The organism is Flavobacterium circumlabens (assembly GCF_004345565.1).
Classification (GTDB): Bacteria; Bacteroidota; Bacteroidia; order Flavobacteriales; family Flavobacteriaceae; genus Flavobacterium; species Flavobacterium circumlabens.
This window is the reverse complement of sequence record NZ_SLWA01000003.1, coordinates 230,686-288,356: the sequence shown is the minus strand read 5'-3', so window position 1 is coordinate 288,356 and position 57,671 is coordinate 230,686. Positions and strand designations below refer to the sequence as shown.

At 36.1% G+C, this 57,671-nt stretch carries 52 protein-coding genes and 1 tRNA gene (2 of these 53 only partly in view); 45 read left to right on the top strand and 8 right to left on the bottom strand.

Going from position 1 to position 57,671, the window contains the following annotated elements:
* From EV142_RS09560 to EV142_RS09545, 4 genes are all read left to right on the top strand, one after another.
* A protein-coding gene (locus EV142_RS09560; protein WP_132034877.1) for an Lrp/AsnC family transcriptional regulator crosses the window boundary here: on the top strand, window positions 1-176 show its end. Its footprint begins 277 nt before the window's first position; the window shows 176 of its 453 coding nt (coding positions 278-453); its start codon lies off the left edge, out of view; the stop codon is at window positions 174-176.
* Window positions 177-294: 118 nt separating this feature from the next.
* On the top strand, window positions 295-1,068 hold the full coding sequence (locus EV142_RS09555) for a dienelactone hydrolase family protein (RefSeq protein ID WP_132034875.1): 774 nt from the start codon (window positions 295-297) through the stop codon (window positions 1,066-1,068).
* Between the two features lie 37 nt (window positions 1,069-1,105).
* Window positions 1,106-2,080 (top strand): DUF3667 domain-containing protein, encoded by a 975-nt coding sequence (locus EV142_RS09550; RefSeq protein WP_132034873.1) that lies wholly within the window; start codon window positions 1,106-1,108, stop codon window positions 2,078-2,080.
* A 7-nt stretch (window positions 2,081-2,087) separates the two neighbouring features.
* Window positions 2,088-3,110, top strand: coding sequence for a M28 family peptidase (locus EV142_RS09545; protein WP_132034871.1), 1,023 nt, complete (start codon window positions 2,088-2,090; stop codon window positions 3,108-3,110).
* A 708-nt stretch (window positions 3,111-3,818) separates the two neighbouring features.
* Here EV142_RS09545 and rho read toward each other — a convergent pair.
* Complete coding sequence (gene rho, locus EV142_RS09540; protein WP_132034869.1) at window positions 3,819-5,633, bottom strand: transcription termination factor Rho; 1,815 nt, start codon at window positions 5,631-5,633, stop codon at window positions 3,819-3,821.
* Between the two features lie 182 nt (window positions 5,634-5,815).
* Between rho and EV142_RS09535 the strand changes: the two genes are divergently transcribed.
* The 3 genes from EV142_RS09535 to EV142_RS09525 all read left to right on the top strand — a co-directional run bounded on the left by EV142_RS09535 (window position 5,816) and on the right by EV142_RS09525 (window position 7,966).
* On the top strand, window positions 5,816-6,229 hold the full coding sequence (locus EV142_RS09535; protein ID WP_132034867.1) for a DUF4293 domain-containing protein: 414 nt from the start codon (window positions 5,816-5,818) through the stop codon (window positions 6,227-6,229).
* 154 nt (window positions 6,230-6,383) lie between these two features.
* The gene (locus EV142_RS09530) at window positions 6,384-7,046 is read left to right on the top strand and encodes a response regulator (protein WP_132034865.1); all 663 of its coding nucleotides are present in this window, start codon (window positions 6,384-6,386) and stop codon (window positions 7,044-7,046) included.
* A gap of 14 nt (window positions 7,047-7,060) precedes the next feature.
* The gene (locus tag EV142_RS09525) at window positions 7,061-7,966 is read left to right on the top strand and encodes a sensor histidine kinase (RefSeq protein ID WP_132034863.1); all 906 of its coding nucleotides are present in this window, start codon (window positions 7,061-7,063) and stop codon (window positions 7,964-7,966) included.
* 4 nt (window positions 7,967-7,970) lie between these two features.
* Here EV142_RS09525 and EV142_RS09520 read toward each other — a convergent pair whose 3' ends face one another.
* Window positions 7,971-8,465 (bottom strand): metallophosphoesterase family protein, encoded by a 495-nt coding sequence (locus EV142_RS09520; RefSeq protein WP_132034861.1) that lies wholly within the window; start codon window positions 8,463-8,465, stop codon window positions 7,971-7,973.
* A 303-nt stretch (window positions 8,466-8,768) separates the two neighbouring features.
* On the opposite strand from EV142_RS09520, the gene truA reads away from it, so the two are divergent.
* The 29 genes from truA to EV142_RS09370 all read left to right on the top strand — a co-directional run bounded on the left by truA (window position 8,769) and on the right by EV142_RS09370 (window position 40,096).
* Window positions 8,769-9,509: a tRNA pseudouridine(38-40) synthase TruA gene (gene truA / locus EV142_RS09515; protein ID WP_132034859.1), complete on the top strand. Its 741-nt coding sequence runs from the start codon at window positions 8,769-8,771 to the stop codon at window positions 9,507-9,509.
* Window positions 9,510-9,657: 148 nt separating this feature from the next.
* The gene (locus EV142_RS09510; RefSeq protein ID WP_132034857.1) at window positions 9,658-11,412 is read left to right on the top strand and encodes an ABC transporter ATP-binding protein; all 1,755 of its coding nucleotides are present in this window, start codon (window positions 9,658-9,660) and stop codon (window positions 11,410-11,412) included.
* A gap of 28 nt (window positions 11,413-11,440) precedes the next feature.
* Entirely contained in the window at window positions 11,441-13,009 is a 1,569-nt protein-coding gene (locus tag EV142_RS09505) for a histidine kinase (RefSeq protein WP_132034855.1), read from the top strand.
* 86 nt (window positions 13,010-13,095) lie between these two features.
* The gene (locus tag EV142_RS09500) at window positions 13,096-15,687 is read left to right on the top strand and encodes a zinc-dependent metalloprotease (protein ID WP_132034853.1); all 2,592 of its coding nucleotides are present in this window, start codon (window positions 13,096-13,098) and stop codon (window positions 15,685-15,687) included.
* 18 nt (window positions 15,688-15,705) lie between these two features.
* On the top strand, window positions 15,706-19,047 hold the full coding sequence (locus EV142_RS09495; protein ID WP_132034851.1) for a SusC/RagA family TonB-linked outer membrane protein: 3,342 nt from the start codon (window positions 15,706-15,708) through the stop codon (window positions 19,045-19,047).
* 12 nt (window positions 19,048-19,059) lie between these two features.
* Entirely contained in the window at window positions 19,060-20,379 is a 1,320-nt protein-coding gene (locus tag EV142_RS09490) for a RagB/SusD family nutrient uptake outer membrane protein (protein ID WP_132034849.1), read from the top strand.
* Window positions 20,380-20,614: 235 nt separating this feature from the next.
* Window positions 20,615-21,379: a LytR/AlgR family response regulator transcription factor gene (locus EV142_RS09485; RefSeq protein WP_132034847.1), complete on the top strand. Its 765-nt coding sequence runs from the start codon at window positions 20,615-20,617 to the stop codon at window positions 21,377-21,379.
* Between the two features lie 200 nt (window positions 21,380-21,579).
* Window positions 21,580-22,164, top strand: coding sequence for an NUMOD4 domain-containing protein (locus EV142_RS09480; protein WP_132034845.1), 585 nt, complete (start codon window positions 21,580-21,582; stop codon window positions 22,162-22,164).
* A 205-nt stretch (window positions 22,165-22,369) separates the two neighbouring features.
* The gene (lpdA, locus tag EV142_RS09475; protein ID WP_132034843.1) at window positions 22,370-23,758 is read left to right on the top strand and encodes a dihydrolipoyl dehydrogenase; all 1,389 of its coding nucleotides are present in this window, start codon (window positions 22,370-22,372) and stop codon (window positions 23,756-23,758) included.
* A gap of 378 nt (window positions 23,759-24,136) precedes the next feature.
* Window positions 24,137-24,487 carry a hypothetical protein gene (locus EV142_RS09470; RefSeq protein ID WP_132034841.1) on the top strand — a complete coding sequence of 117 codons (351 nt, stop codon included), beginning with the start codon at window positions 24,137-24,139 and terminating at the stop codon, window positions 24,485-24,487.
* 85 nt (window positions 24,488-24,572) lie between these two features.
* Window positions 24,573-25,064, top strand: a complete 492-nt coding sequence (locus tag EV142_RS09465) for a TPM domain-containing protein (RefSeq protein WP_132034839.1) — start codon at window positions 24,573-24,575, stop codon at window positions 25,062-25,064.
* Between the two features lie 330 nt (window positions 25,065-25,394).
* Window positions 25,395-27,302, top strand: a complete 1,908-nt coding sequence (locus EV142_RS09460) for an SPFH domain-containing protein (RefSeq protein WP_132034837.1) — start codon at window positions 25,395-25,397, stop codon at window positions 27,300-27,302.
* A 224-nt stretch (window positions 27,303-27,526) separates the two neighbouring features.
* Complete coding sequence (locus EV142_RS09455; RefSeq protein ID WP_132034835.1) at window positions 27,527-27,715, top strand: SymE family type I addiction module toxin; 189 nt, start codon at window positions 27,527-27,529, stop codon at window positions 27,713-27,715.
* A 61-nt stretch (window positions 27,716-27,776) separates the two neighbouring features.
* A complete protein-coding gene (locus EV142_RS09450; RefSeq protein WP_132034833.1) occupies window positions 27,777-28,706 on the top strand; it encodes an arginase family protein in 930 nt (309 codons plus the stop codon).
* 84 nt (window positions 28,707-28,790) lie between these two features.
* Window positions 28,791-29,435: a suppressor of fused domain protein gene (locus EV142_RS09445; RefSeq protein WP_132034831.1), complete on the top strand. Its 645-nt coding sequence runs from the start codon at window positions 28,791-28,793 to the stop codon at window positions 29,433-29,435.
* Window positions 29,436-29,472: 37 nt separating this feature from the next.
* A complete protein-coding gene (locus tag EV142_RS09440) occupies window positions 29,473-29,871 on the top strand; it encodes a hypothetical protein (RefSeq protein ID WP_132034829.1) in 399 nt (132 codons plus the stop codon).
* 19 nt (window positions 29,872-29,890) lie between these two features.
* Complete coding sequence (locus tag EV142_RS09435) at window positions 29,891-30,406, top strand: hypothetical protein (protein WP_132034827.1); 516 nt, start codon at window positions 29,891-29,893, stop codon at window positions 30,404-30,406.
* A 278-nt stretch (window positions 30,407-30,684) separates the two neighbouring features.
* Window positions 30,685-31,170 carry an SRPBCC family protein gene (locus EV142_RS09430; protein WP_132034825.1) on the top strand — a complete coding sequence of 162 codons (486 nt, stop codon included), beginning with the start codon at window positions 30,685-30,687 and terminating at the stop codon, window positions 31,168-31,170.
* A 105-nt stretch (window positions 31,171-31,275) separates the two neighbouring features.
* Complete coding sequence (locus tag EV142_RS09425) at window positions 31,276-32,172, top strand: NmrA family NAD(P)-binding protein (protein ID WP_132034823.1); 897 nt, start codon at window positions 31,276-31,278, stop codon at window positions 32,170-32,172.
* Window positions 32,173-32,184: 12 nt separating this feature from the next.
* The gene (locus EV142_RS09420; RefSeq protein WP_132034821.1) at window positions 32,185-33,099 is read left to right on the top strand and encodes a helix-turn-helix domain-containing protein; all 915 of its coding nucleotides are present in this window, start codon (window positions 32,185-32,187) and stop codon (window positions 33,097-33,099) included.
* Window positions 33,100-33,245: 146 nt separating this feature from the next.
* On the top strand, window positions 33,246-33,614 hold the full coding sequence (locus EV142_RS09415; RefSeq protein WP_132034819.1) for a nuclear transport factor 2 family protein: 369 nt from the start codon (window positions 33,246-33,248) through the stop codon (window positions 33,612-33,614).
* A gap of 194 nt (window positions 33,615-33,808) precedes the next feature.
* Window positions 33,809-34,741, top strand: coding sequence for a serine hydrolase domain-containing protein (locus tag EV142_RS09410; protein WP_238698685.1), 933 nt, complete (start codon window positions 33,809-33,811; stop codon window positions 34,739-34,741).
* Window positions 34,742-34,753: 12 nt separating this feature from the next.
* Window positions 34,754-35,179, top strand: coding sequence for a DUF1801 domain-containing protein (locus tag EV142_RS09405; RefSeq protein WP_132034815.1), 426 nt, complete (start codon window positions 34,754-34,756; stop codon window positions 35,177-35,179).
* 8 nt (window positions 35,180-35,187) lie between these two features.
* Window positions 35,188-36,285, top strand: coding sequence for an MBL fold metallo-hydrolase (locus EV142_RS09400; RefSeq protein ID WP_132034813.1), 1,098 nt, complete (start codon window positions 35,188-35,190; stop codon window positions 36,283-36,285).
* Window positions 36,286-36,316: 31 nt separating this feature from the next.
* Window positions 36,317-37,441 (top strand): lactonase family protein, encoded by a 1,125-nt coding sequence (locus EV142_RS09395; RefSeq protein WP_132034811.1) that lies wholly within the window; start codon window positions 36,317-36,319, stop codon window positions 37,439-37,441.
* An 18-nt stretch (window positions 37,442-37,459) separates the two neighbouring features.
* On the top strand, window positions 37,460-37,993 hold the full coding sequence (locus EV142_RS09390) for a GNAT family N-acetyltransferase (protein WP_132034810.1): 534 nt from the start codon (window positions 37,460-37,462) through the stop codon (window positions 37,991-37,993).
* A 12-nt stretch (window positions 37,994-38,005) separates the two neighbouring features.
* Complete coding sequence (locus tag EV142_RS09385; protein WP_132034808.1) at window positions 38,006-38,587, top strand: LOG family protein; 582 nt, start codon at window positions 38,006-38,008, stop codon at window positions 38,585-38,587.
* 106 nt (window positions 38,588-38,693) lie between these two features.
* Complete coding sequence (locus EV142_RS09380; RefSeq protein WP_132034806.1) at window positions 38,694-39,161, top strand: SRPBCC family protein; 468 nt, start codon at window positions 38,694-38,696, stop codon at window positions 39,159-39,161.
* Between the two features lie 254 nt (window positions 39,162-39,415).
* Entirely contained in the window at window positions 39,416-40,096 is a 681-nt protein-coding gene (locus EV142_RS09370; protein ID WP_132034804.1) for a 2'-5' RNA ligase family protein, read from the top strand.
* A gap of 113 nt (window positions 40,097-40,209) precedes the next feature.
* On the opposite strand, the gene EV142_RS09365 is transcribed toward EV142_RS09370, so the two are convergent.
* Genes EV142_RS09365 through EV142_RS09355 form a run of 3 tightly spaced genes read right to left on the bottom strand, consistent with a single transcriptional unit; the run spans window position 40,210 to window position 43,509 of the window.
* Window positions 40,210-40,572, bottom strand: coding sequence for a VOC family protein (locus tag EV142_RS09365; protein ID WP_132034803.1), 363 nt, complete (start codon window positions 40,570-40,572; stop codon window positions 40,210-40,212).
* 35 nt (window positions 40,573-40,607) lie between these two features.
* On the bottom strand, window positions 40,608-41,321 hold the full coding sequence (locus tag EV142_RS09360; protein ID WP_238698684.1) for a DUF2625 domain-containing protein: 714 nt from the start codon (window positions 41,319-41,321) through the stop codon (window positions 40,608-40,610).
* A gap of 40 nt (window positions 41,322-41,361) precedes the next feature.
* Window positions 41,362-43,509 (bottom strand): cation:proton antiporter, encoded by a 2,148-nt coding sequence (locus EV142_RS09355; protein ID WP_132034801.1) that lies wholly within the window; start codon window positions 43,507-43,509, stop codon window positions 41,362-41,364.
* Between the two features lie 320 nt (window positions 43,510-43,829).
* Between EV142_RS09355 and EV142_RS09350 the strand changes: the two genes are divergently transcribed.
* The 9 genes from EV142_RS09350 (at window position 43,830) to ypfJ (ending at window position 55,704) form a co-directional block, all read left to right on the top strand.
* Window positions 43,830-45,257, top strand: a complete 1,428-nt coding sequence (locus tag EV142_RS09350; protein ID WP_132034799.1) for an L-serine ammonia-lyase — start codon at window positions 43,830-43,832, stop codon at window positions 45,255-45,257.
* A gap of 108 nt (window positions 45,258-45,365) precedes the next feature.
* On the top strand, window positions 45,366-46,562 hold the full coding sequence (locus EV142_RS09345) for an SH3 domain-containing protein (protein WP_132034797.1): 1,197 nt from the start codon (window positions 45,366-45,368) through the stop codon (window positions 46,560-46,562).
* 49 nt (window positions 46,563-46,611) lie between these two features.
* The gene (gene panB / locus EV142_RS09340) at window positions 46,612-47,430 is read left to right on the top strand and encodes a 3-methyl-2-oxobutanoate hydroxymethyltransferase (RefSeq protein ID WP_132034795.1); all 819 of its coding nucleotides are present in this window, start codon (window positions 46,612-46,614) and stop codon (window positions 47,428-47,430) included.
* A gap of 111 nt (window positions 47,431-47,541) precedes the next feature.
* Entirely contained in the window at window positions 47,542-47,892 is a 351-nt protein-coding gene (locus EV142_RS09335; protein WP_132034793.1) for a four helix bundle protein, read from the top strand.
* A gap of 88 nt (window positions 47,893-47,980) precedes the next feature.
* Window positions 47,981-48,670 (top strand): RluA family pseudouridine synthase, encoded by a 690-nt coding sequence (locus EV142_RS09330; protein ID WP_132034791.1) that lies wholly within the window; start codon window positions 47,981-47,983, stop codon window positions 48,668-48,670.
* A 75-nt stretch (window positions 48,671-48,745) separates the two neighbouring features.
* Window positions 48,746-50,074, top strand: coding sequence for an aldehyde dehydrogenase (locus tag EV142_RS09325; protein WP_132034789.1), 1,329 nt, complete (start codon window positions 48,746-48,748; stop codon window positions 50,072-50,074).
* A 119-nt stretch (window positions 50,075-50,193) separates the two neighbouring features.
* Window positions 50,194-50,985 carry a hypothetical protein gene (locus tag EV142_RS09320; protein ID WP_132034787.1) on the top strand — a complete coding sequence of 264 codons (792 nt, stop codon included), beginning with the start codon at window positions 50,194-50,196 and terminating at the stop codon, window positions 50,983-50,985.
* A 96-nt stretch (window positions 50,986-51,081) separates the two neighbouring features.
* Entirely contained in the window at window positions 51,082-54,765 is a 3,684-nt protein-coding gene (locus tag EV142_RS09315) for a response regulator (RefSeq protein ID WP_132034785.1), read from the top strand.
* Between the two features lie 90 nt (window positions 54,766-54,855).
* On the top strand, window positions 54,856-55,704 hold the full coding sequence (gene ypfJ / locus EV142_RS09310; protein ID WP_132034783.1) for a KPN_02809 family neutral zinc metallopeptidase: 849 nt from the start codon (window positions 54,856-54,858) through the stop codon (window positions 55,702-55,704).
* Between the two features lie 349 nt (window positions 55,705-56,053).
* On the opposite strand, the gene EV142_RS09305 is transcribed toward ypfJ, so the two are convergent.
* The 3 genes from EV142_RS09305 to EV142_RS09295 form a co-directional block, all read right to left on the bottom strand.
* A tRNA-His gene (locus EV142_RS09305) sits at window positions 56,054-56,127 on the bottom strand.
* Between the two features lie 65 nt (window positions 56,128-56,192).
* Entirely contained in the window at window positions 56,193-56,909 is a 717-nt protein-coding gene (gene bshB1, locus EV142_RS09300; protein ID WP_132034782.1) for a bacillithiol biosynthesis deacetylase BshB1, read from the bottom strand.
* Window positions 56,910-57,019: 110 nt separating this feature from the next.
* Window positions 57,020-57,671 carry the 3' portion of a chorismate-binding protein gene (locus EV142_RS09295; RefSeq protein WP_132035548.1) on the bottom strand. Its footprint extends 413 nt past the window's final position, so 652 of the gene's 1,065 nt are visible here — the last part of the coding sequence; its start codon lies beyond the right edge, outside the window; the stop codon is at window positions 57,020-57,022.

Here is a 57,671-nt window from a genome sequence, read left to right as displayed (position 1 = left end):
TTACAGAGTGTTATTTCGTAACCGGATCGTTTACGCTGTACCTGAAAATTACGGCAAAAAATCACGAACACATGCGTAAAATATTATATGAAAAAATCGACAATATTCCCGGAATCGCCAAAACAGACTCGATGGTAGAACTCGGTTGTGCTTTTAAAAGAAATATAAGCTTATAAAGGACTAATTACTAAATAATTAATCGAACAATCATAGATTGGAAAACCTCGGAAGAAATATCTTTTGAGGTTTTTTTGTAACATAATATTTCTGATATTTGTTAAAAATTGTAAAACTATGAAAAATTCAGCCCTACTCCTCTTTGCTGCCATACTATTTTCTAACACTATAAACGCGCAATTGAAAACAGTTAAATATACCGACGGAAATCAGGCTTTAAATGGTCTGTTTATAAAAGCCGCCAAGAAAAGCACGAACAATCCCGGTATCCTTCTTTTACCAGCCTGGCTCGGAATTGATAATGCCTCAAAAGGAATTGCAGAAAATTTATCAAAATTAGGTTATCATGTTTTTATTGCTGATATCTATGGCGAAGGAAACTATCCCAAAAATACTGCTGAAGCGGGAAAACAAGCAGGTTACTTTAAAACTAACTTTATCGAATATCAAAAAAGGATCAATGTAGCGTTACAGGAATTAATCAAATCCGGTGCAAATCCTGATAATATTGTGGCGATCGGATATTGTTTTGGAGGAACAGGCGTTCTTGAAGCCGCACGTGGTCATCTGAACCTAAAAGGAGTGGCTTCTTTTCACGGAGGATTGGGCAGAGATGCTGCAAGAACAGTGGAAACTATTACAACCAAAGTTTTGGTTTGCCACGGTGCCGATGATCCATTCGTTTCAAAAGAAGAAATTACGGCTTTTCAACAGGAAATGCGCGATTCAAAAGCAGACTGGCAAATGATTTACTACGCTAATTCTGTTCATTCTTTTACCAATCCGGAAGCCGGAAACGATAATTCAAAAGGTGCGGCTTACAATGAAGTGGCTGCCAAAAGAGCATTCGAACATTTACAGCTTTTCCTGAAGGAAGTCTTAAAAAAATAAAACCAACCAACCAAAACCAAATTAACCAAAATTACCAATGTCACACAGTCCGATTAGAAAAGACAAAACCTGTTTAAATTGCAGGCACGTTGTAGAGCAGAAATTTTGTCCGAATTGCGGACAGGAAAATACAGATAGCAGAAAAACATTTCATCATTTGTTTATTCATTTTTTTGAAGACTTAACGCACTATGAAAATGCTTTCTGGAAAACGATTAAAAATCTGCTCTTTAAACCTTCAACCCTGACCAAAGAATATCTTTCGGGAAAAAGACTGTCCTATCTGGCACCGGTTCGTTTGTATATTTTCATCAGTTTTATTACTTTTCTTTTAATTGCTCTTTTTCCGAGTAAAGTGAGCGAAGGCATTAATAAAAGCGAGAAAGAACTGAATACCGCCGAAATAATCAGTCAGGCGAATAAGGAAGGTGAAATGAAAATTTCCAGTAAATTTTTCGATTTCAAATCCATGAAAGAAATAGATTCGATTCAGAAATATGGAAAACAAGAAGATAAGCTTTCCGATTTTCAATACTGGGCTTATGAAAAAGTAACGAATGTCACCGAACACAATACTAAAAAGGAAATCATTGAAAAATTTATTGAGTCCTTTTTTCATAATATTCCCAAAATATTGTTTGTCATAATGCCTTTTTTCGCTTTCTTTTTATGGATTTTTCACAACAAAAAGAAATGGTATTACTTTGACCACGGGATATTTACACTGCATTATTTTTCGTTCCTGCTTTTAATTTTCCTTATTTTGTTTATTGTAAACAGGGTATTCGGTTTATTTGGAGAAAATAGTCCCCTGGCCGTTATATCTGATATCATAACATTTGTCGGAACGATATGGATGTGTTATTATTTTTATCCGGCACATCATCGTTTTTATGGGGAAACGAGAATAGTTTCTTTTATAAAAAGCGTGTTTTTATTCTTTATAAACTCCCTTTTTATTTTATTTTTACTCCTATTTTATATTTTTTACACATTCATCAATTTACACTAAACCAAAAATGAAAAAACTTGTAATTTTATTATTAATTACTTCTGCATTTTCATGTAAAAATGCGCAACTGGCTGCCTCTAAGGACAATTCAGATCCAACGAAATACATGAAAGTCATCACTGAAAAGGATCTGAAAACAATGCTGTACGTTGTGGCTTCAGATGAAATGGAAGGCCGTGAAACAGGTTCAAAAGGACAAAAAAAAGCCGGTCTTTATATGATTGACCAATACAAAAAGAATGGGATTTCGTTTCCTAAAGGAGCAAAAGATTACTATCAGCCTATTCCGGCAGCATTCCTGAATGCAAGACGCAACGAAAATTTACCTGATTCCGAAAATATCTGGGCGTATATTGAAGGTTCTGAAAAACCGGATGAAGTACTGGTAATTTCAGCGCATTATGACCACGTTGGAATCAAAAATGGTGATGTATACAACGGTGCTGATGATGATGGTTCCGGAACTGTAGCGGTTATGGAAATAGCAAAAGCATTCGCAAAAGCCAAAAAAGACGGACACGGACCAAAACGTTCTATCTTATTCCTTCACGTTACCGGAGAAGAGCACGGATTACACGGTTCCCGTTATTATTCTGAAAATCCATTGTTCCCCATTGCAAACACGATCACTGATATCAATATTGATATGATCGGACGCCGTGATGTCGAACATGCTAAATCTAACAATTATGTATATGTCATCGGAGCTGACCGTTTATCGACAGATTTACATAATGCGGTGGTAAGCCAAAACGAAAAATACACCAAAGTAGACCTGGATTTTAAGTTTAATGACCCAAAAGATCCAAACCATTTTTATGAGCGTTCTGACCACTATAACTTTGCAAAATATGGTATTCCGGCTGTTTTCTTCTTCAACGGAGTTCACGAAGATTACCACGGAAAAGGGGATGAACCTCAAAAAATCGAATACGATGCTTTAACCAAAAGAGCACAACTGGCATTTGTTGTAGCCTGGGATTTAGCGAACAGGGAGAACAGACCGGTAGTTGATAAGCCTGTTAAATAGAGGTTCTGAGGTACTGAGTTGCTAAGGTTCTAAGTAAAAAAACAAGGTTCTGAGGTGCAAAGATGCAAAGGTTCAGAGGTTTTTTTTAAAGTTACTGAGGTACTAAGTTGCTAAGGCTCTCAGTAAAAGAAAACAAAAAAGGGATGAGTTAAAAACTCATCCCTTTTTTTATAGTGTAGATTCCAAAAGGAAAACCTCTGAACCTTTGCAACTTAGTACCTCAGCACCTTTCCTCTAATCATTCATAGAAAACAGACTGGTAGTTGATAAACCTGTTAAATAAGGGACAAAGGTTCAAAGCGGCAAAGGCTCAGAGGTTTTTTTAAAATTACTGAGGTACTAAGTTGCTAAAGGCTCTAAGTAAAAGAAAACAAAAAAAGGATGAGTTTTTAACTCATCCCTTTTTTTATAGTATAGATTCCAAAAGGAAAACCTCTGAACCTTTGCAACTTAGTACCTCAGCACCTTTCCTCTAATCATTCATAGAAAACATACTGGTAGTTGATAAACCTATTAAATAAGGGACAAAGGTTCAAAACGGCAAAGGCTCAGAGGTTTTTTTAAAGTTACTGAGGTACTAAGATGCTAAGGCTCTAAGTAAAAGAAAACAAAAAAGGGATGAGTTTTTAACTCATCCCTTTTTTTATAGTGTAGATTCCAAAAGAAAAACCTCTGAACCTTTGCATCTTAGTACCTCAGCACCTTTCCTTAGTCATTCATAGAAATCAAAAACTCTTCGTTATTTCTGGTTTTCTTGAAACGTTCGTTTACAAAATCCATCGATTCTACCGGATTCATATCAGACAGGTATTTACGCATGATCCACATTCTTTGCAGTGTTTTTTCGTCTAATAACAAATCATCGCGACGTGTACTTGAAGACGTTAAATCGATAGCCGGGAAGATACGTTTGTTGGCAATCTTACGATCCAATTGTAGCTCCATGTTACCGGTTCCTTTAAATTCTTCAAAGATCACTTCATCCATTTTAGAACCTGTTTCGGTCAATGCAGTTGCGATGATACTTAATGAACCTCCGTTTTCTACATTTCTTGCCGCTCCGAAGAAACGTTTTGGTTTTTGTAATGCATTGGCATCAACACCACCACTTAACACTTTTCCTGATGCCGGCTGAACCGTATTGTAAGCTCTTGCCAAACGTGTTATCGAGTCTAATAAAATAACGACATCATGTCCGCATTCTACTAAACGTTTTGCTTTTTCAAGAACGATATTGGCAATTTTAACGTGTTCCTGCGGCTCTCTGTCGAAAGTTGAAGCGATCACTTCTCCACGAACACTGCGCTGCATATCGGTAACCTCCTCAGGACGCTCATCAATAAGAAGAACGATAAGATAAACTTCAGGGTGATTGGCTGCAATTGCGTTGGCAATGTCTTTTAATAACATTGTTTTACCGGTTTTCGGTTGCGCAACTATCATACCACGCTGTCCTTTTCCTATTGGGGAAAATAAATCGATAATACGGGTTGAAACGGAACTGCCTTTTTCGGCCAGTTTGAATTTTTCTGAAGGAAAAACCGGGGTTAAGTGTTCGAAAGAAACTCTGTCGCGAACTACTTGCGGATCGTGACCGTTAATTTTAAGTACACGAACTAAAGGGAAAAATTTCTCGCCTTCTTTAGGAGGACGTACCACTCCTTTTACAGTGTCTCCGGTTTTTAAACCAAATAATCTGATTTGTGAAGTGGATAAATAAATATCATCCGGTGAAGCTAAATAATTATAATCTGAGGAACGTAAGAATCCGTATCCGTCAGGCATCATTTCAAGCACACCTTCACTTTCTATAATTCCGTCAAATTCAAAATCTGAATCCCTGAAATTATTCTTTTTATTTTTATGATTTGGATTCTGATTACCGTTATTACCATTAACATTTCCATTCCCGTTTTGATTTGGATTCTGATTCGGGTTTTGAGCTGCAGGAGCCTGATTTGGATTTTGATTCTGGTTTTTATTCTGATTCGGGTTTATCTTTTTTACCGGAGCAGGAGTTTCTGTTTTTTCAATCGTTGCTTCCGGGGTCTCAACAGTTTCCTGTGTTTCTTCGGCAACAACTTCTTTCACTGCTTCTTTTTCTTTTTGCTGAGCGACCTTTTTCTCGTAAGCTGATTTATTAAATTTTACGATTTTTGGTCCTTTTTTCTCCGCTACCTTTTTCGCCGGAGCCTCTTCTGCTTTTGGAGCTTCCTCCGGAACTTCTGAAGTTTCAGGTTTTACAGGGATTTCTTCTGCTTTATCAAATTCCAGAACCGGAGTATTTTTGCTAATCGCGGCTTTTTTTACAGGAACAATCCTTGTTCTTTTTGGCTTGTCATCAGCTATTTCCGCATCGGCAACAGCACTAACAGGTGGCGCCACAGTCGATTCTTGGTGTGTTAAAATCTGACTGATTAAAGTCTCTTTTTTAACCCCATTAAACTTTATAGTTTTAGCTAACTTAGCTATTTCTTGAAGCTCGGAAAGCTTCATTTCTTTTAATGCAGAAATATCAAACATGAATGTTCTATGAATTTAATTATTTTAACAGAAATACTGTAAAAGAATAGGTAGATAATTGTTTTGAATTGACCGCAGTATGAAGTGCTTACGGTATTATGATGCAATAATACGAATAAAATTTTATCATACAATAGTATTTATAAAAAAGAAAATATATTTTTGTAAAACAATTTTAGACCATGATACAACGAATTCAGACCGTATATTTAATTCTTACCTTCATCGTAACGGGGGTATTGGTGTTTTTTATCCCGCTTTGGACATTAAGCAACGGAAAAGCATTTTATTTTATGCAGGATCAGGTGTACACCATTTTACTGGGTCTAAGTACAATGCTTACGATTATCAGTATTATTTCATATAAGAAAAGACAAAATCAGTTTGTAATGGGCAGACTGAATATAATATTAAACTTAATTTTATTAGGATTATTTGTATATCGATCACTAAATCTATCTGGAGAGACAGTTACTGTTTCAGAGAAAGGTATTGGGATGTTTCTTCCGATTGTTGCTATCGTGTTATTAGTTTTAGCTAATAAGGCCATCAAAAAGGACGAAGATCTTGTAAAATCTGTAGATCGTTTGAGGTAAACCTATAAACTTAATTTATTTGTGTGAAAAAACCCGGATTTTATAATTCGGGTTTTTTTGTGTTAAAAAATCAAACCGGTCTAATAGATTAACTAAAAGTGTTTTTATTTGTAAGTTATTATTTATAAATTTGACTCCGATATCAAAAAGGACAATGAAGGAGAAAATTAGAATACACTTAGCTGACGATCATCAGGTGCTTATTGAAGGTCTTGCTAATTTATTGTGCACTGTTAAGGACTTTGAAGTTGTGGGTCATTCCCTGGACGGAACTACTATTTACGAAGATGTCCTAAAAACCAAAGCTGATATTCTATTACTTGACATCAGCATGCCTGATAAGGATGGAATTAAAGTACTGAAAGAATTCGGTCATAAAAAATTTCCCTGCAAAGTCATTATTCTTTCGAGTTATGATGATTTAAAAATAATAAAGCTGGTAATGAAACTGGGCGCAAAAGGCTATCTTACCAAAAAATGTGCCGGTGAAAATATTATTGAAGCCATTAATGCGGTACACCTTGATGAGGAATATTTTGACAATTATATAAGAGAAAAAATCTTTGCCAGCTTCACTAAGAACAATCCGAAATTCAATAAAAAATCTTTTACCGAAAACCAGCTGCTAACTTCAAGAGAACTGGAAGTCATCACTTTAATATCGCTGGAATACAGTGGAAAAGAAATAAGCGAACAACTTTTTATTACCCTGAATACGGTAGAAACACATCGAAAAAATATAATGAAAAAGTTAAAAATCAAAAACGTGATTGGTCTTGTAAAATATGCTTTAAAGAACAATTTGATAAACCCGTAATTACACTCTTTTCCATGTCAATTTCAAAAAAAATACTAATTCTCATCCTTTTAGTCACCACTGCAGGTTTTGCCTACAGTCCCCACAGCGTACTTTTAGAAAAATCTGAAATAAATCAAGATTCCCTAAAAAAAGAACAGCTTCAGCTTATTAAAACCGACAATAAAAAGATCGTAAGCCTGGTTATTATTCTTGTGATAATGCTCCTGATGTTATCGTATTTCTATTACCGGAATGGCGAACTAAAACAAAAAAATAAGCAAAAAGACATCAAACAAAAAATACAGCTCAACATCATTAATTCCGGCATTGACGGTCAGGAAAACGAAAGAAAAAAAATTGCCGCTTTTTTACATGATAATATCAATTCTTTACTTTCTTCTGTTGGTTTGCATCTCAATGCCTTTTCAACCCAGAACAACATTCACTCTGATGAAATCGCTAAAGCAAAAGCTATTTTAGAAGAAGCCCACGATCGATTACGCGACATGTCGCATGAACTGATACCTGCTCTTTTAGTTCGTTTTGGACTCTTGCATGCTCTGGAAGATTTATGTGAGAGAAATACAACCCAACATATTCATTTTCAGTTTTTAAGTTCAATTGCAAGCGAAAAAAGATACCCGGAAAAATTCGAAATGAAAATTTACTTTATTGTATCCGAACTATTAAATAACATCATAAAACACAGCGGAGCATCTAAAGCTCAGATTTCGTTACGTGAAAAAGAAAGCTGGTTCATCCTGATTATTCAGGATAACGGAAAAGGATTTAATGCCGAAAAACAAAACGAAACCGAAGGTTTTGGCCTCAATCGAATAAGAGCCCGAATTAAAAAATTAAAAGGAAGTATCAGTATTATTTCCAAACCCAATACCAATTCGGGGACCTCTGTAAAAATAAAAATTCCGATTTCGTAAAAGATTATTTTTTACCAATTTCTATAATTTCCAGATCTTTGATTTTATCATCATCAATTACAAATCGCAACATGGTTCTCATTTGATGGAATCCACTTTTACCGGCTGCTCCGGGATTCATGTGCAACAAATTGTTCTTTTTATCAAACATGACTTTCAATATATGAGAGTGTCCGGAAATGAATAATTGAGGTGGATTTGCCGCCATTTCTTCCCTGATGTTTGGATTGTATTTCCCCGGATAACCTCCAATATGGGTAATCCAAACCGAAACATTTTCGCATAAAAAACGGTTGTGCAACGGAAATTCCAATCTGGCTTGTGCATCGTCAATATTACCGTAAACACAACGCAAGGGTTTCAGCTTTTTTATGGTATCGGTTACATTCAAATTACCAATATCCCCCGCATGCCAGACTTCATCAGCCTGTGCCACGTATTTTAAAATTACATCATCAATATGGCTGTGGGTATCGGAAAGAAGGAGTATTTTTTTCAATTTTTTTTAAAGGTGCAAAGGTTCAGAGGTACAAAGGTACAAAGATTCAGAAGATGCAAAGGTTTTTTTCTTTGAAGGTACTGAGTCGATAAGGGGCTAAGACCTTAAGAATCTTTGTACTAATGTGATACGTTTTTTAAGGTTTTTACAATTAGGCATGGCAACAATAAAATTTAAAACTAATCAAAAAAACCTTTGAACCTTTGTAACTCCAAAAAACCTTTGCACCTCAAAACCTATGAACCTTTGTAACTCCAAAAAAACCTTTGTACCTTTGCACCTCAAAACCTATGAACCTTTACTTTGAGATATTTTATTCAATTCGCATACAACGGAACACATTATCACGGCTGGCAAATTCAGCCTAACGCCTCTTCTGTTCAGGAGACTTTAAACAAGGCGCTTTCGGTTTTGTTAAATTCTCCCATAAATGTGATGGGTGCCGGGCGAACCGATACAGGTGTTCATGCACAGCAAATGTATGCTCATTTTGATTTTGAAAATCCGATTGATGTTGCGGTTTTAGTACACAAACTCAACTCCTATTTACCAAAAGACATTGCCATTTTTAATCTTATTGAGGTTCATGATGATGCGCATTGTCGGTTTGATGCGACGAAGAGAACGTACGAATATCACATCAACACTGTTAAAAATCCATTTCTGGAAGAATTGAGTTGGTATTTTAATCAAAAATTAGACGTAGTTTTGATGAATGAAGCCGCGAAAATCCTACTGAATCATACCGATTTTCAATGTTTCTCGAAAGTAAATACAGATGTCAATACATTCGACTGCACGGTTTTTGAGGCGTACTGGACTACTGAAAATAACAAGCTTGTTTTTACGATTTCGGCGAATCGTTTTCTGAGAAATATGGTGCGCTCGATTGTCGGTACTTTGATCAATATTGGTTTACATAAAATTTCATTGGTAGATTTTGAGACGATTATTGCGAGTAAAAGCAGAGAAAAAGCCGGATTTTCAGTCCCGGCACACGGATTATATTTAACCGATATATCTTATGATTATATCACAAATTAGCCCTGATTGCAGTGAAAAGCTTTTTTGAAAAAAATATAGTTTTTGTAATTTTTATGGAGCGACCAGCGGAAGCTTTATAAAAATAATACAAAAACCTGTTTTTTAGAAAAACTTGTAACGGAAAGCAGGAATAGCTCCTTAAAAATAAATGAAAGCAAAAGCATTTGATACCGGTTTATTTAAACGAATTCTAAAATATACCAAACCTTATAAATTTCGCTATTACGGCGTTATCATCTTTGCCGTTTCACTGTCTGTTTTTGCAGCACTCCGTCCCTATTTATTAAAAGAAACGGTCGACGGCTATATCAAAACGCATGACAAGCATGGTTTACTGATGTACATTATATTGATGGGAGTCGTTCTTTTAATGGAAGTTTTCTCTCAGTTTTATTTTGTGTACTGGGCGAACTGGCTCGGACAGGATATTGTAAAAGACATTCGTACCAAACTTTTCAAACATATCTTAAGCTTCAGGATGAAATATTTTGATTTGGTTCCGGTTGGACAACTGGTCACCAGATCGGTTTCTGATATTGAATCGATTGCCCGTATTTTCAGCCAGGGATTATTTATGATTATCAGTGATCTGATGAAGATGCTGGTCGTGTTGATTTTTATGTTTTACATGAACTGGAAACTAACCTGGATCGTAGTCGTTGCGATGCCAATTCTGGTTTTTATTACCCGAATTTTCCAGCGCAAAATGCAGGTTGCCTTTGAGGAAGTTCGTACGCAGATTGCCAACATGAATTCGTTTGTTCAGGAACGTGTCACCGGAATGAAGATTGTACAGCTTTTTAACCGGGAGAGAATTGAAGCCGAAAACTTCAAAGAAATAAATAATAAACACAAAGTGGCCTGGATAAAAACAATCCTGTACAACTCGATATTTTTTCCGATTGCCGATATTATTTCGTCGATTACCCTGGGGTTGGTTGTAGTTTATGGCGGCTTCCGGATTCTGAACGGCGATCATTTTACCACTTTTGGAGATTTGTTTTCGTACACGATGTTTATCGGAATGCTGTTTAATCCTTTGCGTCAGATTGCGGATAAATTTAATGAGATGCAGTTGGGAATGATTGCTGCCAATCGTGTTTTTGATATTATTGACACACAGGATCACATTCAGGATACCGGAACGCTGGAAGCACCTATTTTTGATGGAAGTATCGAATTTAAGGAAGTCCGTTTTAGTTATATCCCGGAAGAAGAAGTGATAAAAGGAATTGATTTGTCGGTCGCTTCAGGCCAGACGATCGCGATTGTTGGATCGACAGGTGCGGGGAAATCGACTATTATTAATTTACTGAATCGCTTTTACGAAATTAACAGCGGTACTATTTATATTGACGGTCAGAATATTGAGGACTATACGCTGGCATCTTTACGAAAACAAATTGCTGTGGTTTTACAGGATGTGTTTCTGTTTGCCGATACGATTTACAATAACATTACCTTACACAATCCGGAGATTACAAGGGAGCAGGTTTTGAATGCCGCCAAAAAAATCGGAGTTCATGATTTTATTATGAGTTTGCCGGATAATTACGATTTTGATGTTAAAGAACGTGGTGTTATGCTTTCTTCGGGTCAGCGTCAGTTAATTGCTTTTTTACGTTCTTATGTGAGTAATCCGAGTATTTTGATTTTGGATGAAGCCACTTCATCCATCGATACGTATTCGGAAGAACTGATTCAGCGTGCGACTGAAACCATTACAAAAGGGAGAACTTCCATTATTATTGCACACCGACTGGCAACCATCGTAAACGCAGACAAAATTGTAGTAATGGACAAAGGTTTAATTGTCGAGCAGGGAACCCATCAGGAATTGCTGAACAAAACAGACGGGTATTATAAAAACCTTTACGATTCGCAATTTTCGGTGGCTAATTAATTTTTCTTATTCCTAAACAAATTATTTTTTGAAATTCAGATTTAGCAATATCACCTCCAGAAGAGCGTTCCTGATTTACGGAACCATCTCTATTTTGCTTACCGTAATTTCGGTATATTTCCTGAGCAGCTTAATTACGGATCTTACCCAGAAATCGAATGAAGAAGTTGCGCAACGAAATTTTATCAAGAAGCAGGAGTTTATGTCGCAGGAATTTTCAAAATTTCTGGAACAGGAAAATCAGATTAAAAATGTCGTAAAGATTAGTAATTCCAAAAATCTTTCTGCCAATCTGGAAGTCCTGAGTTCAATTCAGATGACAAGTTCTTTACTGACTAATAATTGGTTTAAGATTGATGACCGTGAAATTCATTTTGGTAATGATACCATTTCTACTGCTTTAAAAAACAGCATTCGCGATTTTGCGGCTCAAAATACCACGGCACAGCACATCAGTACTGTTATTCCCCAAGATAAAAAATGGATATGGAGAATTTATTTCAAATTGGTTGCTCCTGATCACACCACTGTACGGTATGGCTATGACATCAATTTAAAAGCATTACACGATTATTTTGCAACAATTGACGGAAGTGCACCTAATTATGCTTTTGTCTTTGATCAGAAAGGAACCTGCATTTTTCATCCCGAATCGGACTTTATCGGAAAAAATGTCTACGATATTAGTTCACTAAAGGCTTCAGATACTATTTTTACCAAGAACCAAGATTATGTAAAAAAGGTCACTTTATCAGAATACCTTAAACTTGATGTGATCCGGTTTACGAAAAAAATGAGTTTGAAAGGCTCGCATTGGTACATTTGTGTTAGTTTTCCGAAAGCTTTCGTTGTAGAGAATGTTACTTCTATAAAGAAATATACCACTTTAATCTATTCGATTACGACTGTAATGCTGCTTTTAATTTTCTATCTGTTCACCTATGCCAACAGAAGAGCTTATAAAGAAAAAGAAGTGGTCATTCAGGAAAAGAACACACTTCTGCTAGAAAACGAAAAAATTATCAAGGAAAAGGCGCTGATTCAATTGCAACAATTAAAAGAGCAGATCAATCCGCATTTTTTATTCAATTCGCTAAACTCCCTTTATATGTTAATTGACAGCGATGTAAAAACAGCGCAGAAATTCACCCTAAACCTGTCCCGTATCTATCGTTATTTAATTGATCCGCCTGAAAACATAGTTCCCCTTAAGAATGAGTTATTATTTATAGAGAAATATATTTTCCTTCAGCAAACCCGTTTCAGGGAAGAGCTGTTTTTTTCTATTGAAATTGAAGATGAGTCGGCTTTGACCAAAAGTCTTCCCTACCTGGCATTCCAGATTGTAGTCGAAAATGCCATCAAACACAACATGGCTACAGAGGAAACTCCGCTGCATACCAGGATTCTTATTCAAACAGAGCGGGTTATTATTTCCAACAATCTGCAACGCAAACAAAACTCAGAACCAAGTACTAAATTTGGTTTAAATTATCTTCAGAGCATTTACAGTTATTATTCTAAAACTGATTTTAAAGCGTCAGAAAAAGAGGGGAATTTCGTATGTATTTTGCCTTTAATTGACATTCACTCCTAAAAAAAAGCCATTCACTCCTTTTTCTTTTTTTTTTGGCCGAATTACAAATATTTTCGATCAAAAATTAACCTAAAATTAACACCACAATGAGGGAAAAGGCAATCCTGTGTAACTTAAAAGTAATCGTTGCATTAGTTTTATTTTTAGTAGGCCCTATTTCTGTTTTTTCACAAAAGAATAAGAAAAAAGAAAACAATACTGAAATAGCAAAAGACTCGACTTCTTCTAAAAAAGGAAAAAAATACAATGACCTTGTAAAAAAAGGAACGGTAAAAAAAGGTCTTTTTAATATCATCCAGGTTAAAACGGATGTTTACTTTGAAATCCAGGACAGTTTATTCGAAAGAGAATTTTTAGTCGTAAACAAATTATCTCAGGTTCCTTTTGAAGTTAATGATTTCGGATTAAATAAAGGAATGAATTACGAAAACAAAGTAATCCGTTTCTATAAAGATACAGTAGCAAAGAAAGTTTGGGTAAAATCTTATCTGCCTAAAGTTTCTTCTCCAAAAGAGGATGCGATAACAGCTTCTGTAAAAGATAATTTCTCGGAATCTATTATTGAAGTATTTGATATTGAAACCAAAAATAATGATTCGACTTCGATTGTTATTAAGGTCAACAAAATTTTTGACGGAAAACAAAAAAGCTTCAATGATGTTTTGAGCAATATCAGCTTTGGAGGTTCTGTACAATCGAATTTATCCTATATAGAAAGCTTAAAAGCATTCCCGAAGAATGTTGTGGTAAAATCACAATTGACTACTTCGGTTAGTGAAGGCGGTCCTGCTTTATCTGTAACCCTTGGTGTGACCAGTAATATTGTTTTACTGGACAAAGTTCCAATGAAACCGCGTTTTTCCGATAACCGCATTGGCTATTTCACCGAAAAACACTGGTATTTTGCCGATGCCCAACAGGCAATGGTTGAAAAAGAGCTGATTACCCGCTGGAGATTGGAACCAAAAAAGGAAGATGAAGAAAGATATCTGAAAGGTGAATTGGTGGAACCTAAAAAACCTATTGTTTATTATATCGATCCTTCGACTCCAAAACAGTGGAGAAAATATATTATTGACGGTGTTCACGACTGGCAGGTTGCTTTCGAAAAAGCCGGTTTTAAAAATGCTATAATTGCCAAAGAGCCTACAGCAGCCGATTTGGATTTTGATATTGACGATGTACGTTATTCTGTTATTACTTATGCTGCTTCGCAAAAGTCAAATGCGATGGGACCATCGGTTGTTGACCCAAGAAGTGGTGAAATTATTGAAGCCGATATCATCTGGTGGCATAATGTAATGACGTCTTTACAGAGCTGGATGCGTATTCAGACCGGGCCAATTGATCCGAAAGCAAGAGGAAATACCTTTAGCGACGAGCATATGGGAGAAGCGATTCGTTTTGTATCGTCTCACGAAGTAGGTCATACTTTCGGACTGAAACATAATATGGGTTCTTCTTTTGCTTATGATGTTGAGTCTTTACGTTCTAAGGATTTCACGGCAAAAATGGGCGGAACAGCTCCTTCGATTATGGATTATGCACGTTATAATTATGTCGCACAACCGGAAGATAATGTTACAGCTATTACTCCAAAAATTGGGGAATATGATAAATATGCTATTGAATGGGGATACAGATGGTATGCTAATAATGATAATGAGAGATTAAAACTGAATTCCCTAATTACTTTACATCAAAACGATCCGATTTATTTTTATGGCGAACAGCAGGGGGAAGTAATTGATCCGCGTTCCCAATCGGAAGATTTAGGAAATGATGCTGTAAAAGCAAGTGAATACGGATTGAAAAACTTAAAACGTGTCGTAGATAATATTTTAGACTGGACGTACGATAAGGATCAGTCTTATTACGAAACGGCTAAATTATACATTGGAACCATCGGTCAGTGGCAATTGTACAACCGCCACGTATTAAATAATATTGGTGGTATGTATCTTAACGTAACGGTTCACGGAGACAACAAACAAAGCTACGTTCCGGTTCCTGCCGTAATGCAAAAAAGAGCGGCAGACTATCTGATGAAGAACGTGATTACGATTCCACAATGGTTGTTTTTCAATTCGATTCTGGACAAAACGAATCCGTTAAAAGATTCTCCACTGGGACCTTATGAATATACGCCTTACACTTTGTCAAGAGAATTACAATGCGGGATATTGTACGATTTATTGAGCGATGACCGTTTATTAAGAATGACGGAGAATGAGTTATACCAGCGAAACGAAACCAAAGAAAAGGTATTTACCGTAAATGAATTGTTCAAAAAAATACATCAGCAGGTTTTTGCCCCAACGATCTTAAACAAATCACTAACGATTCTGGAGCGTATGACCCAAAAGAATTATGTAGATATTTTAATTGTGTCGACCAATAAAATATTTGAAAAAACAGAACCTAAGAAAACAGTTGATTTACATACCTTAAGTATGCCTCAGTTATGTACGTATATGCAGGACGGAGAAATGATAAGAAACATTAATCAGTCCTCTTTAAAAAGAATTACAGAAGTCACTTCTGATAAAAAAGGAGAGCTTGGAAAAGTGCTTCAACTGTTAAAAAGCAAAAAGAATACCGGAGATCAGTCGACCCAGAACCATTATACAGATTTAATACAAAGAATAGAAAAAGCATTAAGTAACACAACCTTTTAATAAATAACCCCCAAAAACATGAGAAAAATTTTACATGCCCTACTGCTTCTCCTGGCCATCGCAGGATACTCGCAGGAAACCCGAACTATTACGGGTATAATAGTAGACGAAGCCGATCAGTCGCCAATACCCGGTGCATCGATTTTTGTTGAAAACAATTCGATTTCAAACAAAACATCCTATGCCGGAATTATTCAAAGTGAAGGAATCGGAACAACAACCGATTTTGATGGTAAGTTTACCTTGAAAATAGCAAAGAATATTACCTCTTTGAGAGTTACTTTTATGGGATACAAATCGTATACTCTTGAATTAGATGCTCAGAAAAATTATACTGTTAGCTTAAAATCTGAAACTGCAAAGCTTCAGGAGGTAGTGGTAACAGGATACCAAAAAATTGAGAAAAGAAAACTTACTTCTGCCGTTACAAAAATTGACATGTCTGCGATCCAGCAAACAGGGGTTTCGAGTATTGACCAGTTATTGGTAGGACAAATTGCAGGGGTAGCTGTTAGTACTCCGTCAGGAGCACCGGGAGCACCGGCAAAAATCAGAATCAGGGGTACTGCTTCTCTTAACGGTACACAAGATCCTTTATGGGTACTGGATGGTTTACCACTAGAGAACAATGAAGTTCCAAAAAACTACGATAAAGACAATATTGATAATCTTACTAATTATTCTATCGCTGGTTTAAACCCTGATGATATTAAAGATATTACCATTCTAAAAGATGCCGCTGCAACAGCTATCTACGGAGCGCGTGCTGCAAATGGTGTAATCGTAGTAACTACTAAAAAAGGTAGAGCAGGTAAAATGGTAGTAAGTTTCAATACGAATACTTTTATTACGCAAAGACCTGAATTTTCTAAATTAAACTTAATGAACGCAAGTGAAAAAGTTGATTTGGAGCTTAACATGGCAGGACGTGAAGATTTAACTTATAGAGACACCGGTGGTGATATTGCTCGTATCCTTAACGGATCGAATGAATTAGCAGCTTTCAGAGCCGGTGGATTCTCTTCTTTGAGTCCGGCTACACAACAATCTATCAACAGCTTAAGAGGTAACAGCACAAACTGGGGTAACTTATTGTACCAAACTGCCATAAACACACAACACGGTTTAAGTTTATCCGGAGGTGGTGAAAAATCAGATTACTATTTCTCTTTAGGATACTATGATGAGAAAGGAACTACTATTGGAACTGGTTTTAAACGTTACAACTTAACGTTAAAAAACAACTATGAAATTACAGATAAATTCAAAGTAGGTGTTGGTATTTTTGGTGCAGAAAACAAAACTACATCTTACTTAACAGATTCGTATGCCTTTACAAATCCGTCTACTTACTCCAGAAACGTAAACCCATATTTAACTCCTTACAATGCTGACGGAAGTTATAAATATGATGAGGATATTGTTGGATATTCAGACCGTCACGTTCCTTTTAATTTCTTAGAGGAAAGAGCAAATACATCTTACGATTTAAAAACAAGATCTATAAAAGCATTATTAGATGCTGAATATAAACTTACGAAAGATGTCAAAGTAACAAGTCAGTTAGGTTTGCAGTTAGATAATACAGCCAGTGAAAAATATGCTGGTAAAGATACCTACTACACAAGAAACCTAAGAGAAAAAACAAGTTACTTTAGTGGTGGAAATCAGGCTTATTTTCTTCCGGTTGGTGGTGTTATCCAAAACACAAACACAGACTTTTTTCAGTACAACCTGAAAACAATGATCAACTACTCTACAGTTATAGGTGAAAAACACGAAATTGAAGCAATGGTTGGTAATGAATTAAGAAGAAACCACACAACTTCAGTTGCTACAAAAGGTTTTGGTTATGATGACAAAAACTTAACTACGCAACAAATTGTTTTCCCTAATACCAGTTTCTCTAAGGAATCAGATTACAGAACTTATGCTAAAACTGACAATGAGAATGCTTTTGCTTCCTTTTTTGCAACTGCTGCTTATACATACAACAAAAAATACAGCGTATTTGGTAGTGTGAGATATGATGGTTCAGACTTATTTGGTGTAGATCCAAAATATAAATATTTACCACTTTGGTCAACATCTGCTTCATGGGCCGTTTCTGAAGAAGATTTCTTAAAAGATAACTTAACACTTTCTAACTTAAGACTTCGTGCTTCTTACGGATTACAAGGGAACATTGACAAGGGAACTTCTCCTTATGTAGTGGGTTCAAACAATACAGCGATTATTCTTCCGGGACAATCAGAGCCTACAATTGTTGTACTTAGTCCTCCAAACGAGAAATTGCGTTGGGAAAAAACAACAAATACCAACTTAGGTATGGATCTTGGTTTATTTAATAATCGTATTAGCATCGTAACTGATTTTTACGGAAGAAAAAGTACGGACTTAATTGGTTTTAGATCACTTCCGTTAGAAAATGGTTTTGAATTTACTAATATGAACTGGGCACAGGTAAGTAATAAAGGTTACGAAATCACTTTGTCAACCAAAAACATCGATCGTCCAAACTTTAAATGGAACACAAGTATCAACTTGTCTCATAACAAAAGTAATGTAGATCGTCTTGAAGTAAGAGATAACAGCTTTTTACCAAATCAGGAAGGTTATGCAGTAAACGCTGTATTTGGATTTAAAACAAACGGAATCGATGAAAATGGTTACCCTTTATTTGTAAACAAAAAAGGAGAAACAGTAAATGCACAGACTTTCTTTGGTTTATTTGATCCATATGCTGATTTTTTCCCGGGTCAGATTACCGATACAAAATTAACGCCTGCTGAGTTTAGAGACTTATTTGTTTATTTAGGAGATAAAGATCCTAAATTTACGGGAGGTATTACCAATACTTTTAAAGTGAGTAATTTTGACCTTGCAATTGCTGCATCTTTCAACATTAAGCAAACTGTAGTAAGGACTCCTCCTTATAATGGAACTCAGGTTGACAGAGGTCAGAACTATAGCAGAGATATCTTAAACGCATGGTCTCCAACGAATACATCATCTAATCTGCCTGGAATTACAAGTCAGGAGTCCGGTTCAGGAGATTCATGGATGGCTTACCAGTATTTCTCAACAGGGGGAGCTGCTGTCCCAGTTGTAAATTACTTAGATACATGGGTTAGCGAAATGAGCTACATGAGATTAAGCAGTGTACGTCTAGGCTATACATTTCCGAAAGCGTTTACCGATCAGATCAATATTCAAAGCATCAGATTTAATGTTGAAGCAAGAAATTTATTCGTAATTAGTTCAGACTACAAAGGGTATTTTGATCCTGAAACTTTCGGAAACATTTATGCACAACCAGTTCCTAAATCATTCACATTAGGATGTAATGTTACTTTCTAAAAAAAATAAAAGATGAAAAAATTCTCAAAATATATATTATTTTTTGTTGCCGCAATAGCTGTAACAAGCTGCGATGACTATCTGGACATTACACCTGTCGGAAGAGTTATTCCTCAATCATTAGAAGATTACCGTCGTGTCCTTACAACAGGATATGCCACTTATCCGGAACACAAATCTCTGACCGCTGTTCGTACTGACGAATTGCAAATGGACGAATTTGCTGATGAACTTAACATTTTCAAGGATATTTACATTTGGAAGGATGTAAACCCGGACCGTATAACGTCTAGTTTTCAATATCAGGATTTATATACTGTAATTTTTTACACAAACGTTTTAATCAACGAAGGTTCAAAAAAATTACAAATATCTGACGAAAGAAATCAATTAATCGGAGAAGCTTATTCGTTGAGAGCAATGGCTTATTTTGATTTGATTAACTTATTCGGGAAACCTTACAATCCTGCAACTGCAGGTTCAGACAAAGGAATTCCATTAGCACTGGAAATAGATTTAGAACAGGTTTTTATACCACAAAGTGTAGAAGTAATCTACAACCAGATTATCTCTGACACTAAAGAAGCAGAAAAATTGCTTACCGTAAGTACGCAGACAAAAGGACTAAACTACCGTTTCTCTAAAGTTGCTTTGTACAGTTTAGAAAGCCGTGTTTATTTGTACCAGCAACAATGGCAAAAATCTCAGGATGCTGCCAATAAAGCTTTAGCAATAAACAATGTTTTGGTTGATTTAAAAGCAACTCCTGTTTTAGCTACAAAATACGATTCAAAAGAATCAATTTTAGCACTTGAAGACGGATACATTAATGGTCTTAAACGTACATCATACGCTTCAACAGATTTACTTGCAGCGTATAACAGAACAACTGATTTACGTTTTCCTGTATATTTCTTAGCGAGCGGAAGCCGTTTCAGAATTCAAAAAGGAGCTAATGACGATCAAAAATGTTCTTTCAGAACTTCTGAGTTGTATTTGACAAAAGCAGAAACTGCATTAAAACTGAACAATATTGGTGATGCTAAAACAACCGTTTTAAGTTTTATCAAAAACAGATATACCGCTGCAGGATATACACAACTGGAAACTACTGTTAATGCAATGAATGCAACTGATTTAACCAACTTCATTTTAGAAGAAAGACGTCGTGAATTTGCTGTTGAAGGACACCGTTGGTTTGATTTAAGAAGAACAACACAAAAAGAAATTATTCACACTTTAAATGGTGACGAATATAAATTGATACAAAACGATCCGCGTTATACCATTATTTTTCCGGCAAATGCGAGATTAAACAATCCCAATCTATAATACCTATTGTTTTTTTTAAAAGAGGTCCAGTTTCAAAACTGGGCCTTTTTTTGTTTAGCATCGTAATGAAATAAAAACAATTACTTGATTTGAACTACCTCAATAAATAAAATCCCTTCAAAATTTCAATAAAAAAAGATTTTAACATCATCAATTATAAAGCTTAACCAATATATTTGCAGAGTCAAATACAAGCTTTGTTTTAGTATCAAAGCCCTACACTATTCAAGAGAAGATGAAAATTGCCATTGTTGAAGATGAATATCTTGCTTCGAGTTATCTGAAATCTATTTTAGAACAGCAAAATATTGTACCGATAGCAGAAGTAACCGTTTTAAAATCGGTAAAGGAAGCTGTTGCTTTTTTTGCTGAAAACAAGGTTGACCTGGCTTTTATGGACATTCATCTCGGCGACGGAAAAAGTCTCGAAATTTTCGAAAAAACCATTATCTCCTCGCCTGTTATATTCGTTACGGCCTATGATTCTTATGCCATAAGGGTTTTCAAACATTTCACCATCGACTATCTCCTGAAACCTTTTGAAGAACAGGAATTGTTTGAAGCACTGGAGAAGTTTAAAAAAATAAAAAACACCTTCAACAGCGATTCTACCATCCAGTCACTTGTCGCACTCGAAAATCCGGAGACCAGCAAAATACAACGTCACTTTCTGGTGAATCACGGATACAAACTTATTTCTGTCAACCAGAACGATATTACCTATTTTGTAGCTTCCGGCAAGCATCTTTTTATTTATGTAAATTCAGGAAACAGCCATTTGTACAACAATACACTTACAGACATTATTCACAATCTTGATCCGGTTATTTTCTTTAAAGTCAACAGGAAATACATCGTGAGCAGAAGTATTATAAAAGAAGTCATCAAGCATTCCAACCAGAAAATTGAACTCAAACTTACTGTTCCTCCTATCGAAAATGATCCCATAATTATTAGCAAAAAAGAAATAAATAATTTTAAAAACTGGCTTGATCAGTAAATTTATGCTAATTTTTAGGTTGAAAATGACTTCCTTTTTAAATTTTAGGCAGTGAAATCCGTTTTCAAATGCTAAAAAAGTTCTTAAAAAAGTTAAAATAGCGTTATAAGAATCATAAAATTAGACCTCATAACCAATCCAATAGCCTTTGTCCCTTTTGAATTTTTTATATTTGAGAATCAAATCAAATGTAAAAGACAATGCCACAAAATAGATTTTATCCAAATGAAGAATTCAAAGAAATAGAAATAAATGCCTCTTTGCAACTTAGATATGCCATTTCAAACAAAGGCCGCTTAATAAGTTTTACAGACGAAATACAAAATGGCCGACTCTTAAAAGGAGGATTAAGTGACGGATATCCAACATTCCGTTTTAAAGTGAAGAAGGACGACAAGATTGTCAACAAATACCTGTTTTTATACAAATTAGTAGCGCAGTATTTTATTCCGAAAAAATCAGAAGAGCAAAGTTATGTGCTCCATTTAGATTACAACAGAAGCAACGATGATGTCAACAATTTACGTTGGGCAACAAAAGCCGAAATGATGGAACACAGCCGCAAAAGCCCTCATGTAATCCAGGCCAAAAAGAATCTGATCGAACACAACCTAAAATCGGACGGAAGAAAATTAACTACCACCAAAGTGATGTTAATCAAGAAAATTCTCGCCAGACCGGAACAAAAAACACGTCTGAAAATGATCGCCAAGCAATTCGGCGTAAGCGAAATGCAGATCAGACGTATTGCCAGCGGTGAAAACTGGGGACATATTAAGGTTTAATCGACTTGAATAAAATGATAAAGGTAAAATGAGAGATGTAGGATATTTAAATCAACATTTCACATTTTACCTTTTTACTTTTTTACATCGTACTATTTTTTTAAAATAAATCCTTAAATTCGCAATCACAAATAACAAAGAAATTGAAAATGAGTTTCGGATTCAAAAACTTCATTTTCGGTAGTAAATACTAAAAGCAAAAAAAATGAAATACGACGTTATTGTTTTAGGAAGTGGTCCCGGCGGATATGTTACAGCAATCAGAGCTTCACAATTAGGTTTTAAAGTAGCTGTAGTTGAAAAAGAAAACTTAGGTGGTGTATGTTTGAACTGGGGATGTATCCCGACAAAAGCATTACTAAAATCAGCTCAGGTTTTTGATTATCTGAAACACGCTTCTGACTACGGATTAAAAGTTTCTGACTTTGATAAAGATTTCCCTGCAGTTGTACAACGTAGCCGTAATGTTGCAGAAGGAATGAGCAAAGGGGTTCAGTTCCTGATGAAAAAAAACAAAATTGACGTTATTGAAGGTTTTGGAAAACTAAAACCGGGAAAAAAACTGGACGTTACAGACAAAGACAATAAAGTTACCGAATATAGTGCCGATCATATTATCATTGCAACCGGAGCACGTTCCCGTGAGTTACCAAACTTACCTCAGGATGGTGTAAAAGTAATCGGATACCGTCAGGCAATGACATTACCAACGCAGCCAAAATCTATGATTATTGTAGGTTCAGGAGCAATTGGAGTGGAATTTGCACATTTCTACAACTCAATGGGAACAGATGTTACTATTGTCGAATTCATGCCAAACGTGGTACCTGTAGAAGATGAAGATATCTCAAAACAATTTGAAAAATCTTTGAAAAAAGCAGGTATTAAAGTAATGACCAGTTCTTCTGTAGAATCATTGGATACTTCGGGAGCTGGTGTAAAAGCAACGGTAAAAACAGCCAAAGGAGAAGAAATCCTTGAAGCTGATATTGTACTTTCTGCCGTTGGAATCAAAACAAACATTGAAAACATAGGTTTAGAAGAAGTTGGAATCGCTGTCGACAGAGATAAAATCTTAGTAAACGCTTACAATCAAACAAACATTCCGGGTTACTACGCAATTGGAGACATTACTCCTGGACAGGCTTTGGCTCACGTAGCTTCTGCTGAAGGAATCAACTGTGTTGAAAAAATTAAAGGATTACACGTAGATCCAATCGATTACGGAAACGTTCCGGGCTGTACGTACGCAACTCCTGAAATTGCTTCTGTTGGTTTGACTGAAAAACAGGCAAGAGAAAAAGGATACGATTTAAAAATTGGTAAATTCCCGTTCTCTGCTTCCGGAAAAGCAAAAGCATCCGGTAATTCAGACGGATTCGTAAAAGTAATCTTCGATGCTAAATACGGAGAATGGTTAGGATGCCACATGATTGGTGCCGGAGTTACAGATATGATTGCTGAGGCAGTTGTAGCCCGTAAACTGGAAACTACAGGTCATGAAATCCTAAAATCAATCCACCCTCACCCAACCATGAGTGAGGCCGTTATGGAAGCTGTAGCTGATGCTTATGGCGAAGTAATTCACTTGTAATACAAAACCGTTTTACGGTTACATATAATTTTCAATTTAAAAAATCCGGTTTGCTAACGCAAGTCGGATTTTTTTATTCAGGATGTCTTTGCTCATTTTCACTCAAAGGCGCAAAGTTTTGTATACGGTTTCTGAAAATGGGAGCACTTTTTTGTTTTGAATGTTTTTCAATTGGTTAGGTCCTATTTTATACATTAGATTCTCTCTAAGTCAGTTAAAGCTATTCGTTATTTTTCAAGGTCAAAATTAAAAAAAATAATAGCACAAAAACTTTGCGCCTTTGCGTGATATTATTTAGTCATAATTATTTAAAAAAAATCATTTTGTAAAAGCAGGTCGAATTTATTTTCTATTTTTCACATCAGAAAAAATCATGCAATGAAATATAAAAAATACATAATAACAACACTCCTGCTCATTTTCCTTTGTGCATTCTTCAGCTCTGCTTTTCCCGGAAATGTATGGGGCTGTTTAATTGATTCCAATTATTACATTCCAAAACAATCCAACCTATTTATTTTTAACACCACTGTCATGCAAAACGGATCCAGTGATGCCTGGATTTACGGAGAGGACTACAACAATTATTACTATAATTCTGGATTAACAAAAGAAGAAATTATCTCCTTATCTAAAAAAGAAGCCAAAAAATGTCCTGATTTTAATGCTTTAAATATCAAATCCTGGTGTGGCATACAACAGGTAAGCACTTCAGAATCCCGCAAATAAAAACATTAACCTTTTAGTATCAAATTACAAGGCGAATTCTAACAATAAAGTGGTAATTTTGCGGCTCCCCAAAACAAATCTACCCATGAAAAAAATATTTTTCATTATTGCGCTTTCTGTTCTTTTTTCGAATAGCTTTTTTGCACAAACCAAAACAGAACCCCAAAACATCTTCGGAAAAAAATACGATTACGTAAATGACTTCGAAAAAATTCTGACTCCAAAACAAGTACAAACTTTAAGTGCAACTTTAAAATCCTGTGAAACAAAAACCGGACATAAAATTGTTATAGTGACTACTCCATCAATAAGTCCGTACACAGACCTTAGCGATTACTCTCTAGAACTTGACAAATATCTCAATACCAGCCTGAAAATTGATGCTTCCATTATACTGGTCATAAGCAAACAATTAAGGCAGATACAAATTCGCGGACTAGACAAATTACGCAATAAACTTAGCGACAAAGAAGTAGAAAGTATCATCTCCACTTTTGTAATTCCGGAATTAAAAAAAGGCGATTATTACAAAGGTTTACAAGATGGAGCAGCACAGATTATAAAAAAGCTGGAATAGAAATACTAAAAATTGAACTAAAATCCGGTTTGCGAAAGCAAATCGGATTTTTTTTGAGCATCTTGTTTTTAGTTTGTAAAATCATACAAACTCTTTCCCTCCAATCGCCTGTCCAAAACAAAACAATTCCCCTTTTAAATTGTTAAAACCCAAAATACCAATCATAGTTGACAGAGCAAAAAATCGTGTCACAAAATGACAATTCCAACGATATAAAATCGAATTAATTTTAACACTTTCAGTCCAAAATCATCAAATGTTAATTTTAAAAATATTTCATTTTAATAGGAAATATTTCTATTACGTTTGTAGTATAAAATCTAAACAACTATGACTGAAATTACTTCTTATTGGTGGGTACTCTTACTTGTATTCTCCATCTTATTTTACAAATTTGTACTTCGCGTATTCTTCGGAATGGTAATTGTTCCCGAAGATAAAATTGGTCTGGTGACCAAGAAATTCGTTTTATTTGGTGCCGACAAATCCCTTCCCGATGGCAGAATCATTGCTACAAAAGGAGAAGCAGGTTACCAGGCACAAACTTTAGCTCCCGGATTGTACTGGGCCATGTGGATCTGGCAATACACCGTAGACATGACCGGATTTACCATTATTCCGGAAGGGAAAATCGGGCTTGTTTTAAGTAAAGACGGAAAGGAAATCCCAACCGGACGAATCCTGGCCCGAAAAGTAGACAGCGATAACTTTCAGGACGCCACAGCATTCTTAAACAATGGCGGTCAGAAAGGACGTCAGACTGCTTTTATCACCACAGGTTCGTATCGTATTAATACCTTTCTGTTTGAAATTGTAATGGCAGACCAGATCAAGATTTACGAAAACATGATCGGAATCGTTACGGCTCTCGATGGTGAACCGATTCCGCAAGGGCAGATTGCCGGAAAATTTGTAGAAGGACACAACAACTTTCAGGATTTTGATCAGTTTCTGGACAAAGGCGGAAATCGTGGTTTACAGCCTCAGGTCATGCTGGCAGGTTCGTATTACATCAATACCTGGGCAATCCTGATTGAACAGAATCCAATGACCGATGTACCTATTGGTTATGTTGGAGTAGTAATCTCCTATATTGGTGAAGACGGACAGGATGTTACGGGCGATACCTTCAAACACGGAAATATTGTTTCAAAAGGACAACGCGGTGTCTGGATGGAACCATTTGGTCCCGGAAAATATGCCTTAAACAAATACACCACCAAACTGGAAGCCGTTCCGACCACCAACCTGGTTTTAAACTGGGCCAATGCACGAAGCGAATCCCATAATTTAGATAAAAATCTGTCTACCATTACCGTTCGTTCCAAAGATGGTTTCCCGTTTAATCTGGATGTAGCACAGATCATTCACGTTCCAGCTGCGGAAGCACCAAAAGTTATTGCCCGTTTCGGAAGCATGAACAACCTTGTTTCTCAGGTTTTAGAACCTACCATTGGTAACTATTTCAGAAACTCGGCTCAGGACAGCGATGTAATTTCGTTTTTATCGACCAGAAAAGAGCGTCAGGAATCTGCTAAAAACCATATCAAGCTGGTATTGGACGAATACAACGTAAATGCCGTTGATACCTTAATTGGTGATATCGTTCCGCCGGATTCCTTAATGAAAACATTAACGGACAGAAAATTAGCCGAAGAAGAACAAAAAACCTACCAAACCCAAAGAATGGCGCAGGAACAACGTCAGGGAATGGAAAAAGAAACGGCAATTGCCGACATGCAGAAAGAAATCGTTCGTGCATCACAAAGTGTTGAAATCGCACAACGTACCGCAGACGCGACCGTTAAAAAAGCAGAAGGAGATGCTACCAGTTTAAAACTAAACGTAAACGCGGAAGCAGAAGCCACAAAAATGCGTGCCAATGCTGAAGCAGAAGCTACAAAAGCCAGAGCCGGCGCACAAGCCGAAGCGACCAAACTTAATGCAAGTGCAGAAGCCGAAAGAATCTCCAAAACCGGTTTAGCCGAAGCGGAAAAAATTATGGCGATTGGTAAATCGACAGCAGAATCGTATCAGTTACAGGTTACGGCGATGGGTGGTGATAATTTCACCAAATACAAAGTTACCGAGGAAATTGGTAAAGGAAACATCAAAGTAATTCCGGATGTATTAATCACCGGAAATGGTGGTTCTGATGGTTCGATCAGCGGTTTATTAGGCTTGAAACTCATGGAAATGATGGATACCGATAAAAATGTAAAGAATCCTAAAAAATAATTTATTTCAATTTTTAATACTAAATCCGATTTGTGAAAGCAGATCGGATTTTTTTGTTCCTTACATAGTTCTAAATCAGTCAGTTCAATAATTTATTGACTTATTTTTCTTTTAGATTATATAAATAATCAACATGTCGTATTTTAATATGACAAATTTCTCGGCAATTTACATGACATTTGATTTATGACACGAGATCACATTTTTCATATAATTATACGACAATGATACATTCAAGAAAACTAAAAATTCACACGATATACAAAGCAAGAAATCACAAAATCACAACAACTCCTGTAATAAGACTTGCTGGCAAATGGCTTAAAGAACTTGGATTTATTGAAGGTCAAATGGTAAACATAAAACAACAAAAAAATAAGCTCACCATCACGATGGAAAAAAAACATAAGTAATCATTTTTCTTTCCACAAAAAATAGAGATATTTAATAACTTTATCAGTAAATAATAAGGTTATGAAAGAGATTTATATTGTTGAATTTCCATCTAATTTAGGATTAAAAGAACCGCAACCCGGAAAAGAACCGGGCGTAAAAAATCTGCCTGATTGGTTCTGGAAACATAATTTACACAAGATCATTCAACCCAAAAGTACTATCAGACTTGATGCGCCGCGATATTCAAATACCAGAGATTCCGAAACCCAAATACTCAATGTCAATTCGCTGGTTGATTATGCGAGGGAACAGGCCTATTTAGTTAACAACTTACTTTCTCAAAACAAATTTCCGTTCGTACTGGGAGGCGATTGCAGCATTCTTCTGGGATCGGTCATTGCCTTAAAACAAAAAGGAAATTATGGTTTATTTTATCTGGACGGACACACCGATTTCATGGACGTTTCCCTATCAGAAACCGGAGGCGTGGGCGGAATGGCAGCATCGATCGTAACCGGAAACGGCCCTAAGAAATTAACCGATATGCTGAATTTACAGCCTTATATAAAAGAAGAAAACCTCTGGTGCGTAGGCAATCGGGAATACGATGACGCCTATGAAAATCAAATTTGCAACTCTTCCGCGACTTACATAAGCTTGCAGGAATTACGAAAACAAGGCATTTCAAACTGCATTCAATCCTTTCTTTCTGAAGTCGAAAATAAAAACCTCGACGGATTCTGGCTCCATATCGATGCAGACGTTTTAAACGATTCCATAATGCCCTGCGTAGACAGCCGCACTCCGGATGGTCTTACTTATGAGGAGTTTAATGAGCTTACCTCCTATTTGTTTCAAAGTGATCAATTAACGGGGCTTGAAATCACCATTTTAGATCCTGATCTCGACAAAACAGGCCAGTACACCAAAGAATTTGTACAAAACTTCACGACTACATTCAAAAAACACAATACAGTAAATCCTTCACCCGAAGACAAGGATATCTAAAATTTTATTTTAAATTAGTTCAGGCAATATCTTTTCCTAATAAAAATATTTTATAAAACAGGACGATTTAAATTTTTCGAGAACATGACATTAGAAGAATACAAAAAAGAGTTTACAGAAGAGGATGCCGTTGGATGGCTGGAAATCGATAGACAATTCGAGCGCCTTTACCCAAATCAGGAACCGAAACATTTTGCTCCGGCAATAAATTATATGCTGGGTGGAGAACATCCGCTGGACGGTGTAAGTATTTACGAAAGTAAAAAACAAACAGATCATTTTCATTTTATAACCTATGGCTTTTCGGAATTGTATTATAATGAAGAAAAACTAGACAGTGAATACAGTAAATGGGGATTTGAACTTACTTTCAGATTAAAACCGTTTTCCGGAGACAGCGAAAATCCGGGCTGGGCCATTGCCTTATTGCAAAATATTGCCAAATATGTGTTTAGCAGCGGAAACTGGTTTGAAGAATTTCACTATATGCCTGCAAACGGCCCGATAAGACTCGATACCGAAACTGAAATCACCGGATTGGTATTTGTAACAGATCCCGAAATTGAAAAAATAGAAACACCTCATGGTGAAGTGACATTCCTTCAAATTATCGGAATTACTACCACCGAATTTGACGATATAAAAGAAGGCCGCAGAACGGTTGAAGAAATCGTACAGGAATTAAAAGAAAACAATCCTTTATTAATTACCGACCTTACAAGAAAATAACAAACAGAGAAATCCTAACCCTAATCCAGAACTGAAAATGATAAAAAAAATTGCTTTTGTATTGGTATTCCTCCAATTACTTTCGTGCAGCAGCAGCAGTAATATGGATACTTCTAAAGAAAATCCCCTAAACGGAAAATGGAATTGGGTCAGTTCAACAGGCGGATTTATTGGTTCCACCCTTACCCCGGCATCGGAGAAAAAGACAATGACTATTGAAATTTCAAACTCCACTATCAAAAAATATGAAAATGGGAATTTGCTGTCTGAAAATACTTTTTCCATAAAAAACCAGAATTCGATTTACGGAGATAACAAAAAAATGATTGTAATCGAAAACATGCCCAGCCAATCTTTTGAAATTAAAGACAACAAATTGTATTTAAATGACGAATGTCACGATTGCTACCAGTCTGAATACATTCGAATAAAATAGACGATAATCCAACCTTAAAATGAACAAAATAAAAATCGTACTCGCATTCCATCTCATCTTCTTTTTCTCATACGCAAGTCCAAAACTAAATCAGCCTGAAATTAGCAACCCTAAAGAAATTGCTTTCGACAAAAGTGAACTGGCCAAAAAATGGCTCGTAAAATCTATTGAAAATTTCTTTAAACAAGAATCTGCCGATATGATTTCAATAACGACAAAAAGCTATAACGACTACAAAACTGACGCTATGAATATCGACATGGATACAGAAGGCAGTTTAACATTAGAACAATTCAATAAAAAATGGAAAAAGAAATATGATGTAAAATATGCCGGATATGATGGTTTTTTAATTTCTGCTCAGGACTGGGTAAAAATTGTAGTTTCTAAGTGTGAATTAATAAGTGCAAAAGGAAATGTCTATATTTTTCAGGTTATTATAAAAGATACGCAATATAAATCTACCTACAAAAGGGACATCAAAGTTATCGAATCCGGAAAATCTTTTTTAATTGATGATGTGAAGGAATATTAGGGGTGAAAAAAAATAAATTCCAAAAATTAAATTCCAAATTCCAACAATCTACATTCTAAAATCTAACAATCTAAACTTTAAAATTCCAAATTGCAACAATACAAAGCCTAAAATCTAAAATTCCAAACTTTAAAATTCCAAATTCCAACAATCTAAAATCTAATAATCTAATAATCTAAAAACCTGTCCGAATCTACCCTTAAAATTGTCCTTAAACAACCTAAGTTATTGATTTATAGAATGTAAATTTGTTGTACTAATTTCTAAAATGATACACCATGAGTACACAGGATTTTACCACAACTCTTATTACTGATCATTCTGCGGAGGACGTTTTTAATGCCGTTACCAACGTTCGCGGCTGGTGGTCGGAGGAAATAGAAGGAAATACAGCTAAATTGAATGATACCTTTAAATATCATTACGAAGATGTGCATCGCTGTAAAGTGAAATTGACTGAAGTGATTCCCAACCGCAAAATAGTCTGGCTGGTAGAGGAAAACTATTTTAAGTTTACGGAAGACGAAAAAGAATGGACAGGTACTAAACCAACTTTTGAAATTGGGGAAAAAGACGGAAAAACAGAACTTCGTTTCACCCATTTTGGCTTAGTTCCCGATTACGAATGTTTTGAAATCTGCAGGGATTCATGGACGAATTACATTCAAAACAGCCTTAAAAAACTTATCACAACCGGCAAAGGTCAGCCAAATGGCAAAGACAAACCTCAAACCGAAAACGAAAAGAAATTATCGGCAAAATAATTCCAAAAAGACATTACTCCTGTTTTAGGCTAAGACAATAGTAGATTTGACTACAGCTCTTGTTATGATGTTGCAGAACTTTGTCACATCATAAAAAACAGACAAATGAAAATTATTATTACAGGTTCCCTGGGGAACATCAGCAAGCCACTGGCTCAGGAGTTAGTGCAAAAAGGACATCAGGTTACGGTAATTAGCAGCAACACTGAGAAACAAGCAGAAATTGAAATCCTGGCAGCTTCGGCAGCCATTGGTTCTGTAGAAGATGCCGCTTTCTTGACCAAAACTTTTACGGGAGCAGATGCCGTATATTGTATGGTTCCAAGAGCCAATTATTTCGATCCTAATCTTGACCTGGATGCTTTTACACGTACAATCGGAAATAATTATGCCGAAGCCATCCAAAAATCAGGCGTAAAACGCGTGGTCTTTTTGAGTAGTATTGGTGCTCATTTAGAGAAAAATTCGGGTATTATTCTTCGTTATCACGAAATTGAAGCTGTCCTGAACAAACTTACAGACGTCGCGATTACGTTTATGCGTCCGACTTCGTTCTTTTATAATTTAGAAGCTTATATTCCACAGATTAAATTTCAGGGAGTTATTGCTACGAATTACGGAGCTGAAAAAACGATACCTTTTGTCTCTCCACTGGACATTGCGTCTGCCATTGCAGAAGAAATCACAACTCCGCTTAACGGCAAAAAAGTACGTTATGTAGCCAGTGAGGAACTTACAGGCAATGAAACGGCTCGCATTTTAGGTACCGCAATTGGAAAACCGGATTTGAAATGGGTTTTAATCAGCGATGAAGAAGCCTTAAACGGTTTAGTAAATGTGGGAATGCAGCCAAAAATCGCAGCAGGCCTGATCGAAATGTACGCCGGACTTTACAATGGGTTGCTCGGTGAAGATTATTACCAAAACAGGCCCGCAATAATGGGGAAAACAAAACTGGCTGATTACGCCAAAGAATTTGCTTCCTTTTATAATCAGAAATAAGTACCTTAGACTATGGCAAATCAACAACCTCTCCGAATAAAAAGTATCAGCGAATTTCATGAGTTTCGTGATTTGCCAAAACCCGAGCATCCTTTAGTGAGCGTTTATAATTTCGAAGATTTAAAATATCTGAACGAAAATGAACCGAGAAGCCTAATGCTTGACTTTTATTCGATTGCATTAAAACGAGGTGCAAATGCCAAAATGAAATACGGGCAGCAGGAATATGATTTTAAGGAAGGGGTTTTGTTATTTATCTCGCCGGGTCAGGTTTTTTCTATAGAAGGCAATGCAGAGTTACAACATACAGGATGGTCTTTATTGATCCATCCTGATTTTTTATGGAATACACCGCTTGCTAAAAAGATCAAACAATACGAGTATTTTGGCTATTCGGTTCATGAAGCCCTGCATCTTTCAGACAAAGAAGAGAAAATGATTATCAATATAATCAAAAATATTCAGCAGGAATATCAGTCAAATATTGATAAATTCAGCCAGGATGTTATTATCGCTCAAATTGAATTGCTGCTTACGTATGCAGAACGTTTTTACAACCGCCAGTTTATTACACGAAAAATAAGCAATCATCAGATTCTGGCCCGCTTAGAAAACTTGCTGGAGGAGTATTTCAGCACTAATACTTTGACTAAAAACGGTTTACCAACAGTTCATTATATTGCAGAAACCTTAAATATCACTCCCAATTATTTAAGCGTATTGCTAAAAACACTCACCGGTCAAAGCACACAACAGCACATTCATGATAAATTGATCGAAAAAGCAAAAGAAAAACTTTCCACAACCGATTTATCGATTAGCGAAATTGCTTTTGAACTGGGTTTTGAGCATCAGCAGTCGTTCAGTAAATTATTCAAAACCAAAACAACGGTTTCTCCTTTAGAATTCAGACAATCTTTTAACTAATAAAAGAAATCTTCTCCTTCTGAAAACAATTCATAATTTTCATAAATTCGCTACTTCGTCTCGTGGTAAAAGTTAATTAAGCAATAATTATTTAAATTTTTAGACCGTTATTTCATAACTTAGTTAGCTTTTAAATTTTTGAAATCATGACTAAGAAATATATTGCAAAGGACTTTTTGAAACTGGCAGCAAAAGGGCATTCGCATGAGGCATTTCGCCTTTACGTGGGTGTGGGTTTTAAGCATCATAATGTTTATTTTAAAGGAGATGCCAATACTTTGATGCTGGCAATGGAGGAATCGTCCCGGCAAAATCCAAATAAGATTTTTGAAATTCATCATACGATTGGAGATAAAGAAATGGTTGCCGTACATTCGCATGTAAAGCAAAACAGCAAGGACCACGGTGTTGCAGTAGTTCACATTTTCAGGTTTGAATCTGATAAAATAGTAGAGCTTTGGGATTTAGGCCAGGCCGTTCCTGCTAAAATGATCAACGAAAACGGAATGTTCTAATATAGTCTCAGTTTTCGGTCGCAGTTTGCTACTGAGACTGAGACTGAGACCGAGACTGAAAACTATAAAACAAACTAAATCCAAACATAACCCTAATGCTACGAGCTTCCTTTTTATTCTCTTTCCTTTTCTTACTGTTAAGTAACCATTCATTTTCGCAAAAAAAAGACCAATTAAGCGTCCAAATAGACAGTTTGATTAAAGTTACGGAACCTAAATTTAATGGTGTTGTCGTTATTTCCAAAAAAGGAAAAACAGTTTATAGCAAAGCGCAGGGTTTTGCTGATTTTGAAAAAAAGACAGCGTTGACAATCGACAGCGAATTTGAAATCATGTCAAACACGAGACAAATTACAGCAGTGTTGATTTTGAAAGAAGTTGAGAAAGGCAGAATTGACCTGAAATCTCCCATAAAAAAATACCTGCCTTATCTAACGCAGCCGTGGGCAGATTCTGTAACAGTGCATCAATTATTGAATCATTCTCATGGAATCACAGATTTGCAAAAACCTTTGCTTTTCAAGCCCGGAACAGATTTTAAATATGGTAATTTAAGTTATGGATTATTAGGTCAGATTATTGCGTTTACGGCTAAAAAAAGTTATTCGGAAGTAGCCAATGCACTTTTTAAGAAGTTACAAATGAAAAATACTTTTTGCTATTCTCAAAACGAAAATAAAAACTTAGTATCAGGTTACCTCAATACGAACAATACTTTCAAAAAGGTCGAAAAATCTATAATTACACCTGAAAGTGTCGCATCTAATGGAATTATTTCTACCGTAAATGATTTGGCTATCTGGAACAACAATCTTCACAAAGGAAAGATACTGAAGCCTGAATCGTACCAACTTATGATTCATTACAATATAAAAGCACAGCACAATGTTTTTGGAAAAGAAAAACAAGGGTACGGATACGGACTTAGAATTGTAGACAAAGAAACGCCAAAATATAGAGGCCATACCGGTTTAGGAGATGGTTTTTCTTCTGTAAATTTGTATTTCCCAAAAAGTGATGTCAGTTTGATTATTTTGGAAAATCAGACCAACGAAAATTCGGATTTGTTATATAATGCTGAGATTAAGATCAAAAATATCCTTTTGAAAAGTGATGTACTGAATTAAAAATAAAATACAATGGCAAAGAATAAAACTACCGAAACCCAAAGTAATGTTGTTGATTTTATAAATATTTTCGTTGAAGAAGAGACGAAAAAAAAGGATGCGTTTGAACTCATCAGAATGATGCAGAAAATTACAGGTTTCGAACCCAAAATGTGGGGACCCAGTATTATTGGTTTCGGGAGTTACCACTATAAATATGCCAGCGGCCATGAAGGTGATGCGCCGCTTGTTGCCTTTTCGCCAAGAAAAGCTGCCATTTCACTTTACCTCTATACTTCACCCGAAAACAGAGAAGAAATACTTTCTGAATTAGGAAAACATAAAGCTTCAAAAGGTTGTATTTACATTAAAAAATTAGCCGACATTGAACCTGAAGTACTCAAAAAAATGATTTTACATTCATTAGAATATTTAAAAAATTTATATCCCTCAAATTAAATACCACTATGGCTATTACCCTACTGATTCTTTTACTTGCCTTTCTTATTTACGTTTTTAAACATCCGCGATATGGTAAAAAACCAGCTGGTGAAAGATTGGCTTTACTACAAAAATCACCACAATTTAAAAACGGTAGATTCGAAAACCAAAACTTCACGCCTGAACTTGCAGAAGGCTACGGCTATTTTAATATCATCTCTGATTTTTTGTTTAAAAAGGTAGACAGAAAAGTTCCGAAAGATTTAATTCCCTCCATCAAGACCAATTTACTGGAACTTCCTATTGATCAGGATGTTTTAATCTGGTTTGGACATTCTTCTTATTTCATTCAGCTTGCAGGAAAACGATTTTTGATAGATCCCGTTTTTAGCGGCAACGCCTCCCCTGTTTATGGAACTACAAAAGCATTTAAAGGAACTGAGATTTATGCGGCTGAAGATTTTCCTCCAATTGATTATTTATTAATCACTCACGATCATTATGACCATCTGGATTACGCAACAATTTTGAAACTGAAGCCAAAAATCAAAAAAGTAATCTGTGCGCTTGGCGTGGGTTCACATTTTGAATTTTGGGGCTTTCCAACAAACGATATTATCGAAAGAGACTGGCATGAAAAAATAGAACTTGATTCCAATCTGACACTTTATACCACTCCGTCCCGACATTTTTCGGGCAGGGGAATTAAACGCTGCAATACACTTTGGACTTCCTTTGTGTTAGAAACCCAAAATTTTAAAATGTATCTCGGCGGTGACAGCGGCTATGATACCCACTTTGCAGAAATTGGCGCAAAATTTGGCCCTTTCGACCTGGCACTAATCGATAACGGTCAGTACAATCCGGCGTGGAGATATATTCATAATTTGCCCGAAGATGTAATCAAAGCGATGAAAGACCTAAAAGCAAAAAGAGTTTTTCCGGTACATTCCTCAAAATTCGCACTGGCCATGCATCCGTGGGATGAACCTTTGAAAAAAGTGACGGAATTAAATGATTTATCAGAAAATCCAATTCCGTTAATTACACCGATGATCGGTGAATTAGTCGAACTGAAAAATGAAAATCAGCAATTTCAGCAGTGGTGGAAAGGCGTAGAATAAATGATTAAAATAACCCTTAAAACCGGAAAACTTGAAATTAAAATTTAATCTGTTCGTACTTTTTTCACTACTATCATGCACTGCCTTTTCCCAAAACACCTACGTTTTTTTAGGTTCCTACAACAGGGATAAAGCGGCAGAATCTATTGTCGTATATCAGCTGGATACTTTAAAGGGTAAGCTAACCAAAATAACTGCAGCAAAAAACCTGATCAATCCGTCGTTTTTGACGGTATCCCCAAACGGAAAATACGTTTATGCCTGCACAGACAGTAAAACAGAAAATGCAGGAAGCGTCAGCAGTTTCGAATTTAATCCACAAAATAAAACGCTTACTTTTTTAAACAAACAGTCCAGTGGCGGCGAAAATCCGGTTTACGTTTCTGTTCATAAAAGTGGTAAATGGCTTATAAATGGTAATTATACCGAAGGAAGTGTTTCGGTTCATCCTTTGATGGAAAATGGCAAAATAGATTCGATTGCGCAAAATTTTCAATATCAGGATGGAAGTGTCCATAAAAAAAGGCAAACCCGTTCCCATATTCATTCCACTATCTTTTCGCCACAATTTGATTATGTATTCCTGCCTGATTTGGGCGCTGATAAAATCCGTTGTTATCAATTTGATGCAACCCTGAAACAGCCTTTAGTTGAAGCCCCCATTCCCTTTACCAAAACAGATCCGGAGAGCGGACCGCGGCATTTGACCTTTCATCCGAATCAGAAATTCGGGTATTGTATCGAAGAAATGTCAGTATCCGTAAGTGTTTACCAATATGAAAACGGAAGTTTAAAAAAGATCCAGCGCATCAACACACATCCGGATTCCATTACCGAAGGTTTTGAAAGTTCAGACATTCATATTGCGCCTGACGGAAAATTTTTATATGCCACCAACAGAGGGAAAGAAAACAATATTGCCATTTTTTCTATCGGTGCCAACGGACTTTTGACAAGTATTGGCTATCAGTCGACTTTAGGAAAACATCCCCGCATTTTTGCAATTGATGAAACCGGAAAATTCCTGATCGCATCCAATGTCCTTACCGGAAATGTTATTGTTTTCAAACGGAATCCAAAAACGGGCTTGCTTAAAAAAACGGGAAAAGAAGTAAAACTGGAAAATGTTTCCTGTGTTCAGATCAAAAAAATATAACTTTAAAAACCGCTCAAAATGAATACATCCCTTTTAAATCTACAACCTGAAATTTTAGAAGATGATCTGACAAAATTAATTCCTTTGCAGGAAAATCATTTTGAAGAACTTTACAAAGTTGCTTCAGATCCTTTAATCTGGGAGCAGCATCCGAATAAAAACCGCTACGAAAGAGACGTTTTCCGAAATTTCTTTGAAGGTGCCATGGAAAGCAAAGGCGCTTTTCTTATTATGGATAAAAGTACGGGTGAAATAGCCGGAAGTACCCGATTTTATGAATATGAACCGGAAAATAAAAGTGTTTTTATCGGCTATACATTTTACGGAAGAAAGTTTTGGGGCACCGGATTTAATGCTCAGGTAAAAAAAATGATGCTGGATTATGCTTTTAAATCTGTCGATAAAGTTCAGTTTCATATCGGGGCAGAAAATTACCGTTCGCAAAAAGCAATAGAAAAACTCGGTGCCGTAAAAACAGAAGAAATAGAGGTCGCTTATTACAACGAACCATCCCGTCATAATTTTGTGTACGAAATAAAAAAACAAGAATAAAACAAAAACAGCATGAAAAGAATCACTGTATTCTGCGGCTCCAGCTTTGGAACGGAAGAAATATACACACAACAAGCAGCCTTGCTAGGAAAAACACTGGCCCAGCATAATATAGAATTGGTTTACGGAGGCGCCAATGTAGGCCTGATGGGTGCAGTGGCAGACGGAACACTCAGTGAAGGCGGAAAAGTAATTGGTGTTTTACCCGATTTCCTGCGTTCCAAAGAAATTGCACATCAGGGACTGACCGAATTAATTTTAGTCGAAAGCATGCACGAAAGAAAAACCAAAATGAATGATTTATGCGATGGCGTCATTGCACTTCCGGGTGGTTTCGGAACTCTCGAAGAACTATTTGAAATGCTGACATGGGCGCAATTAGGCTTACATAAAAAACCCATTGCGATTTTAAACATAAACGGCTTTTACGATTCTCTAATAGCACTGACCCAGACCATGGTCGATAAAGGTTTCCTGAAAAACGTCAATAAAGAAATGCTTTTGGTAAGTGACAATATCGAGGATTTATTACACAAAATGAAGCATTACGTAGCGCCAACTACCGGAAAATGGATTGATAAAGAGAAAATATAAACCTTAAAATTAAATTTCATAAATTAGAGGTTTTAGATCTCAGGTCTCAGTCTCAGGTCTCAGATGACATTTTACATTTTACAAAAACATTCTACATTTATATTCTATGAAAACCGAGAACAATAAATTCGCAAAAGCCGAAATGCTGATAAGAAAACCTGTTTCAGAAGTTTTTCAGGCTTTTATAAATCCCGAAATCACCAGTAACTTTTGGTTTAGCAAGGGTTCGGGAAAATTAGAAGAAGACCAATCGACTGAATGGACCTGGGAAATGTATGGCTTTTCGCTGACGGTCTTAACGAAAGTGATCAAAGAAAATCAGAAGATTGTGATCGAATGGGGAAATCCGGATGAAATCACTTTAGTAGAATGGATTTTTACCCCGTTAAACGAAAGCGAAACTTTTGTAAGCATCACCAATTCAGGTCTAAAAGGAGATTCTGACACCATAATTGATCAGGTCCGAAATTCAACTGAAGGTTTTACTTTAGTTTTAGCCGGTGCAAAAGCCTATTTAGAACATCATATTCAACTTAATTTGGTGCTGGACAGATTCCCGAAAGGGCTGGCGTAGGAGGAGTTCTCAGTTTCAAGTTTCAGGTTCTGTACGGAACTTGAAACCTGAAACCTGAAACAAAAAAAGCACATTGGCCTGTATGCTTTGCCCAGCGGTCATGAAACTTTTAAAGAGGAACTTTATAAATACAAATCAGGAAAAGGTTCTCTACAATTTCCTTTAAACCAACCAATGCCATTTGCCTTAATTACCAAAATTGTAAAATTCAGGCTACAGGAAAATTTAGAAAAAGGAAAAATCAAATAACCCCAATGAATCTAACTGAACATTACAATCAGCTCTATAAAAAATCTTCCGAAGCTATTCTGGCCGGAAATTGCATTCCTGATTCTCAAATCAATAATGAATCTGATTCCCGATTTGGAATAACACTGCTCATTCGCCCAAACGATACCGTAAAAACAAAGATTAAGTTGTTTTTAGAAGCCTTAAAAGAAGTGGAACCTACACAATATTATTATCCTGATTCAGATATTCACATTACGGTAATGTCAATTATTTCCTGTTCGGAGGAATTTCGCTTAAATCAGATTTCGCCTAACGATTACATTGAAGTTATTTGTAAAAGCCTGGTAGATTTAGACGGCATTACAATTAAATTCAAAGGAGTTACAGCTTCTCCTTCCGCCTTGATGATTCAAGGCTTCCCGACTGATGAATCCCTGAATAACTTACGAAATAAACTGCGTGAGAATTTTAAGAATTCAACTTTACAACAAACTATAGACAGCCGCTATACTATCTCTGCTGCACATTCTACCGTAATGCGATTTCAGGAAGAACTTCAGCATTCGAAGCAATTAATCGAGGCCGTCGAAAAATTCCGTAATTTTGATTTTGGGGAGTTTACGGTGGAAAACTTAGAATTAGTTTATAATGATTGGTATCAGAGGAAAAGCAACACCATTCATTTAGCAGATTTCATGATTTGATTTTTTTTGGCGCACATATTTTTTTGCCACGAATTGGCACGAATTTTCACTAATTGAAATATGCTTAATTTTAATAAAATTCGTGCCAATTCGTGAAATTAGTGGCAAAAAAACTATTTATTAAACTTCCCAAAGTGCCATAAAACACCGGACGGATCATGCAGAAAACATTCGCTTCCCCACTCTAAATGACGTGTTGGAGTTAATTTTACCCCGTATTTCTCTGCTACATTAAGTGCCAGCAAATCCTGGTAATAACGCTCCACATCATCGACTTCAAGAAAAACCATCGTGTTTTCGATCCATTCTTTTGCGTAGTAATCCTGAAGATAAAAGGCAATTGCATCACTTTTAAAAACCGAAAAATTAGATTCTAAAACCGTTTCCTCAAATCCAAGATCACGGTAAAAACTTCTTGATATTTCGAAATCTTTAGCACCAATAAAAGGCCTGATTGATTTGATTTTATGTTCCATTTTTATGTTTTTTGAAATTAATGTTCAAACCTGGTTTATTTATCAAAACCCATTTGTTTCCTTAAATCCATATTCAGACTATACTGTTCGGCAATGGGAATAATTTTTCTTGCATTTTTATCGATATCGCTTCCTTCTTTACTCCACAGAAAGGGATAAAAATTAAAAACTTCATCACCCTTTAATTTCGAAACTTCTGCTCTCCATCCTTTCCATCTGCTTCCTTCATAAAACTTCTCCAAATCGTTACCAAAACAAAATTGCAGGAATTCCGAATAAGTAATATCAAGTGGCTCATATTCCAGATTATCAGGTGAAAAATAATATACCTTCCCGGAATCACTCCCTAATGCTCCTCCGTTCAAAATATAAAAACCTCCGACTGCATCATCTGCAATCAATAAAAAAGAAGGGTTTTCACCAAACTCTTTAAATGATTTTCCTTTATTCCAGTCAGGCAGCGTTCTGTTAAATTTTGCGTTTCCGGAACCTAAAATTCTTATCCAGCCATCATCAATCAAAATTCCTCCGGTCATAAAAACAATTGCTCCCATTGGTGAGTGAGTTGTAACTTGTGTTTGATACAAAGCTTCTTTTGCTTTTGATGCTTCTGCCGGTAAAACTTCTACTTTGTTTTTTGCATTTTTAATCCAGTCTTCTACAACAGTCCATCCCGGATCAGCTTTATTTATAAGTTCGTCAGCCTGTTTCATTTTATTTTGTGCTGATGTCACAAGAGTTATAAACATCACTATTATTATAAAAAAATTCCTTGCCATACTTATTATTCTAGCTTTTCTTCAAAATACTCCCTAACCCTCTACCGATTTGCTCAATCGCTTCAAGACCTTTTGTTAATGGTGTAGCCGTAAAATCCTCGTAAGCATCCATAGAAGTGGCTTTACGATCATCTTGCGGATACACTAAAATCAGGTTATTATCATCAAATGATTTTTCGAATTTCTGAGGCAGTTTATCAAAGATCGACTGATAGGAAACAGAACCTTTGCGCGATAAATTAAATACAATTAAATCAGTCGGCGTGATTTCATCTGAAATAGCTTCAAAATCCTCCCAGTCCAGAATACTTTTGAAAGCTAACTTCGCATTTAACCTTAAATTAGTCGCAATCTGCGAAATCGTCTGATGTGTTTTATATTCCGCATAAATAACAATTGGAATGCTTAATTCCTGAGATAAACGACAAATTTTCTGAAGTAAAAGATGAAACCCTACGCCTCTTTCAGAAAAAGGCGGACAAATGAAAACCAGTCTTTTTTCTTCTATAAATGACTTTTGAAACCTGCAGATAAACAAACTTTTATCGACATTGTTAATAATTGAATCTACGTTTTCCCCAAAAATCTTATCCAGGAAACCCGTTTTTCGTGGCCAGCCAATAATGACAATATCTGCCATAATTTCTTTTGAAGTACGGGCAATTCCACTTGCCGGATTATGGTCAATTCTGGCAATGGTATTGATTTTCACTTCTGAAGCAGAACCCTGAATAACGAATTTATCAACCGCTTTTTTATATTTCAGAATGTTAATTTCGGCCTGATCATTATTGGGTACGATAGTCAGCAAAGTGACCGGATTGGTTGATTTCTTATCCTTTATTAAAAGTGCAAAATCCAAAAGACCTGCCGTTGCCGAAGTTTTGGCCAGCGGAATCAGAATATGTTCTTCTAAAATCTGATCTTTATTGGCATCTTCGTGAGAAACTTCTTCTTCGCAGATTGCAATTTTCTTAGCCGCTTTTTCAGTAGCAAAAGAAGCTACGATACACGTTATTAAAATTAGAATAATCGTCCCGTTTAAGATATTTTCATCCAGAATTTTGGCTTTAAAACCTACCAGAATAACCGCCAGGGTTGCCGCGGCATGCGCACTGCTCAATCCGAAAATAAGCTGTCTTTCGGTTTTGGTATATTTAAAAACGACCTGTGTAAAAAAGGCGGCAATCCATTTCCCGAAAATAGCAACAACACTCAGTGTTCCGGCGACAATCAAAGCCGTTGGTCCACTTAAAATCACGCTGATATCAACCAACATTCCAACAGAAATCAGGAAAAACGGAATAAACAATGAATTTCCGATAAACTCAATCCTGTTCATTAAAGCAGAGGAATGCGGAATTAAAGGGTTTAATGCCAAACCGGCAACGAAAGCTCCAATTATAGGTTCCACTCCTGCTACTTCCGCCAAAAAGGCTGCAAAGAAAACGACAGAAAGTACAAAGATATAATGAGCGTGTTTTTCACTTTCCAGTTTTTTAAAGAACCATTTTGCAATTCTTGGAATGACCAAAAACATAATCGCTGAGAAAATGGCCAGCGAAACGCCTAATTTTATCCAGAAAGCCTGGTTCAGGTTGCCCTGACTGCTTCCCATAATAATCGCCAGAATGATTAAAACCGCAGTATCCGTCAGAATCGTTCCGCCAACAGTTATGGCAACCGCCTGATTTTTGGCGATTCCTAATTTACTTACGATCGGATAGGCCACCAAAGTATGCGTGGCAAACATACTTGCCGTTAAAAAACTGGCGTTAAAATCGTATTGCAACAAATAAAAACATACCGGAAATCCGATTGTTAGAGGAAAGATAAAGGTGAAAAAACCAAATAATAAACTCTTATTTTTGTTGGCTTTAAATTCGTTCATATCGAGTTCCAGACCTGCAATAAACATAATATACAAAAGCCCTATTGTTGAAAATAAATCAACAGCCGAGTTTTTTGCCAGAATATTTAGCCCGTGAGGTCCGATGATTACTCCGGAAATTATTAAACCAATAATGCCGGGAATATTTATTTTCTTTAATAAAATCGGGGACAATAAAATAATGAAAAGTATCAACGAAAAAATTAATACTGGATTGCTTAGTGGTAATTCAAATTCTTGTAAAAAATGCTGAAAAAATTCTATCATTAGTGTAATTTTATCTTCTTGGTGGTATTTTAGTTGTTCGTAAAAAAGGCGTATCAATTAAAATGAAACCCACGGAAGTTTTAGTTTACTGATTTTTTTAAAAGGATAAAAAAATCAAATTCTTTAGTATATGCTTCAGTACAAAAATACCTAAAAAAACGACGAACTTTTTACGAAAGTTCTATATTAAGCATTTAAATTTATTTCGTTGTCAAATTATTAAAATTTAATATCTTTTTTAACAAAACCGCAAGATTTATAAATGATAATAAAACTTCTTTGCATTATTCAATTATCTTTGTCTTAATAAAAATTGAACAATGGAAGAATGTATCTCTGTTTTTGATATGCTTAAAATTGGTGTCGGGCCTTCAAGCTCGCATACACTTGGTCCCTGGCGTGCGGCCGAACGTTTTTTGGAAGAGTTAAAAAACGAATCAATTTTAGACCAGATTAAACGGGTAAAAGTCGATTTATACGGATCCCTTTCTTTAACCGGTAAAGGCCATGCTACCGATTTGTCCGTTATGTTAGGTTTAAGCGGTCAGGATCCCGAATATATTCCGGTGGAAAATATTGCCGGAATTATAAAAAATATCGAAGACAAAAATGAAATCGTTCTGGGAAATCAGATTACGATTCCGTTTTATTTTCTTCAGGACATTGTTTTCAATAAAGAGTTTCTTCCTTTCCATGCCAACGGATTAAAATTTACCGCTTATAAAGCCGATGACTCTGAATATGAATCGACTTTTTATTCTATTGGCGGCGGTTTTGTTGTGAAGGAAGAACGCGAAAATGCCAAAATCAAAGAAGTTATAAAATGTGCCTTCCCCTTCCCGATTCAAAATGCGGTTGAGCTTCTGAGCTATACCGTTTCGGAGAACAAACTGATTTCTGAAATTGTTTACGAAAACGAAAAATCTATGCGTCCGGAAGCGGAAATCCATTCCGAGTTAATGCGTATCTGGACTACGATGCTCGAATGCATGTACATCGGCTGCCATACCGGAGGAATTCTTCCGGGCGGCTTACACGTTCGCAGGAGAGCTTTTGACATGCATCAGGGTTTAATTGGTTTATCGAACTACAATTCCCCGCAGACCTGGCTGGAAGAGATTCGAAAAACCGAAGTAAAATTTCGTCAGATCCTAAAATGGGTAAGTTGTTTTGCACTTGCCGTGAATGAAGTAAATGCATCCCTCGGCCGTGTGGTAACAGCACCAACCAATGGAAGTGCTGGTGTAATCCCTGCTGTATTGATGTACTATCTGGTGATCGAAAACCATAACGCCGGAGAAAAAGAAATCAAACAATTCCTGATGGTTGCCGGAGAAATTGGAAGTATCTTCAAAAAAGGATCTACCATTTCGGCCGCAATGGGCGGTTGTCAGGCAGAAATTGGCGTCTCGTCTTCTATGGCTGCTGCTGCACTTTGTGAATTAATGGGCGGAAGTCCTGCTCAGGTTCTGATGGCTGCCGAAATTGCCATGGAGCATCATTTAGGTCTGACCTGTGACCCTATTGGCGGTCTGGTTCAGATTCCATGTATTGAAAGAAATACGATGGGTGCCATAAAAGCCATAAATGCTGCCGAGTTAGCGCTGGAAACTGATTCGAAAAATGCAAAAGTGCCATTAGACAAGGTAATCGATACCATGTGGCAAACCGCAAAAGACATGAATTCTAAATACAAAGAAACCTCTGAAGGCGGTTTGGCAATTGCCGTAAATATGGCGGATTGTTAAAACGTTTGCTTAATTTATTTTTGCCACAGATTAAAGGATTAGCACAGATTAAATAATCCTTTTAAATCTTTTAATCTGTGGCAAAAAAACTCTTTCAAAAAATACTTCATGAAAAAATATTACTTTTTAGCAATCCTATTTTGCTCCGTTATACTGCACGCTCAGGAACGCTACTTCCTCAATTCAGATACTCGTTTGTACACTTCACCAAACACTTCTGCTGAATTTTTAGGATATTTTAAATATGGCGCCGAAGTTCAATTATTATCCGAAAGTAAAAACGGCTGGTATAAAGTAAAAGCAGATAATTTATCGGAAGGCTATATTCCCGAGAAATTCGTTACCACACGATTAAACGCAGCCGATGTTAAAGTCAGAGACAATGAAAATCCACTTATAGAAGGCAATGATAATTATTATGGCAGCAACCATCTTTTTGTTTTAGTGGCCGGTTTGAAAGCGCGTGCCCAGCCTGATAAAAATTCAAAAATTAAAGAAATCCTGAATACAGGTGATCCTGTGGCAATTAATTATCTTCCTAAAAACCAGGAAGAATGGGTAAATATAAGCGGGAATTTTAGTGATGAATACGCTAAATTTACATTAAGAAAATTCGTTGGAAAAAGACCTGACTTCAATACTTTACTCAAAGAGTTTGACAAACTCGATGTTACTAATATTCAAGAACGCAAAACGGTTGGCGAGCGACTTGTAGAACTGGCCTGGAATAGCAACAGTGCAACTTTAGCTCCGGCTTATCAAAAATATTATGAGGTAGTCAAACAAATAAACGATCCAAAACTTCTGGCTGATACCGAATTGAATATGATCATAGCCAAAGGATTAGCTAAGCATAAAAATCCGGAAGAAATTCTTGCTTTCGTTAAAAAATCAGAATTTGTTCTGAAAGGAGTAAAAACCAAATCGCTGTTTTTAACTCAGAAAGATTTAGTGAAGATATTCGGAAAACCGGTAAAAAAAGCAACCATAAGCGATGAATGCAGCGTTTACTTAAGTGACCTTTTTTATTATTACCCGGATTTGGAAGCGTCTGTCGATGAAAAACAAAATCAGGCAGAAATAACCAAAGTTTTTATTAACGAAAACAACAAACTCGTTTTTAATGCCAATGCAACTTTAGACCATTCGGTATCCGAAAAAGCATTTGTCGAAAAATACGGTCCTTATATTGGCGCCTCCATAAAGGCACCACATCTTTACTCCATACAATTGGAAGACAGTGAATTTAAAATAGAGTTCAGAGATGGAAAGTTATTTAACATCGAAATATTCTTCTATTGCTGATTTCAATCTATAATTATTCAATACTTTTACATCTTCAAAAAAAAATAAAATGTCAGTAGCAAAAAAAGATTATAAAAGAATCACAACAAAGTCACTAATCGAAATGAAAAGCAACGGAGAAAAAATCTCTATGCTTACGGCTTACGATTTTACAATGGCTAAAATTGTGGATACCGCAGGAGTCGATGTGATTTTAGTCGGCGATTCAGCCTCAAACGTTATGGCGGGTCACGAAACGACATTGCCAATTACCTTAGATCAGATGATTTATCACGCTTCGTCTGTAGTTCGTGCGGTAGAAAGAGCATTGGTGGTAGTTGATTTACCTTTTGGAAGTTACCAGTCTGATCCAAAAGAAGCTTTGCGTTCTGCTATTAGAATCATGAAAGAAAGTGGCGGTCACGCCGTAAAACTTGAAGGAGGAAAAGAAATTAAGGAATCGATCAAAAAAATATTAAACGCCGGAATCCCGGTTATGGGACATTTGGGTTTAACCCCACAATCCATCTATAAATTCGGAACATACAGCGTTCGTGCAAAAGAAGACGAAGAAGCTGAAAAACTAATTGAAGATGCCAAAATGCTTGAAAAAATAGGCTGTTTTGGTGTTGTTTTAGAAAAAATACCAGCACATTTAGCAGAGCAGGTTGCCAAAAGCATTTCCATCCCGGTTATTGGTATTGGTGCCGGAGGCGGCGTTGACGGGCAGGTTTTGGTTATTCACGATATGTTAGGAATGAACAACGAATTCAGTCCGCGTTTCTTACGTCGTTATCTAAATTTATACGACGAAATGACCAAAGCAATTGGTCAGTATGCTGCTGATGTTAAGTCTAGTGATTTTCCGAATTCCAGTGAACAATACTAAAATTAGACTTTCTTAGATATTAGACTGTCTTAGACTTCTTAGATCTTATTCTTTGAAAATCTGAACAATCTAAGAAGTCTAAGACAGTCTAGAATCTAACTAATCTAAAAAATGCATCAATTTAAAGAGCTTTTAATCTGGAAGAAAAGCAGATTGTTTTGTTCTGAAATTTATAGCGCAACAGCTAATTTTCCAAGTGAAGAAAAATTTGGAATAACAAATCAATTGCGAAGAGCTTCGGTTTCAATTCCTTCAAATATTGCAGAAGGTTCTTCACGAAATTCTAATAAAGACTTTGCAAGATTTTTAGAAATTGCAATCGGTTCTGCTTATGAAGTAGAAACACAACTTTTAATTTCATCTGATTTAGGATTTATAAATGAAGAAAGCACAAATGAATTAACAACTATGTTGGAGGAAATTATTAAGATGACATCAAGATTTAGAGCGACTTTATTATGATTTTTCCAAAGACACTAATCAAAACAATCCAACCAAGTGCTGCACTCTAAGAAGTCTAAGTCAGTCCAAAAATCTAAGCAAGTCTAAAATGAAAATTATTTCAGATAAAAACAATCTCCAAATCCTACACGAAGACAATCACATTATTGTGGTCAATAAACGTGTGGGTGATATTGTACAGGGTGATAAAACCGGTGATAAACCTTTATCTGATGTGGTTAAGGAATACATTAAAGACAAATACAATAAACCGGGTGATGTATTTCTGGGAGTCATTCATCGTTTGGACAGGCCTACTACGGGAATAGTGGTTTTTGCCAGAACCAGCAAAGCGTTAACGCGAATGAACGAAATGTTCAGCAATCGCGAAACACAAAAAACATATTGGGCAGTTGTTAAAAACAAACCCGTTGAAACAACTGCCAAATTGGTTCATTTTCTAAAGCGAAATGAAAAAAATAATACCTCAAAAGCCCATTTAAAAGAAGTTCCAGACAGTAAAATTGCCAGTTTGGACTATACTGTTTTCAAAGAACTTCAGAATTATGTGGCTTTAGAGATCAATCTTCATACAGGCCGCCATCATCAGATTCGTGCTCAATTGGCCGCAATCGGCTCTCCGATAAAAGGAGATTTAAAATATGGAGCCGACCGGAGTAATCCCGACGGAGGGATTCATCTGCACGCCAGAAAATTAGTTTTTGTACATCCTGTTTCTAAAGAAAACACTACAATTATTGCGCCTGTGCCGGATGAAACGATCTGGAATGCGCTGTGATTTTATGATGAAATTGTTATTTTTTTAAATTTTATCATTTAACTTGCAGAGTCAAAAAATCAAGTTAATCGCAAAATGGACTACAAAAACGACATCGGATATAGAAAAGAAACGCTAAAAAAGTTATTGTATAACATTCAGAAAAGCGAGGATCTAATTGTAAAAGCTTTATACGATGATTTTAAAAAGCCTGAATTTGAAGCTGTTTTAACCGAAACCAATTATGTCATTTCAGAATTGAAAGACACCATTAAGAATATCCATAAGTGGGCAAAACCAAAACGTATTTTCCCATCGCTTCTTAATTTTCCTTCCACTGATTATATTTACAAAGAACCGTACGGAAAAGTATTGGTAATTGCACCCTGGAATTACCCTTTTCAGCTTGCCTTGTGCCCGCTTATCTCGGCTGTTGCGGCGGGAAACAGCGTGGTTTTAAAACCTTCGGAACTTACACCCCATACATCAGCAATCATAACGAAGATCATTCAGAAGACTTTTCATATCAATCACGTTGAAGTTTTTGAAGGTGGTGTAGAAGTTTCAAATAAACTACTGGCACAACGATGGGATTATATCTTCTTTACCGGAAGTGTAGCCGTAGGTAAAGTGGTTGCCAAAGCCGCTGCGGAAAATCTGACTCCCGTTACCCTTGAATTAGGCGGAAAAAACCCTTGTATTATTGATGAAACTGCCGATTTAAAATTAGCTGCCAAAAGAATTATCTGGGGCAAGTTTATCAATGCCGGCCAAACCTGTATTGCTCCCGATTATATCCTGATTCAAAAGAATATGAAAATCAATTTTCTCTCTTTTATGATGGAAGAAATTACAAAAGCCTATGGCAAAAAAATGGAGAAATCGCCTGATTTTGCCCGAATCATCAATACCAAAAACTGGTTGCGTTTAGTGAATATGATTGATCCGGAAAGAGTAATATTTGGCGGAGAAACAGATGCTAACGCCTTATATATCGCACCGACACTTCTTGAAGAACCAGGTTTGGACAGTCCTGTGATGAAAGAAGAAATTTTTGGTCCAATTTTACCTATCCTTACGTATGAGACGGAAGAAGAAATTAAAAATGTAATCAGCAGATATGAGAAACCTCTTGCATTTTACGTTTTTAGTGATAACAAATCTTTTGCCAAAAAACTAATTACAACTTACTCTTTCGGAGGCGGTTGTATCAACGATACTGTGGTACATTTTTCTAATAAAAGACTCCCTTTTGGCGGTGTTGGCCATAGTGGTATAGGAGCGTATCATGGCCGACTAAGCTTTGATATTTTCTCGCATCACAAAGGAGTGGTCAAAAAAGGAAACTGGCTGGACCTGCCGATGCGTTATGCTCCTTATAAAGATAAATTAACGGCAATTAAACGCATATTAGACTGGTTATAAGCACTAAAACATTTTAGTAATGTTTTGTAGATTTTTATATGGAATTGATTAAAAATATTATATTTACGTCTGAATAACATCAAAGAAAACAAGACTATAAAACAATTTTACTCAAAAAAATGAAATCTACACTTGACCAAATCGAAGACATTAGGAAAAATGGCTATTCGTTAGATTTTTCGAATGTATTCAACCACGCTTTCGAAAACTACAAAAAAATAGCACTTTATGCAGGATTGATATTATTGGTATTTTCTATTTTAGCTTTTTTCCTTGGCGGAGGAATTTTAGTAGCACTTTATGGAGTTGAGCATTTTAACGAACAATTCTTCAAAAACCTTCAAAGCGAACAGACAGACAGTTCAATCTTAATGATCTACACTTTAGTGATTGCTTTTGTAGCTGCATTTTTAAGTCCGTTTACAGCAGGATTTCTAAAAATGGCTGATTGTGCAGATAAAGATGAAGCGTTTAATGTTTCCACTATTTTTTCTTATTATACGTCACGTCACTTTCCAAACCTTTTTATAGCCACCTTGTCAATCTCTTTGTTGGGAGGGCTAATTTCAGTTGGTTTCAGCTTACTGGGCATTATGTTCGTAGATACCCTCATTACAGTTGTGATTACCTTATTTACTACGCTAACAATTCCTTTGATCATTTTTGGTGAACTAAACGCGATAGATGCTATCAAATCGAGCGTTATGATCGTAAGTAAACAACCCTTTGTAATTCTTCTTTTAGTGATCGTTGGAGGATTGGCTTCTATGGTTGGTTTTATTGGCTGTTGTATTGGTATTGTATTTACAATTCCAATTACATATTCCGTAAATTATGCGATTTACAGAGCTATCATATTAAATGATGAAGACGAAAATTCTATTGACGCTATTGGTCAGTCGGATTTATAATAATTGCAGATTTTCTAAATAAAAAAAAGAGCTTAACCTACTCTTTTTTAGAAACTCAAAAAGGCTATTTACTAAACCAAATATACCCCAAATACTATGGTACAAAACTATAGTTGTATTCATTCATTGATTTCGGGAATCACCACTTTTGGAGATGCCCTGAAAGCAAGCGGATTAAACTGGTTTGTATTTAATTCTGATATTATTTTCTATAACAATCCTAAAATCATTATTTTAGGATTGTCTTTAGCTGGATTTCTTACTTTGCTGATCTATCAATTTTTTAGAATTAAGGCTAAAATTGGATATTTCATCGAAAAGAAAAGAGAAGATGACACTGCCAGCAGGGAATACCAGCTCTACATTCTGTTCTTTGGGATCGCCATTATTGTAATCGAAATTATCAATGAAATCTTTAAGATCAGACCTAAAAGTTTATTGATCGCAAATGTATCCCTTGGTTTTTTTGTACTGCTGATTTATTTTGTAACCGATAAAATAAAAGTACTGAGAGATAAAATTCAGCCCATTTTTATCTTCTCTTTCTTTATTTATATTTCCTATGTTGCCTACAATATTACTTACCTTTCTAATGATGTTGTACCGATTATTGTTTTTTTAATTTCGTTTTTCTTTGCTTATAATATTTTAAAGCCCATCAGGATTTACTGGATTTTCGTCGCCTTGGCTTTTACCTTTCAGATCATTACAATTGCTTTTCATTTAATTCCATTAAAATCCTCCATATTATTAATCAATTTTTCGATTCTGATTTTCATTATCAATCAGGTAAAATACGCCGTTTTATTAAACAGCCGGGATAATTTCAGATTTACAAATGAAATTGTTCACAAAGGAAATTCGCTTACCATTGCAACCAATCAAAAAGGTGAAATATTATTTTGCAGTGAAACCATTACCTCTATTTTAGGGTATCTGCCGGATGAAGTTATGGCCATGAAATTCTGGAAACTCACTGAAGACCAGGAATTCATACAAGAAAATCACAATAAAATGCAGATTGATGATAAACTGTATATTCAGAAATTAAAAAATAAGAATGGCGAGTACAAATACATCCAATGGAAAGATAAAAAGTTTTCTGAAGATTTAATTATCAGCATTGGTCAGGATGTTACGGAACAGATTATAGTTCAGGACCAATACAAAAACCTGATTCAGACCGCTACGGATATCATATTTGAAATCAATGTAGATGGTTATTTTACGTTTGTAAATGAATTTGGGTTTTCTATTTTAGGCTATTATGAAAGTGAAATAATTATGCAGCATTATTCCAATTTCATCCATGAAGATTATATAAAAAACGCCGTTGATTTTTACGAAAATTTAGAGCAGAATGAAATCAATTATCCCACTATTGAAATTCCAATCTTAAAGAAAAACGGCGAGGAATTATGGATTTCCCAAAAAGTAATTATTCGTAAAAACGACTTAGGCCAGACCATTGGTTTTGCAGGTATCGCAAGAGATATTACGGAAATAAAAGATATCGAAAACGAGAAAAAAAGGCGTCTCGAAAAAATCGAATCCTACAACAATTCCACCAAAAAATTATCAACCACCGATTTTCGGAATTACAGCAATTTTCAAACCGTAATTGATTATATCATTCAGGAAGCTGCGACCGTATCCAGGACAAACAGAGTGAGTTTCTGGAGATATTCCAATGACATTATAACCTGCAAAAACTTATTTAGCTGGGATAATCAGAGCTTAAGTGATAAAAATGTTCTCGATAAGGAATCGTATCCGATTTACTTTGAAACCTTAAAAAATAAAGCCATTATAAACGCTCCGGATGTTTTTAATAAATTAGAAACCTCCGAATTTAAGGAAGTCTATTTTACCCGGAATAAAATAAAATCGATGCTGGACGTGCCTATTTTCCTGAACGGGCAACTAGCTGGCGTGGCTTGTTTTGAAAGTACCGAGGAAAAAAGAGAGTGGGATAATGAAGATATCAATTATGCCAGAACCATATCAGATGTGATATCGCTGGCCATTTCATCCCAAATGCGGCTTAAAGCAGAGAAAAAACTGGAACTGAAAAGTGAATTACTTTCTGCACTGGCCCTTTGTACAGAAAAGTTTTTAATGAGCAAAAGCACGCATAAAATGTTTGAGGAGACCTACGAAATTATAGGGGAAGCCTCAAATGTCGATCATATTTTTTATTACGAAAAAGACTTTGAAACCAAAACCATTACCCAGCAATACAAATGGTCCAGAGATGGCGTGAAACATCAAATAACAGAATTACAACATTTTACAGAAGAAGATTTAAAAGAAATAATTGAACATTCTCAAAGTAAAAAAGTGTTAAGCACTTTAACACAAAACCTCGAAGATACTTTTTTCAAAAAATTGCTGATTGCCAATGAAATCAAATCTATTTTGATTTTGCCTTTATATACCAATAATACCTTTTCAGGTTTTATCGGTTTTGATGACTGCACCAAAGACAGAAAATGGACGGATGATGAAATCTATATTTTTCAGACACTGGCCAATAATATTTCATCAGCTTTGGACCGAAACAGAAATCAGGCGAAAATCAAAGAAAGCGAAGATGCCATAAAAGCCAAAGAACTGGCAGAAGCGGCAAATAAATCAAAATCTGATTTCCTTGCCAATATGTCTCATGAAATTCGTACGCCTTTAAACGGCATTATCGGATTTACACATTTACTGATGAAAACGAATCTTGAAGAAATTCAGGAAAAGTACATGACCACCATCAATCAGTCCGCGCATTCTTTATTGGAAATCATCAATGATATCCTTGATTTCTCTAAAATTGAGGCCGGAAAACTGGAGCTTTTTATAGACCTCTACGACATCCAGAAAATATTAGGACAAATATTTGATTTAATCGTTTATGAATCCAATCAAAAAAGTCTTCAACTTGAACTGAACGTCGATCCAAACGTGCCGAAATACATCTGGACCGATATTGTACGTCTAAAACAAATCCTGATCAACCTTTTATCCAATGCCATTAAGTTTACAAACGAAGGCTGCATCAAACTAAACGTTTCGGTTATTGAGCAAAAATCAGAAGAAAATTACATCATCCGTTTCTCGGTTATTGATACCGGAATTGGCATACTGGAAAAAAACCAGAAGAAAATATTCAAGGCTTTTTCTCAGGAAGACAGTTCTACGACCAGAAAATTCGGAGGAACCGGTTTAGGTCTAACCATCTCTAATCAGCTGCTCGCTTTGATGGAAAGCCGTTTACAGCTCAAAAGCAAAATAGACGAGGGAAGTAATTTTTATTTTGACCTGAATTTAAATATCAGTCACAAAAGCATTAATGAAAAATACAAAATAGTATCCAAAACAATCAACCACGAATTTGATCTGAATTACTATTCCAATCAAAAAAAACTAAGCATCTTAATTGTAGAAGACAACAAAGTAAACATGCTTTTGCTCAAAACAATCTTAAAAAACCTGAATCTCAACACGATTATTTATGAATGTGAAAATGGTTATGAAGCTGTAAATCAAATCGAAAATATTAGTCCCGATCTGGTTTTTATGGACATTCAAATGCCGATTATGAATGGTTATGAAGCTACAAGAGCCATTAGGAATACATTAACAGGAAAAAGCATTCCGATAATTGCAGTTACCGCCGGTGCCGAAAAAGACGAACGAAACAAATGTTTATCTGCCGGAATGAATGATTACATTTCAAAACCGATCATTCGCGGTACGGTTGAAGAGGCTTTATCCAAATGGATAAAATAGAAATGATATTCGTTTTAATACAACAAATTCTCCAAAAAAAGCTATAAATTCGTACAGCTGAAATTATTATAATCATAAACACAACACAATATGAAGTGGTTAGGCAGAAGACAAAGTGATAACGTTGAAGACAGAAGAGGTTTGTCTGGCGGAAAAGTTGCCGCAGGAGGCGGAATTATTGGTATAATTATTTTGTTATTAAATGTTTTTGGTGGTGAAACCGGCCAAACTGTCGGGAATGCTTTAGAACAAATGCAAGGCGGACAGCAATCCACGGAAGCTGCAGCACCGCTAAGCAAAGAAGATAAGGAAATGGGGGACTTTGTTAGGACGATACTAGCTTATAATGAAGACACCTGGAGCAAAATTTTTGCCGAAAATGGCATGACCTACGAAAAGCCTAAATTAGTACTTTTCAGAGGTTCCGTACAAACAGCCTGTGGCGGAGCATCCTCTGCTTCCGGACCATTTTACTGTCCCGGTGATCGAAAAGTATATATGGATTTAGACTTCTTTGAGGAACTAAAAACAAAATTTGGAGCCAAGGGCGGGGACTTTGCAATTGCATACGTTATATCGCATGAAATTGGCCACCACATTCAGACCTTACTCGGGACTTCAGAAAAAATGCGTGAAGAGCAGCAAGGGAAAAGCGAAGCAGAGGCTAATAAACTATCCGTAGCTTTAGAACTACAAGCTGATTTTTACGCCGGAGTATGGGCTCATGATAACCAGCAATATCTTGAAGCTGGCGATATAGAAGAAGCCTTAAGTGCCGCAAATGCGGTTGGAGATGATGCTATTCAGAGTAAAATGCAGGGTCATGTAGTTCCGGATTCGTTTACACATGGTACATCCGAACAAAGAATGTACTGGTTTAAAAAAGGTTTTAGCACCGGAGATATCAAACAGGGAACCACTTTTGAAGAAATAAGATAATACACAACCAAATATAATAAACCAATTGGAGCATGACTTAAACGTCATGCTTTTTTTGTATCAAAAAAAAAAGACAATCTTTAAAATCTAAATTCCAAACTTTATAGTGCTGCACAATGTTGTCATTTCGACGTAAGGAGAAATCACATCACCTATTCCGTGCTGTGCGTCTATGCGCATGTGATTTCTCCTTACGTCGAAATGACAAAAAATATTGACTCAATTCTAATTGCTGAGATTTGGAATTTGGGATTTGGAATTTGAAATTTGGAATTTGGAGTTTAAGATTTGCGATTTAAATTAAAGGCACAAAAAAAGCCTTGAATTTCTTCAAGGCTTTAAATTTCTGGGTGGCTGACCGGGTTCGAACCGGCGACCCTCGGCACCACAAACCAATACTCTAACCAGCTGAGCTACAACCACCATTTTTCTTTGCGGTTGCAAATATACAACAAAGGTTTACTTCTACAAAGAAAAATTTGAAAAAATTACATCAAATTTTCTAAGCTATTGACAGCCAAACATCTTTCGACAGTAAATCCTTCCGCAAAATCTTTCCCAACAAGCCTTCCTAAGTCCTGTGCACGGTAATTTAAACTTTCAAGGAAGTTTTTACTTGTAATGGGCGTAGCGGGCTCTTTGGAATTGGCATCATAAAATTGCGTTTTATACGCCAGAATAGCTTCTATTTTTTTCTCTTCAAAACCTGTGATGTCCACTACGAAATCCGGTTCAATGTTTTTCCACTGAATGTAGTGATAAACAACTTTTGGTCGCCAGGCTTCCTGATTCACTCCGTCAATTGAAGTTTCGATTTTCATTAAACCGGATAAGAAGCAAGCATCTGAAACTAATTTACTTCCTTTCCCGTGGTCGATATGACGATCTTCAATAGCATTGCACAATACAATTTCAGGCTGATACTTCCGGATCATTTTAATGACTTCCAGCTGATGTTTTTCATCATTTACAAAAAAGCCATCACGCATGGCCAGATTCTCACGAACTACAACACCCAATACTTTTGCTGCATCCGCTGCCTCCTGATCTCTAATTTCAGCCGTACCGCGCGTACCCAGTTCGCCACGTGTTAAATCAACAATACCTACTTTTTTACCCAGTGATACTTCTTTTAAAATGGTTCCGGCACAACCTAATTCCACATCATCCGGATGTGCGCCAAAGGCTAGTATATCTAATTTCATTTTGTTTGTTTGTTTGTTTTTTTTGTTTCAGGTTTCAGGTTTTGAGTTGCAGTTTTCAGTCTCAGTATGCATTGCGACTGAAAACTGCGACTGCATACTGCGACTATTTTTCACTTCCCCAAAACTCTTTTCATCGTCATCGATTTATTGACACTTTCCTCCCACTCTTTCTCAGGAATACTTTCTTTGGTAATACCGCAGCCCATGTACAAAATGGCTTTATTTTCCATAATCTGCATGCTGCGTAAATTTACGAATAAATCAGAACTTACGGCGTTTGATGCGAGACTGCTGTTTAATTCCCCTAAAAAACCCGTGTAAAAAGTCCGGTCATAGTTTTCGTTTGCAATGATAAATGCTTTTGCTTTCTTTTTAGGCAAACCGCAGACTGCAGGTGTTGGATGCAGCGTATCAATTACTTCTTCCAAAGTCGAATTTTCATTTAAAACACCCGAAATATCGGTTTTAATATGCCAGATCGATCCCGCTTTGATACTGTAAGGCTCCGTCACCTGAACCGATAGCGCCACTTCACGAAGTCTTTTTACAATAAAATCAGTTACATATTGCTGTTCGTCTTTTTCTTTTTGCTGCCAGGAAATTTCAACTTCTGATTCGGCTTTTTGCGTTCCGGCCAAAGCAGTGGTTTCAAATACATTTCCGTTGGCTTTTAATAATTGTTCCGGCGTTGCCCCCATCCAGAAGCCGATTTCAGGATGAAAAAAGCAATAACTAAAAGTAGTCGGATACAATTGAATCAAC

Coding starts and splice junctions, on each gene's coding strand:
- EV142_RS09465 (WP_132034839.1), top strand. CDS start 24,573: ATGAAAAAAATATTTTTCATTATTGCGCTTTCTGTTCTTTTTTCGAAT.
- EV142_RS09370 (WP_132034804.1), top strand. CDS start 39,416: ATGAATCTAACTGAACATTACAATCAGCTCTATAAAAAATCTTCCGAA.
- lpdA (WP_132034843.1), top strand. CDS start 22,370: ATGAAATACGACGTTATTGTTTTAGGAAGTGGTCCCGGCGGATATGTT.
- EV142_RS09445 (WP_132034831.1), top strand. CDS start 28,791: ATGACATTAGAAGAATACAAAAAAGAGTTTACAGAAGAGGATGCCGTT.
- EV142_RS09470 (WP_132034841.1), top strand. CDS start 24,137: ATGAAATATAAAAAATACATAATAACAACACTCCTGCTCATTTTCCTT.
- EV142_RS09480 (WP_132034845.1), top strand. CDS start 21,580: ATGCCACAAAATAGATTTTATCCAAATGAAGAATTCAAAGAAATAGAA.
- EV142_RS09525 (WP_132034863.1), top strand. CDS start 7,061: ATGTCAATTTCAAAAAAAATACTAATTCTCATCCTTTTAGTCACCACT.
- EV142_RS09335 (WP_132034793.1), top strand. CDS start 47,542: ATGCATCAATTTAAAGAGCTTTTAATCTGGAAGAAAAGCAGATTGTTT.
- EV142_RS09545 (WP_132034871.1), top strand. CDS start 2,088: ATGAAAAAACTTGTAATTTTATTATTAATTACTTCTGCATTTTCATGT.
- EV142_RS09495 (WP_132034851.1), top strand. CDS start 15,706: ATGAGAAAAATTTTACATGCCCTACTGCTTCTCCTGGCCATCGCAGGA.
- EV142_RS09550 (WP_132034873.1), top strand. CDS start 1,106: ATGTCACACAGTCCGATTAGAAAAGACAAAACCTGTTTAAATTGCAGG.
- EV142_RS09390 (WP_132034810.1), top strand. CDS start 37,460: ATGAATACATCCCTTTTAAATCTACAACCTGAAATTTTAGAAGATGAT.
- EV142_RS09350 (WP_132034799.1), top strand. CDS start 43,830: ATGGAAGAATGTATCTCTGTTTTTGATATGCTTAAAATTGGTGTCGGG.
- rho (WP_132034869.1), bottom strand. CDS start 5,633: ATGTTTGATATTTCTGCATTAAAAGAAATGAAGCTTTCCGAGCTTCAA.
- EV142_RS09485 (WP_132034847.1), top strand. CDS start 20,615: ATGAAAATTGCCATTGTTGAAGATGAATATCTTGCTTCGAGTTATCTG.
- bshB1 (WP_132034782.1), bottom strand. CDS start 56,909: ATGAAATTAGATATACTAGCCTTTGGCGCACATCCGGATGATGTGGAA.
- EV142_RS09455 (WP_132034835.1), top strand. CDS start 27,527: ATGATACATTCAAGAAAACTAAAAATTCACACGATATACAAAGCAAGA.
- EV142_RS09325 (WP_132034789.1), top strand. CDS start 48,746: ATGGACTACAAAAACGACATCGGATATAGAAAAGAAACGCTAAAAAAG.
- EV142_RS09435 (WP_132034827.1), top strand. CDS start 29,891: ATGAACAAAATAAAAATCGTACTCGCATTCCATCTCATCTTCTTTTTC.
- EV142_RS09425 (WP_132034823.1), top strand. CDS start 31,276: ATGAAAATTATTATTACAGGTTCCCTGGGGAACATCAGCAAGCCACTG.
- EV142_RS09510 (WP_132034857.1), top strand. CDS start 9,658: ATGAAAGCAAAAGCATTTGATACCGGTTTATTTAAACGAATTCTAAAA.
- EV142_RS09430 (WP_132034825.1), top strand. CDS start 30,685: ATGAGTACACAGGATTTTACCACAACTCTTATTACTGATCATTCTGCG.
- EV142_RS09530 (WP_132034865.1), top strand. CDS start 6,384: ATGAAGGAGAAAATTAGAATACACTTAGCTGACGATCATCAGGTGCTT.
- panB (WP_132034795.1), top strand. CDS start 46,612: ATGTCAGTAGCAAAAAAAGATTATAAAAGAATCACAACAAAGTCACTA.
- EV142_RS09490 (WP_132034849.1), top strand. CDS start 19,060: ATGAAAAAATTCTCAAAATATATATTATTTTTTGTTGCCGCAATAGCT.
- EV142_RS09420 (WP_132034821.1), top strand. CDS start 32,185: ATGGCAAATCAACAACCTCTCCGAATAAAAAGTATCAGCGAATTTCAT.
- EV142_RS09380 (WP_132034806.1), top strand. CDS start 38,694: ATGAAAACCGAGAACAATAAATTCGCAAAAGCCGAAATGCTGATAAGA.
- EV142_RS09400 (WP_132034813.1), top strand. CDS start 35,188: ATGGCTATTACCCTACTGATTCTTTTACTTGCCTTTCTTATTTACGTT.
- ypfJ (WP_132034783.1), top strand. CDS start 54,856: ATGAAGTGGTTAGGCAGAAGACAAAGTGATAACGTTGAAGACAGAAGA.
- EV142_RS09345 (WP_132034797.1), top strand. CDS start 45,366: ATGAAAAAATATTACTTTTTAGCAATCCTATTTTGCTCCGTTATACTG.
- EV142_RS09385 (WP_132034808.1), top strand. CDS start 38,006: ATGAAAAGAATCACTGTATTCTGCGGCTCCAGCTTTGGAACGGAAGAA.
- EV142_RS09320 (WP_132034787.1), top strand. CDS start 50,194: ATGAAATCTACACTTGACCAAATCGAAGACATTAGGAAAAATGGCTAT.
- EV142_RS09355 (WP_132034801.1), bottom strand. CDS start 43,509: ATGATAGAATTTTTTCAGCATTTTTTACAAGAATTTGAATTACCACTA.
- EV142_RS09535 (WP_132034867.1), top strand. CDS start 5,816: ATGATACAACGAATTCAGACCGTATATTTAATTCTTACCTTCATCGTA.
- EV142_RS09360 (WP_238698684.1), bottom strand. CDS start 41,321: ATGTTTATAACTCTTGTGACATCAGCACAAAATAAAATGAAACAGGCT.
- EV142_RS09330 (WP_132034791.1), top strand. CDS start 47,981: ATGAAAATTATTTCAGATAAAAACAATCTCCAAATCCTACACGAAGAC.
- EV142_RS09315 (WP_132034785.1), top strand. CDS start 51,082: ATGGTACAAAACTATAGTTGTATTCATTCATTGATTTCGGGAATCACC.
- EV142_RS09440 (WP_132034829.1), top strand. CDS start 29,473: ATGATAAAAAAAATTGCTTTTGTATTGGTATTCCTCCAATTACTTTCG.
- EV142_RS09450 (WP_132034833.1), top strand. CDS start 27,777: ATGAAAGAGATTTATATTGTTGAATTTCCATCTAATTTAGGATTAAAA.
- EV142_RS09405 (WP_132034815.1), top strand. CDS start 34,754: ATGGCAAAGAATAAAACTACCGAAACCCAAAGTAATGTTGTTGATTTT.
- EV142_RS09415 (WP_132034819.1), top strand. CDS start 33,246: ATGACTAAGAAATATATTGCAAAGGACTTTTTGAAACTGGCAGCAAAA.
- EV142_RS09365 (WP_132034803.1), bottom strand. CDS start 40,572: ATGGAACATAAAATCAAATCAATCAGGCCTTTTATTGGTGCTAAAGAT.
- EV142_RS09460 (WP_132034837.1), top strand. CDS start 25,395: ATGACTGAAATTACTTCTTATTGGTGGGTACTCTTACTTGTATTCTCC.
- EV142_RS09500 (WP_132034853.1), top strand. CDS start 13,096: ATGAGGGAAAAGGCAATCCTGTGTAACTTAAAAGTAATCGTTGCATTA.
- EV142_RS09555 (WP_132034875.1), top strand. CDS start 295: ATGAAAAATTCAGCCCTACTCCTCTTTGCTGCCATACTATTTTCTAAC.